At 51.1% G+C, this 57,671-nt stretch carries 54 protein-coding genes (1 of these 54 cut by a window edge); 27 read left to right on the forward strand and 27 right to left on the reverse strand.

All coding sequences use genetic code 11. From position 1 onward, the window contains the following. Positions 1-105: 105 nt before the first annotated feature. Positions 106-585, forward strand: coding sequence for an Hcp family type VI secretion system effector (locus tag OGV71_RS09485; protein ID WP_101741964.1), 480 nt, complete (start codon positions 106-108; stop codon positions 583-585). A gap of 89 nt (positions 586-674) precedes the next feature. Here the strand turns inward: OGV71_RS09485 and rhaT are convergent, their stop codons facing one another. Continuing rightward, positions 675-1,709, reverse strand: coding sequence for an L-rhamnose/proton symporter RhaT (gene rhaT, locus OGV71_RS09490; protein WP_003840477.1), 1,035 nt, complete (start codon positions 1,707-1,709; stop codon positions 675-677). 289 nt (positions 1,710-1,998) lie between these two features. Here rhaT and sodA point away from each other — a divergent pair, with 289 nt between their 5' ends. Continuing rightward, positions 1,999-2,619: a superoxide dismutase [Mn] gene (gene sodA / locus OGV71_RS09495; RefSeq protein ID WP_204583120.1), complete on the forward strand. Its 621-nt coding sequence runs from the start codon at positions 1,999-2,001 to the stop codon at positions 2,617-2,619. Between the two features lie 233 nt (positions 2,620-2,852). Beyond that, the gene (gene kdgT / locus OGV71_RS09500) at positions 2,853-3,836 is read left to right on the forward strand and encodes a 2-keto-3-deoxygluconate transporter (RefSeq protein WP_003028743.1); all 984 of its coding nucleotides are present in this window, start codon (positions 2,853-2,855) and stop codon (positions 3,834-3,836) included. Between the two features lie 41 nt (positions 3,837-3,877). On the opposite strand, the gene OGV71_RS09505 is transcribed toward kdgT, so the two are convergent. Continuing rightward, positions 3,878-4,774 (reverse strand): dihydrodipicolinate synthase family protein, encoded by an 897-nt coding sequence (locus OGV71_RS09505; RefSeq protein ID WP_048234205.1) that lies wholly within the window; start codon positions 4,772-4,774, stop codon positions 3,878-3,880. Positions 4,775-4,926: 152 nt separating this feature from the next. Here OGV71_RS09505 and yiiM point away from each other — a divergent pair, with 152 nt between their 5' ends. From yiiM to OGV71_RS09525, 4 genes are all read left to right on the forward strand, one after another. Continuing rightward, on the forward strand, positions 4,927-5,601 hold the full coding sequence (yiiM, locus tag OGV71_RS09510) for a 6-hydroxyaminopurine reductase (RefSeq protein WP_046671344.1): 675 nt from the start codon (positions 4,927-4,929) through the stop codon (positions 5,599-5,601). A 228-nt stretch (positions 5,602-5,829) separates the two neighbouring features. Continuing rightward, positions 5,830-6,534, forward strand: a complete 705-nt coding sequence (locus OGV71_RS09515) for a GntR family transcriptional regulator (protein WP_057063175.1) — start codon at positions 5,830-5,832, stop codon at positions 6,532-6,534. A gap of 8 nt (positions 6,535-6,542) precedes the next feature. Beyond that, positions 6,543-7,499 (forward strand): sugar phosphate isomerase/epimerase family protein, encoded by a 957-nt coding sequence (locus OGV71_RS09520; RefSeq protein WP_048220098.1) that lies wholly within the window; start codon positions 6,543-6,545, stop codon positions 7,497-7,499. Between the two features lie 117 nt (positions 7,500-7,616). Further along, positions 7,617-8,867, forward strand: a complete 1,251-nt coding sequence (locus tag OGV71_RS09525) for an MFS transporter (protein WP_286533146.1) — start codon at positions 7,617-7,619, stop codon at positions 8,865-8,867. Positions 8,868-8,910: 43 nt separating this feature from the next. Here OGV71_RS09525 and cpxA read toward each other — a convergent pair whose 3' ends face one another. Continuing rightward, on the reverse strand, positions 8,911-10,284 hold the full coding sequence (cpxA, locus tag OGV71_RS09530; RefSeq protein WP_003028758.1) for an envelope stress sensor histidine kinase CpxA: 1,374 nt from the start codon (positions 10,282-10,284) through the stop codon (positions 8,911-8,913). After that, positions 10,281-10,979, reverse strand: a complete 699-nt coding sequence (gene cpxR / locus OGV71_RS09535) for an envelope stress response regulator transcription factor CpxR (protein WP_003028763.1) — start codon at positions 10,977-10,979, stop codon at positions 10,281-10,283. The genes cpxA and cpxR overlap by 4 nt, the downstream gene beginning before the upstream one ends. A gap of 150 nt (positions 10,980-11,129) precedes the next feature. Here cpxR and cpxP point away from each other — a divergent pair, with 150 nt between their 5' ends. Beyond that, positions 11,130-11,630, forward strand: coding sequence for a cell-envelope stress modulator CpxP (cpxP, locus tag OGV71_RS09540; protein WP_003028767.1), 501 nt, complete (start codon positions 11,130-11,132; stop codon positions 11,628-11,630). 206 nt (positions 11,631-11,836) lie between these two features. On the opposite strand, the gene OGV71_RS09545 is transcribed toward cpxP, so the two are convergent. Further along, on the reverse strand, positions 11,837-12,196 hold the full coding sequence (locus tag OGV71_RS09545) for a putative T6SS immunity periplasmic lipoprotein (protein WP_032950704.1): 360 nt from the start codon (positions 12,194-12,196) through the stop codon (positions 11,837-11,839). Further along, positions 12,193-12,756 carry a type IV secretion protein Rhs gene (locus tag OGV71_RS09550; RefSeq protein ID WP_086504734.1) on the reverse strand — a complete coding sequence of 188 codons (564 nt, stop codon included), beginning with the start codon at positions 12,754-12,756 and terminating at the stop codon, positions 12,193-12,195. The genes OGV71_RS09545 and OGV71_RS09550 overlap by 4 nt, the downstream gene beginning before the upstream one ends. 328 nt (positions 12,757-13,084) lie before the next feature. Here OGV71_RS09550 and fieF point away from each other — a divergent pair, with 328 nt between their 5' ends. The 6 genes from fieF to OGV71_RS09580 all read left to right on the forward strand — a co-directional run bounded on the left by fieF (position 13,085) and on the right by OGV71_RS09580 (position 20,144). Beyond that, positions 13,085-13,987: a CDF family cation-efflux transporter FieF gene (gene fieF, locus OGV71_RS09555; protein ID WP_003028775.1), complete on the forward strand. Its 903-nt coding sequence runs from the start codon at positions 13,085-13,087 to the stop codon at positions 13,985-13,987. Between the two features lie 183 nt (positions 13,988-14,170). Beyond that, positions 14,171-15,133, forward strand: a complete 963-nt coding sequence (pfkA, locus tag OGV71_RS09560; protein ID WP_003028778.1) for a 6-phosphofructokinase — start codon at positions 14,171-14,173, stop codon at positions 15,131-15,133. A 203-nt stretch (positions 15,134-15,336) separates the two neighbouring features. Continuing rightward, positions 15,337-16,326, forward strand: coding sequence for a sulfate/thiosulfate ABC transporter substrate-binding protein Sbp (gene sbp, locus OGV71_RS09565; protein WP_003028779.1), 990 nt, complete (start codon positions 15,337-15,339; stop codon positions 16,324-16,326). A 104-nt stretch (positions 16,327-16,430) separates the two neighbouring features. Continuing rightward, complete coding sequence (locus tag OGV71_RS09570) at positions 16,431-17,180, forward strand: CDP-diacylglycerol diphosphatase (RefSeq protein WP_003028780.1); 750 nt, start codon at positions 16,431-16,433, stop codon at positions 17,178-17,180. 73 nt (positions 17,181-17,253) lie between these two features. After that, positions 17,254-18,558: an SLC13 family permease gene (locus tag OGV71_RS09575; protein WP_003847864.1), complete on the forward strand. Its 1,305-nt coding sequence runs from the start codon at positions 17,254-17,256 to the stop codon at positions 18,556-18,558. A 113-nt stretch (positions 18,559-18,671) separates the two neighbouring features. Next, positions 18,672-20,144: a DASS family sodium-coupled anion symporter gene (locus OGV71_RS09580; RefSeq protein WP_016151273.1), complete on the forward strand. Its 1,473-nt coding sequence runs from the start codon at positions 18,672-18,674 to the stop codon at positions 20,142-20,144. A 39-nt stretch (positions 20,145-20,183) separates the two neighbouring features. Here OGV71_RS09580 and tpiA read toward each other — a convergent pair whose 3' ends face one another. After that, positions 20,184-20,951: a triose-phosphate isomerase gene (gene tpiA / locus OGV71_RS09585; RefSeq protein WP_071696225.1), complete on the reverse strand. Its 768-nt coding sequence runs from the start codon at positions 20,949-20,951 to the stop codon at positions 20,184-20,186. Positions 20,952-21,062: 111 nt separating this feature from the next. Next, positions 21,063-21,659 (reverse strand): YiiQ family protein, encoded by a 597-nt coding sequence (locus OGV71_RS09590; RefSeq protein WP_003028785.1) that lies wholly within the window; start codon positions 21,657-21,659, stop codon positions 21,063-21,065. Between the two features lie 100 nt (positions 21,660-21,759). On the opposite strand from OGV71_RS09590, the gene OGV71_RS09595 reads away from it, so the two are divergent. Further along, positions 21,760-22,188: a DUF805 domain-containing protein gene (locus OGV71_RS09595; protein ID WP_048220107.1), complete on the forward strand. Its 429-nt coding sequence runs from the start codon at positions 21,760-21,762 to the stop codon at positions 22,186-22,188. Between the two features lie 63 nt (positions 22,189-22,251). Here OGV71_RS09595 and fpr read toward each other — a convergent pair whose 3' ends face one another. The 4 genes from fpr to OGV71_RS09615 form a co-directional block, all read right to left on the reverse strand. After that, on the reverse strand, positions 22,252-22,998 hold the full coding sequence (fpr, locus tag OGV71_RS09600; RefSeq protein WP_003840504.1) for a ferredoxin--NADP(+) reductase: 747 nt from the start codon (positions 22,996-22,998) through the stop codon (positions 22,252-22,254). Positions 22,999-23,093: 95 nt separating this feature from the next. Then, positions 23,094-24,104, reverse strand: coding sequence for a class II fructose-bisphosphatase (gene glpX, locus OGV71_RS09605; RefSeq protein ID WP_003840506.1), 1,011 nt, complete (start codon positions 24,102-24,104; stop codon positions 23,094-23,096). A gap of 135 nt (positions 24,105-24,239) precedes the next feature. Then, positions 24,240-25,748, reverse strand: coding sequence for a glycerol kinase GlpK (gene glpK / locus OGV71_RS09610; protein ID WP_003028792.1), 1,509 nt, complete (start codon positions 25,746-25,748; stop codon positions 24,240-24,242). Between the two features lie 21 nt (positions 25,749-25,769). Further along, a complete protein-coding gene (locus tag OGV71_RS09615) occupies positions 25,770-26,615 on the reverse strand; it encodes an MIP/aquaporin family protein (protein ID WP_003028793.1) in 846 nt (281 codons plus the stop codon). Between the two features lie 428 nt (positions 26,616-27,043). Between OGV71_RS09615 and zapB the strand changes: the two genes are divergently transcribed. From zapB to OGV71_RS09630, 3 genes are all read left to right on the forward strand, one after another. Next, positions 27,044-27,289, forward strand: a complete 246-nt coding sequence (gene zapB, locus OGV71_RS09620) for a septal ring assembly protein ZapB (RefSeq protein WP_088732415.1) — start codon at positions 27,044-27,046, stop codon at positions 27,287-27,289. Between the two features lie 92 nt (positions 27,290-27,381). Continuing rightward, entirely contained in the window at positions 27,382-28,050 is a 669-nt protein-coding gene (locus OGV71_RS09625; RefSeq protein ID WP_003028796.1) for a hypothetical protein, read from the forward strand. Then, entirely contained in the window at positions 28,047-28,436 is a 390-nt protein-coding gene (locus OGV71_RS09630) for a hypothetical protein (RefSeq protein ID WP_048220112.1), read from the forward strand. Before OGV71_RS09625 ends, OGV71_RS09630 begins: the two co-directional genes overlap by 4 nt. A 36-nt stretch (positions 28,437-28,472) precedes the next feature. On the opposite strand, the gene rraA is transcribed toward OGV71_RS09630, so the two are convergent. The 7 genes from rraA to priA all read right to left on the reverse strand — a co-directional run bounded on the left by rraA (position 28,473) and on the right by priA (position 36,465). Next, on the reverse strand, positions 28,473-28,958 hold the full coding sequence (gene rraA, locus OGV71_RS09635; protein ID WP_003028798.1) for a ribonuclease E activity regulator RraA: 486 nt from the start codon (positions 28,956-28,958) through the stop codon (positions 28,473-28,475). 92 nt (positions 28,959-29,050) lie between these two features. Further along, entirely contained in the window at positions 29,051-29,980 is a 930-nt protein-coding gene (menA, locus tag OGV71_RS09640) for a 1,4-dihydroxy-2-naphthoate polyprenyltransferase (protein ID WP_003028801.1), read from the reverse strand. Positions 29,981-30,047: 67 nt separating this feature from the next. After that, positions 30,048-31,379 carry an ATP-dependent protease ATPase subunit HslU gene (gene hslU / locus OGV71_RS09645; protein ID WP_003028803.1) on the reverse strand — a complete coding sequence of 444 codons (1,332 nt, stop codon included), beginning with the start codon at positions 31,377-31,379 and terminating at the stop codon, positions 30,048-30,050. Between the two features lie 9 nt (positions 31,380-31,388). Then, entirely contained in the window at positions 31,389-31,919 is a 531-nt protein-coding gene (gene hslV / locus OGV71_RS09650) for an ATP-dependent protease subunit HslV (protein WP_003028805.1), read from the reverse strand. A 91-nt stretch (positions 31,920-32,010) separates the two neighbouring features. Next, positions 32,011-32,991: a cell division protein FtsN gene (ftsN, locus tag OGV71_RS09655; protein WP_003840513.1), complete on the reverse strand. Its 981-nt coding sequence runs from the start codon at positions 32,989-32,991 to the stop codon at positions 32,011-32,013. A gap of 93 nt (positions 32,992-33,084) precedes the next feature. Next, positions 33,085-34,110: a DNA-binding transcriptional regulator CytR gene (gene cytR / locus OGV71_RS09660; protein WP_003028807.1), complete on the reverse strand. Its 1,026-nt coding sequence runs from the start codon at positions 34,108-34,110 to the stop codon at positions 33,085-33,087. Positions 34,111-34,266: 156 nt separating this feature from the next. Beyond that, positions 34,267-36,465: a primosomal protein N' gene (gene priA / locus OGV71_RS09665; protein ID WP_003840515.1), complete on the reverse strand. Its 2,199-nt coding sequence runs from the start codon at positions 36,463-36,465 to the stop codon at positions 34,267-34,269. Between the two features lie 204 nt (positions 36,466-36,669). Between priA and rpmE the strand changes: the two genes are divergently transcribed. The 3 genes from rpmE (at position 36,670) to OGV71_RS09680 (ending at position 39,403) form a co-directional block, all read left to right on the forward strand. After that, positions 36,670-36,882, forward strand: coding sequence for a 50S ribosomal protein L31 (gene rpmE, locus OGV71_RS09670; protein WP_003028810.1), 213 nt, complete (start codon positions 36,670-36,672; stop codon positions 36,880-36,882). A 337-nt stretch (positions 36,883-37,219) separates the two neighbouring features. After that, entirely contained in the window at positions 37,220-37,900 is a 681-nt protein-coding gene (locus OGV71_RS09675) for an oligogalacturonate-specific porin KdgM family protein (RefSeq protein ID WP_003028811.1), read from the forward strand. Between the two features lie 78 nt (positions 37,901-37,978). Continuing rightward, a complete protein-coding gene (locus OGV71_RS09680; protein ID WP_003028813.1) occupies positions 37,979-39,403 on the forward strand; it encodes an MFS transporter in 1,425 nt (474 codons plus the stop codon). Between the two features lie 52 nt (positions 39,404-39,455). Here the strand turns inward: OGV71_RS09680 and metJ are convergent, their stop codons facing one another. After that, positions 39,456-39,773: a met regulon transcriptional regulator MetJ gene (gene metJ, locus OGV71_RS09685; protein ID WP_003028816.1), complete on the reverse strand. Its 318-nt coding sequence runs from the start codon at positions 39,771-39,773 to the stop codon at positions 39,456-39,458. Between the two features lie 264 nt (positions 39,774-40,037). Here metJ and metB point away from each other — a divergent pair, with 264 nt between their 5' ends. Beyond that, positions 40,038-41,198: a cystathionine gamma-synthase gene (gene metB / locus OGV71_RS09690; RefSeq protein WP_071696228.1), complete on the forward strand. Its 1,161-nt coding sequence runs from the start codon at positions 40,038-40,040 to the stop codon at positions 41,196-41,198. Positions 41,199-41,200: 2 nt separating this feature from the next. Beyond that, positions 41,201-43,633 (forward strand): bifunctional aspartate kinase/homoserine dehydrogenase II, encoded by a 2,433-nt coding sequence (metL, locus tag OGV71_RS09695; RefSeq protein ID WP_204583119.1) that lies wholly within the window; start codon positions 41,201-41,203, stop codon positions 43,631-43,633. Positions 43,634-43,668: 35 nt separating this feature from the next. On the opposite strand, the gene OGV71_RS09700 is transcribed toward metL, so the two are convergent. Then, the gene (locus tag OGV71_RS09700) at positions 43,669-44,832 is read right to left on the reverse strand and encodes a cytoplasmic protein (protein ID WP_286533132.1); all 1,164 of its coding nucleotides are present in this window, start codon (positions 44,830-44,832) and stop codon (positions 43,669-43,671) included. 133 nt (positions 44,833-44,965) lie between these two features. On the opposite strand from OGV71_RS09700, the gene OGV71_RS09705 reads away from it, so the two are divergent. Beyond that, on the forward strand, positions 44,966-46,522 hold the full coding sequence (locus tag OGV71_RS09705; protein WP_032950720.1) for a bifunctional metallophosphatase/5'-nucleotidase: 1,557 nt from the start codon (positions 44,966-44,968) through the stop codon (positions 46,520-46,522). Between the two features lie 38 nt (positions 46,523-46,560). On the opposite strand, the gene OGV71_RS09710 is transcribed toward OGV71_RS09705, so the two are convergent. Next, the gene (locus OGV71_RS09710; RefSeq protein ID WP_003028825.1) at positions 46,561-46,938 is read right to left on the reverse strand and encodes a carboxymuconolactone decarboxylase family protein; all 378 of its coding nucleotides are present in this window, start codon (positions 46,936-46,938) and stop codon (positions 46,561-46,563) included. Between the two features lie 89 nt (positions 46,939-47,027). On the opposite strand from OGV71_RS09710, the gene OGV71_RS09715 reads away from it, so the two are divergent. The 3 genes from OGV71_RS09715 (at position 47,028) to katG (ending at position 51,328) form a co-directional block, all read left to right on the forward strand. After that, complete coding sequence (locus OGV71_RS09715) at positions 47,028-47,936, forward strand: LysR family transcriptional regulator (RefSeq protein ID WP_204583117.1); 909 nt, start codon at positions 47,028-47,030, stop codon at positions 47,934-47,936. A gap of 157 nt (positions 47,937-48,093) precedes the next feature. Next, a complete protein-coding gene (gene metF, locus OGV71_RS09720; protein ID WP_003028830.1) occupies positions 48,094-48,981 on the forward strand; it encodes a methylenetetrahydrofolate reductase in 888 nt (295 codons plus the stop codon). Positions 48,982-49,147: 166 nt separating this feature from the next. Next, entirely contained in the window at positions 49,148-51,328 is a 2,181-nt protein-coding gene (katG, locus tag OGV71_RS09725) for a catalase/peroxidase HPI (RefSeq protein WP_003028832.1), read from the forward strand. A 45-nt stretch (positions 51,329-51,373) separates the two neighbouring features. On the opposite strand, the gene nagE is transcribed toward katG, so the two are convergent. The 5 genes from nagE to OGV71_RS09750 form a co-directional block, all read right to left on the reverse strand. Further along, the gene (nagE, locus tag OGV71_RS09730) at positions 51,374-53,386 is read right to left on the reverse strand and encodes an N-acetylglucosamine-specific PTS transporter subunit IIBC (RefSeq protein WP_286533135.1); all 2,013 of its coding nucleotides are present in this window, start codon (positions 53,384-53,386) and stop codon (positions 51,374-51,376) included. A gap of 262 nt (positions 53,387-53,648) precedes the next feature. Further along, complete coding sequence (gene nagA, locus OGV71_RS09735; RefSeq protein ID WP_102191196.1) at positions 53,649-54,791, reverse strand: N-acetylglucosamine-6-phosphate deacetylase; 1,143 nt, start codon at positions 54,789-54,791, stop codon at positions 53,649-53,651. Between the two features lie 16 nt (positions 54,792-54,807). After that, on the reverse strand, positions 54,808-55,545 hold the full coding sequence (gene nagB, locus OGV71_RS09740; protein ID WP_230122394.1) for a glucosamine-6-phosphate deaminase: 738 nt from the start codon (positions 55,543-55,545) through the stop codon (positions 54,808-54,810). A 9-nt stretch (positions 55,546-55,554) separates the two neighbouring features. Further along, positions 55,555-56,469, reverse strand: coding sequence for a glycyl-radical enzyme activating protein (locus tag OGV71_RS09745; protein ID WP_230122393.1), 915 nt, complete (start codon positions 56,467-56,469; stop codon positions 55,555-55,557). Between the two features lie 13 nt (positions 56,470-56,482). Then, positions 56,483-57,671 carry the 3' end of a glycyl radical protein gene (locus OGV71_RS09750; protein ID WP_048234193.1) on the reverse strand. It continues 1,235 nt past the right edge of the window, so the window shows 1,189 of its 2,424 coding nt (coding positions 1,236-2,424); the start codon falls outside the window, past its right edge — the gene reads right to left on this strand; it ends in the stop codon at positions 56,483-56,485.

Here is a 57,671-nt window from a genome sequence, read left to right on the forward strand (position 1 = left end):
CCCTAAATGTTGTTTATTGCTAACATTAATTACACTTATTATTCTGATGTGGTTGTTTCCCCGATTGACTTCACGATTCACCAAGTTTAAATAAAAGGAGTTTAAATGTCTAACCCAGCTTATTTGTGGCTAACAGATGAAAATGGTTCTCCTATGTCAGGCTCATCTCTGGTTGTCGGACGTGTCGGAGCTATTGAAATAAAGTCACTGACTCACAACGTCAATATCCCGGTTGATAGTAATACAGGGCGTCTAACGGGTACGCGAATTCATGCACCCATCATGTTTCAAAAAGAATTCGACCGGGTTACACCTTTTTTGTACAGAGCATTAAGTACCGGAGCTACGCTCAAATCAGCGACGATCAAAATGTACTCAATTAATGAAGCAGGGATTGAAAAGGAATATTTCAACATCATTCTTCACAACGTAAAGCTTACGTCCATCACGCCTGATTTGTATCCCGGCTCATCAACAGGTACACATCTTGAAACGGTACTGCTTCGCTACGAGAAAATCACCTGGAAGCATTGCGATGGTAATATCATCTATACCGATGAATGGAATCACCGTACTACCTATTAAAAAATTAATCTGGCAAATAAAAATTTGTGTGTATCAAACTAACGATAGATGACGCCCAGCCAGTGGCGTCATCTCAGCAACCAACATGCTTAGCTGGCCATTCCCAGACCAACAATGTTTGCCGCGACAATGATCACCACGCAGCCAAGGCTTAGCACACTGACCGGACGGCGACCCGCGTTTTTCCACTCTTTCAGCACCAGCCCGACAATCCCGCCGCACAGAACATAGAAGCTCATGTGCAGCATCCAGCTTACATAATCATATTGAGCCGGAATTCGCGCGTGGCCCCAGGCGTAGAAGAAGAATTGCAAATACCACATCAGGCCACCAAGCGCAGACAGCAGCACGTTGGTGATAATCAGTGGTTTGGCTAGCGAAAAATCGGCTTTTATCGACAAGTTTTTCACTTTTGCCAGACGAATGAAGCAAAAGCCCAGGTTGACTAACGCGCCGCCGCCCATGATAACCACATAGCTAGGCAGGGCGACATACAGCGGGTCCACACCCAATGCGGCGGCGGCATCGTGCATCGGTTTCGCGGCGTTCATCGCAAATGACATCCCGGCGGAGAAAATGCCGCACATGACCGCCAGAACCAACCCTTTTTTCAGGTTGAACTCTTCGGCTTTGATGCCCATTTTGCGTTCTTTTAATTGACCCGCACGGGTCACAATGCCCACGCCAATCAGTGCGACCAGCACGCCAAGCAGCGTCATGCGTCCGCCGGAGGTGTTGATCAGCACGTCAAAGTTGCCATTGATAATTGGGGTCATCAGCGTACCGACAATCAGCGTGATACCAATCGCAATGCCGATCCCCATCGACATACCGAGATAGCGCATGGTCAGACCATAGTTGATATTGCCAATCCCCCACATCGCGCCGAAAAGAAATACCGGGGCCAGTGTGGAAAGGCTGAAGGAGCTGAAATAGGCCCAGAAATTGGGAAGTAACATCGCGCTGATCGTCCACGGAAGGATAAGCCAGGAGACGATCCCGCCCACCGACCACATCGTTTCCCATGACCAATGTTTGACCTGCTTGAACGGGGCATAGAAACAGGCGGCACTGGCTGCGCCTATCAAATGCCAAAAGATACCCATCGTAATCGCGTTACTCATGACTTAATCCTCGTTATTTTTTATCGTCGGTAATGACCCCTCCGACCAAACGAGTTTAAAAATTACGCAGGGTGTTAACCTTTTAACGATTGCCGCCATTTTGCGCATGTTGGCAATCATCACGTTAACTGGGTGATTTGGTTCACATCTTTAGCAATCAACATGCGCTATTAAAACCTTGTAAAAAGTACGGCATTGATAATCATTTTCAATATCATTTAATTAACTATAATGACCCAACTGCTTACGCGGCGTTAACACAGGCCGCCCGACAATACTGGAGATGATTATGAGTTATACACTGCCACCCCTGCCGTACGCTTATGATGCCCTTGAACCGCACTTCGATAAGCAGACGATGGAAATCCACCATACCAAACACCACCAGGCTTACGTAAACAACGCGAACGCTGCGCTGGAAAGCCTGCCAGAATTCGCCAGCCTGTCCGCTGAAGAGCTGATCACCAAACTGGATCAACTGCCAGCAGACAAGAAAACCGTACTGCGTAACAACGCGGGCGGTCACGCTAACCACAGCCTGTTCTGGAAAGGCCTGAAAACCGGTACTACGCTGCAGGGTGACCTGAAAGCGGCTATCGAACGTGACTTCGGCTCCGTTGACAACTTCAAAGCTGAATTTGAAAAAGCAGCGGCAACCCGCTTTGGCTCCGGCTGGGCGTGGCTGGTGCTGAAAGGTGACAAACTGGCTGTTGTTTCCACCGCCAACCAGGATTCCCCGCTGATGGGTGAAGCTATCTCTGGCGCTTCCGGTTTCCCAATCGTGGGCCTGGATGTTTGGGAACACGCTTACTACCTGAAATTCCAGAACCGTCGCCCGGACTACATCAAAGAGTTCTGGAACGTCGTGAACTGGGACGAAGCTGCCGCGCGTTTCGCAGCAAAAAAATAAGTTCTATGCTTTAACGAAGCCCTGCAAGCGATGCTTGTGGGGTTTTTTTGTGATCAAACTCAATATAAAAACAATGATCCACTTAAATTGAAACAAGGTTTTATTATGCGAGTGAGATCACTTTTATAGTCTCTATGAATGTCTATCTTCTTTTCATCAAGACGGGCGCATCTCAAAGCAAGATGCAATCGCCCATAAAAATTGCCCCATTTTTATGTCTACAGGTGATGGAAATGCAGATCAAACGTACGATAGAGAAAATCCCAGGCGGTATGATGCTGGTGCCGCTTTTCCTGGGCGCGTTGTGTCACACCTTTTCCCCCGGCGCCGGGAAATACTTCGGCTCCTTTACCAACGGTATGATCACCGGTACGGTACCTATCCTGGCGGTCTGGTTCTTTTGCATGGGGGCGTCGATCAAGCTAAGCGCCACCGGCACCGTGCTGCGTAAATCAGGTACGTTAGTCATAACCAAGATTCTGGTGGCGTGGGTGGTTGCAGCGATTGCCTCACGCATTCTGCCGGAACATGGCGTAGAGGTCGGATTCTTCGCTGGGTTGTCTACGCTGGCGCTGGTGGCCGCCATGGATATGACCAACGGCGGGTTGTATGCCTCGATTATGCAGCAGTACGGCACCAAAGAAGAGGCTGGGGCGTTTGTCCTTATGTCGCTGGAGTCTGGCCCGCTGATGACCATGGTGATTCTGGGAACTGCAGGGATCGCGTCGTTTGAACCGCACGTATTTGTTGGCGCAGTATTGCCGTTCCTGATTGGCTTTGCGCTGGGGAATCTGGACCCTGAACTGCGGGAGTTCTTCAGCAAAGCGGTGCAGACACTGATCCCGTTCTTTGCCTTCGCATTAGGTAACACTATTGATTTGAGCGTGATTGCTCAGACCGGCGTGCTGGGTATTTTGCTGGGCGTGGCAGTGATTATCATCACTGGTATTCCATTGATTATCGCCGATAAACTGATTGGTGGTGGCGATGGTACGGCGGGGATTGCGGCTTCCAGTTCTGCGGGGGCGGCGGTTGCTACGCCTGTGCTGATTGCTGAAATGGTTCCGGCATTTAAACCGATGGCACCGGCAGCAACTTCCCTGGTCGCCACGTCGGTGATTGTGACCTCCATTCTGGTGCCGATTATCACGTCTATCTGGTCGAAAAGGGCCAAAGCAAGGGCGGCAGAAATTGATCTTCGTGGCACCGTGAAGTAAGTCTCTTAAGCCGGATGGTCTGCACCATCCGGCTTAATTATTTACCCTTTGACGACAAACACCTCATCGATTGTTCTACACTCACTCTCGTTCAACTCTCCACCGGCATTACGTGACACGCCGGAGCAATAGCCAAACTTACGCGATACCACGGTTTTGATGGTGGTGACAAAATCTTCGCCGATGGCATAGATGGACATATAGGTGCCAATCTGGTCCTGAATATCGCGAAGCGCTGCCAGGTCGCCCTGTTTAAACGCTTCCCGCGCGCTGACAAACAGTTCCGGCATGACGTTGTTCAACCCTGAAATAATCCCTGCGCCACCTGCCAACAGGTTGGGAATATAGTATTCGTCGTAGCCGGACAGCACGGCAAAATCCTCCCGCACGGCGCGGGTGGTCTGAATCATACTGCGAGTATGAGACTGGCAGTCGACGGTGTCTTTGATACCAGCGAAATTCGGGAACTCAGCGGCGAGGGAGGCAACCAGCTCGGGGGTTAAATCGCAGCCGGTGCGTGCCGGGAAGTTATAGGCAAACCATTTGCCGCTGAGTTTCTGCCCCAACTGACGGAAGTAGCTCAGCAGCTGTTTCGCCGTTTGTCCGTAGTAGTAGGGCGGCAGGATCATCACGGCATCGTAACCTGAGCGATACGCTTCCTGCGCCATCAACAATACATCATTCTGGCAGGTGGATGAGACGTTGGCGACCATCTTCAGCGAGCTCATGGCGCGGGCCTCGCGGATCAGCAACAGCCTTTCTTCGAGCGTAAAGGAAGCAAATTCTCCGATGCTGCCCATCAGCAAAATCACGTCGATTTTGGCCTCGGTAAGGCGTTTGAGATGCTGGCTTAGACCGTTGAGATCGATCTTACCGTCATTGTCCATTGGCGTAATGGAAGGACACCAGACGCCAGCAAATTGCGATTGACCAGTCACGTTGTCGACTCCTTATTTGAAATGATGTTTCAAAACCAGCTTACATTGATAGCATGTGTCCCTAAGTTTCATGTGAACCGTGCTCTCATTTTGAGCGACTGGGGTAAAATAAATGTGGTGTAATGGGGGAAATTTATCGGGAGAGGGAACAGATGCGATATCCGGTCGATGTTTTTACGGGCAAAGTTCGGGACTACACGGGAAGCCGTCCAAGCGCGATTGCTAAAGTCCAGATTGACGGTGAGCTGATGCTGACCGAACTGGGGCTGACGGGAGATGAACAGGCGGAAGCGAAAATTCATGGCGGGCCGGATCGCGCGCTGTGTCACTATCCGCGTGAACACTATCAGCACTGGAGACAAGCGTTTCCGGAGCAGGCGGAGCTATTTGTCGCGCCCGCGTTTGGTGAGAACCTCTCTACTGAGGGGCTGACTGAAGAGAATGTGTATATTGGTGACATTTTCCAGTGGGGAGAGGCGTTGATTCAGGTCACACAGCCGCGCTCGCCGTGCTTTAAGTTGAATTTCCATTTTGGCATCAGTGATATGGCCTGCCAGATGCAGGATGCAGGTAAGACGGGCTGGCTGTGCAGCGTCATCGCGGCAGGGCTGGTATCTGCAGATGCGCCGTTGATCCTGGCGTCACGCGTGAGCGACGTCAGCGTGCGGGAGGCAATTGCTATCGCCTGGCATATGCCGTTTGATGATTCGCAATATCACCGTTTACTGTCGGCTGCCGGGTTATCAAAAAGTTGGACCAGAACGATGCAAAAGCGTCGTTTAAGCGGCAAGATCGAAGACAATTCCCGCCGTTTGTGGGGGAAATAGCCCACCTCAGTCTCTGCAATTAAATCAGGTGGCGACACCTGATTTACCTCTCCCCCGCGGTTCATCTCCCTGCATACAAAACCGGGCAAAAACCTGCCGGTCACGGTTTGCTTCAAAGCCATTCTTGATACCTGGTCCACAAAAAGAAACTCTGCGTTGAAAAAAAACTTGAGTATTTCCTGCACTCAAATATCTTATCTTCAAATTGGTTTAAACCAGATAAGCGAAATGAAAAAGAAAAACAATGTTGATGTGCTCAGAGAGCGCTTTGAAAGCTGGTTAAACGAGAAGAATTTACCAGCGGGGTCCAAATTGCCTTCGGAGAGGGAGTTATGTGAGCTTCTGGATGCAAAGCGTATGACCTTACGTCAGGTTTTGATTGAGCTCGAGATCGATGCGCGTATTTTTCGCAAGAACCGCAGTGGTTGGTTTATTTCGTCGAAGCGATTTATTTATAACCCTAAATCACTTTCCAGCTTCAATGCTGAAGCCTGTGCTCAGGGACGTGAACCTTTTTGGGATTATTTAACCAAAGAAACCATTGAAACAGCCCCGCATCATGTTGATGATGTTTTTCTCTCCTCCGGCGATCGCTATTTAGTTACTGGCTGGTGCGGTCTTGATTCACATAAAGTGTTTTACCATGAATCCTATATTGATGCCGATGTTGCGCCAGGATTCATTAATAAATTGGGCAATCAGTCTTTTGCCAGCGTCTGGGAAGATGCATTTGGCCATGTTTTAAATATCAAAGAAATGATTTTTAAACCGGTCAATATGCCAGAAGTGGCCTGCAAAGAGCTGGGAGTTGCGCCTAATACGTATGGAATTTTAGTAGAAAAACATCGGGCTACCCAAGATAAAAAAGTGGTTCAGGTTGATTTCGAATACTGGCGACTTGAATCAGTGGAACTTGTTATTCGTGATGAATGAGAAAAATAATGGGAAAATATAACAAAGAACTTCTTGCCGAACGCGCGAGAAATATACCGCTGTACCTACATGCTTATGCTTTTCATCTGAATATGCGCTACGAGAGAGTCCTGCCGGGGGATCTTCTGGATATTGCGTATCAGCAAAAATTGAAGGGTGTAAAAATACATGTTGAGGATGGTGAGTCCCAATCACTGCAGAAACTAAACGATCAGCAGCTACACGATTTTAAAGAGAAGGCCAAAAAATATAATCTGGATGTGCATATCGAAACGAGCGCATCGGATAAGGCGACATTGACGGATGCAATCCGTATTGCTGTTGCTACTGGTGCAACTTCAGTGCGTTTCTACCCGCGTTATGAAGGACATCTGAACGATGTTATGGCGAAGATTGCCAATGATATTGCGTGGCTGTCTCAGTATGACGATTGCGGACTAAGCTTTACTATCGAACAGCATGAAGATCTGCAAGGCCATGAGCTGGTGACGCTGGTTAACAATAGCGGGATGAAAAATCTCTCTATTCTGTTTGATTTTGGCAACATGATTAATGCTAATGAACAGCCGCTTTCTGCGTTAGAGGTTATGTCTCCATTAATCACTCAGGTACATATCAAAGACGCCAAAATTATTAAAGAAGGTAAAGGCTGGGGGCATGAGGCTTGTCGTTCAGGACACGGCGATTTACCCATGGAAGAGATGCTCAAGGTATTATTACTTTTAGGTGAAGATAAACCGCAAGTACATGCTTTTGGTCTGGAAGAAGAAGTTGAATATTATGCCCCTGCATTTCGCTTCGATGATGAGGGTGATAATCCATGGATCCCATGGCGCGACGCAAGTTATACGCCGCTGCCTGACAGTAATATGATTGATGCGCGACTGGCGCAGGAAAAAGAGCATGCTCTTGCGCAAATCAAATATATTCGCGACTTATGCGATAAATTTATAACTAATCAATAAATTTCTTTAAATATTATTAAATGTAAGCATGACTATGCAAATAGTCTATCTGTTTTATTGATTAAATATTTTAATTAAATATTTCTCTCAACAAGCAATGAGGGTTTAATTATGTTCATGAATAAATGGGCAAGGCTCTGCTTTTTAATTTTAGGCGGCGGCACGATATTCAAGCTTTCAAGTATGAAAGATGTTTTCTATGTGCCAATGCAGAATGACTGGGGTTTAACCAATACGCAAATTGGCTTGAGTTTTACGGTTTATACGATTGTTCAGACAACCGGGCTTTTTCTTTCTCTCTATATCGCAGATCGTTACTCCAAGAAAATATTATTACCGTTAGGTCTGATTGGTGTTGGGTTATGTGGCTTATATCTGGCAACGCTACCGTCATTTACCGGCTATCTCATTTGCTTTGCCGCGATGGCTTTCTTTGCCGATGTGGTTTATTGGCCGGTATTGCTGAAAGCCGTTCGTTTGCTGGGAACGAAAGAAGAACAAGGGCGCATGTTTGGCTTTTTGGAGGCTGGACGCGGTGTGGTAGACGTCATTGTCGCTTCTGGTGCCCTGTTTGTCTTCGTCCATTTTGGTGAGGGGAAAGCGGGTATGCAGGCGGGGCTGCTGTTTTATACGCTCATCACCATTGCGGCAGGTATTGTGACCTACTTTATTGTCGATAATGACGAAGTTAAAGGCGGCGAGAAATCCAGTGCCAACATGGAAGTGCTAAAGGGTATCAAACATGTTTTATCCTGCCCTAACGTTTGGCTGGCTTCTTTGGGTATTTTCTTCGTTTACGCCGCGTACTGTGGACTGACTTACTTTATTCCGTTCTTAAAAGATATCTATATGCTGCCGGTAGCACTCGTTGGTGCGTACGGCATCATCAACCAGTATGCGTTAAAAATGGTAGGTGGGCCGATTGGTGGAATGTTGGCAGATAAAGTTGCTAAATCACCGACAGTGTATCTGAAGTGGACGTTCCTGATCTCTGCTGTTGCGATGCTTGTGTTCATGCAGTTACCGCATCAAACAATGAACGTGTATATCGGCATGGCGGCGACATTAGGGTTCGGAGCGATTATCTTCTCACAGCGCGCCATTTTCTTCGCGCCGATGGATGAGATCGGTACCCCACGTGAGTATGCGGGCTCGGCAATGGCATTTGGTTGCATCATCGGTTATATGCCAGCGATGTTTGCGTACACCTTGTACGGCTATTTGCTGGATACCAATAGCGGCATAACTGGCTACAACTATGTCTTTAGCGTGATGATTGCGTTCAGCTTAATGGGCTTTATCTGCTCGACCATTCTGGTGAAGCGAATTAAAAAGCAAAAGCTAGCGGCTGCAGCTGCGGCGGCATAACGTGAATGCTTCCCCGGTAATCATGTCGTACCGGGGAAGCCTGTTAAGCGCGTTTATACAGCGGTAACCAAATTACCAGCCGTAAACCACCCAGCGGGCTGTCTTCGGCCTTCACCCAGCCACGATGCTGCTGGATTGCAGTTTCAACAATCGCCAGACCCAGACCTGTTCCGCCAGACTCGCGATCGCGCGCCTCATCGGTACGATAGAACGGACGGAAAATCTGTTCTCTGTCTTCAGGGCTTACACCTGGGCCATCGTCGTCCACGGTGATGGTAATCCCGTCGATATCCACCGCGAAGCCAACTTCAATCTTCGTATGTGAATAGCGCAGGGCATTGCGCACAATGTTTTCCAGCGCACTTTCCAACGCATTTGGGTTACCGTACAGCGGCCACGGGCCCGGCGGGAAATTCACCGTGAGCGATTTACCCATCTGCTCAGCTTCAAAGGCGGCGTTATCCAGCACTTCGCCCCACAGCTGATTAGCTTTCACCGTTTCACTAACCAGCGCGTTTTTCTGCTGATTACGTGACATCACCAGCAGGTCGTTGATCATGCTGTCTAGTCGGTGTGCTTCTGTTTCAATGCGCTCCAGCTCTTTGCTCTCACCGCTACGACGGCGCAGCAGAGCGGTGCCTAGTTGCAGACGCGTTAGCGGTGTTCTCAGCTCGTGAGAGATGTCCGACAGCAGACGTTGCTGCGTGGTCATCATCCGTTCCAGCGCCGTCACCATCTGGTTAAAGCTGGCACCTGCCGCCAGAAACTCCTGCGGACCGGCTTCCAGCTCCGGATGTTGACGCAGGTTGCCCTGGGCCACTTCATCCGCCGCGTTTTTCAACTTACGCGCTGGTTTCGCCAGACTCCAGGCAAGCCAGAGCAATAGCGGAGAGCTGACTAACATGGTGACGATCAGCAACAACAGCGGTCGGTCAAACAGCAGGTTGATAAAGTCAGATTGTGAGCTGCTGGCTGGTCGAATGAGATACAGCTGGTAGTTATCTTCACCGTCTCTGACGGAGAAAGGCCCGACCATCTCAACGCGACCGTATTTTTTCTTTTGCGGATGGTCGGCGTTATCGGCCTGACCAATAAAGTTACGAATGATCTGCATTTCATTGCGTTCTGCGCCGATCACGCGTCCTTCCGTCGTAACAAGTAATAACCGCTGTCCTGGCGGCGCCCACTTGTCTATCGCCCGAAACAAGCGACGCCACCACATCAAATCGTTGGGTGGATCGTTCGCCAGTTCAGCTTCAACGTGTTGCTCAATCATTAACCCCTGGCGCTGCTCGCTGTCCAGTAGCTCGGTCATCTGGCGTGAGTCGAGCTTGGGTAACATCAGTACCAACATCAACACCAGTGCCAGCGTCAACCAGAAGATGGCAAAGATGCGCGCGGTTAAGCTCCCTATCATGAAGCGGAAACCATCAGGTAGCCGCGACCACGCAGGGTTTTAAACCACGGGTGTCCGTCTTTACGCTCTGGCAGCTTACGACGCAGGTTCGAGATATGCATATCGATAGCGCGATCGAAAGGTGTCAGGCGTTTACCCAGCACTTCCTGGCTCAGGTGCTCACGCGAAACCACCTGACCGAGATGCTGTGCCAGCAAATAAAGCAGGGTGAATTCGGTGCCGGTTAACTCCAGGATTTGCCCGTCAAAGCTGGCTTCCTGGCGACCCGGATTAAGGCTTAACGCATCTACTTCCAGAGTCGGCGAGCCGTTATCGCTGTTCTGCTGCTGTTCGCTCCAGTGTGAGCGACGCAGAATAGCGCGGATGCGCGCGACCAGTTCACGGTCGTTAAACGGTTTGGGTAAATAGTCGTCCGCGCCCAGCTCAAGGCCAAGTACGCGATCCAATTCGCTGCCGCGAGCGGTCAGCATGATTACGGGTGTCTGGTGTGTCTGACGAAGTGCTTTCAGCGTATCAATGCCGTTTTTCTTCGGCATCATGACGTCGAGCAAAAGTAAATCGATGCTGTCATCCAGAAGCTCAAGCGCCTGTTCCCCATCATAGGCAACCAGCACATCGAAACCTTCCATTTCGAGCAACTCCTTTAACAGGGAAGTCAGCTCTCGGTCATCATCAACTAACAGGATTTTATTCATTGTTTACGTACCTCCGAGGCAGAAATTACGTCATCAGGCGTCGCTAATCTATGACTTTACGTTGTTTTACACCCCCTGACGCATGTTTGCAGCCCGAATCGTAAACTGTCTCTCGTTGAATCGCGACAGAAAAGATTTTGGGAGCAAGTGATGGGCAAAGTTAGCGCTGCCGTCATGGCCTCAACGCTGGCACTCAGTACATTTAGCCATGCAGCTGAAGTCGTCACAGGCGATCACTGGCACCTGGGTGAAGGCTCATCGCAACGCAGCGTTCAGAGCCACATGTTTGACGGTATCAGTTTAACCGAACATCAACGTCAACAGATGCGAGATTTAATGCAGCAGGCAAGACACGAACAGCCTCCTGTTAATGTTAGCGAAATGGAGACAATGCATCGCCTTGTCACCGCAGAGAAATTTGATGAAAGCGCAGTGCGCGCTCAGGCAGAAAGAATGGCGCAAGAACAGGTTGCCCGCCAGGTTGAAATAGCCAGGATTCGCAACCAGATGTATCGCCTGTTAACGCCCGAGCAGCAAGCGGTTTTAAATGAGAAACATGAACAACGAATGGAGCAACTGCGCGACGTAGCGCACTGGAAAAAAAGCTCATCGTTGAATTTATTGAGTAGTAGCAACTCACGTTCCCAGTAGTAACCCTGTTTTCCTTGCCATAGACACCATCCCTGTCTTCCCCCACATGATGTGGGGGTTTTTTTTGCCCAAATTAAATCGGATTACCAAAGATAAGCAGCTACTTACAGAAGATATTTGGAGCTTATAAACGCTTTTGTTATGCGTGATTGACCTCAATGTAACTGACTGCCTTTATGTAGAGCCGTGTAATCTGATAATAATGCTTAGCTTTTTCCTAAATCCAACACAGTACCATCATTGGTAATGATAAAGGTGTAGTAGTGGTTTTTTCCATTTAAGGTATAGCTTGCGCCATACACTAACCCTTTTTCTAAATTTACCGTAAAGCAGGTACTTGGGTAGGTGAGATACTTAAAATCGCCGACTAATAATTTTTTATATTCTCTACCATTAGTTGATAGAATATAGCGGGTTAATACATCATTTTTATCTATGGTAAAGCAAACGCGACTGCCATCTACGTAGATCGCCCGTCGTTCGCCGGACTCTGCACCCTCTCTACCTTTCCCTGGGCATCCGGCCAGAAATAAAAGTATAGGAAGAAAAAAGATCGACTTCTTCATATCGGAAAATCCCCTAATACCTTTTCATATTTCTGTATTAACTCCAGCTCAGGTTCTTCTGGGTCATAATCACGGTAAACATACAGATCGCTATGTCCATCAAACCCATAATGCTTTAACAACCAGTAATCGCTGACTAATGATGCTTGCTGCTCCAGCCCGTAATCAAGTAAGTTTTTTTCATTTAGGCTGTATGTATAATCAGCTGCCCATGAGAACGCCCCGCGTGTTCGTACCCACATTCCATATTGGTGCTGCCAAACATGCATCATTTCATGTAAAAAATGATGCTGAGCATTTGGAGTTTGCTGTTTTGTTGGCATCGAGAAATCATCTTCGTATTTTATTTTTCTAAACCACATTTCGCCGTTGGGCGTCATCGCCTGGCCGGGGTTTTGACTATCAAAAGGAAGATAACTTTCCAGATGAACCCAAACTTGATGGTAAAGAATGCTGAAGCCAAAGAGCGAGTTTGCAAGATTTATCTCGCCAAGCCTTAACCTACGCAGCCCTCCTTCTTGGATCGGTTTCCAGTCAATAGAATTAGGGTAATACGTCATCTTAATCCCTCAAGATATGTTGATTGAGTGTTTATCGTACACCTAAAGTAAATCAGCATTGGAAGAGTTATAGAGAGGTCTTAAAAACTCAGAATAAAACGTATTCAGCTGACGTATGGTCATGCTGATCCGGCTGTAAGATAGGCCGTAATGTAGATTTTTTATTAGAATAAATTTTTAATTTAAGTGTTGCTATGTATTGCTACAACATTCCATCCCTGTCTTCCCTCACATGATGTGAGGGGGAGGCCAAAATTTGTCACTCGGTTATTGCCTGACTGTTTTACTTCATCCGTTATACTAGCGGCATATTCTGGCTGGAGTGTTTATGAATCATACCTATGGGCGGCTGGTGAGCCGGGCGGCAATCGCGGCGACCGTGATGGCATCGCTGTTACTTTTGATCAAAATTTTCGCGTGGTGGTACACCGGATCGGTCAGTATTCTGGCTGCACTGGTGGATTCTCTGGTGGACATCGCGGCGTCGTTAACCAACCTGTTGGTGGTGCGCTATTCGCTGCAACCGGCCGATGATGAACATACGTTCGGACACGGAAAAGCGGAATCACTGGCGGCGCTGGCGCAAAGCATGTTTATTTCCGGTTCGGCGCTGTTTTTATTCCTGACCGGGATTCAGCATCTCATCCAACCGACGCCGATGAAAGATCCCGGCGTTGGGGTGGTTGTCACCATCATTGCGTTAGTGTGTACAATCATTCTGGTCTCGTTTCAGCGCTGGGTAGTGAAGCGTACGCAAAGTCAGGCCGTTCGGGCAGATATGCTTCATTATCAGTCTGATGTTATGATGAACGGTGCGATTCTCATTGCGCTCGGGCTGGCATGGTACGGCTGGCATCGTGCGGATGCCTTGTTTGCGCTCGGGATTGGCATCTATATTTTATATAGCGCATTACGCATGGGGTATGAGGCAGTGCAATCTTTGCTGGATCGCGCTTTACCCGATGAGGAACGTCAGGAAATTATTGATATCGTGACGTCATGGCCTGGGGTCAGCGGCGCTCACGATCTTCGCACGCGGCAGTCAGGGCCGACCCGCTTTATTCAGATTCATTTGGAAATGGAAGATAATCTGCCGCTCGTTCAGGCGCATTTAGTGGCTGAACAGGTTGAGCAGGCAATTTTACGGCGTTTCCCGGGATCGGATGTCATCATTCATCAGGATCCCTGTTCAGTCGTACCCAAGGAAGGCAAGGTGTTTGAGCTTTCATAATTCGTTGTAAAAAGTGAACCGGGCCAGCATTTTGTGTATAAATTACCACCATTTGGCCTGACCTGAATCAATTCAGCAGGAAGTGATTGTTATACTATCTGCATATTCGTTGGATCGTTTCGATATGCGGAATCGACTTCCGGCAGCAGATTTCATTTTGCATTCCAAAGTTCAGAGGTAGTCATGATTAAGAAAATCGGTGTGTTGACAAGCGGCGGTGATGCGCCGGGCATGAACGCAGCAATCCGTGGTGTTGTACGTGCAGCGTTGACGGAAGGGCTGGAAGTCATGGGGATCCATGATGGCTACCTGGGTTTGTATGAAGACCGTATGGTCCAGCTTGACCGCTACAGCGTGTCCGACATGATCAACCGTGGCGGTACTTTCCTCGGTTCAGCTCGCTTCCCGGAATTCCGCGACGAAAACGTGCGTGCGGTGGCTATCGAAAACCTGAAAAAGCGTGGCATTGATGCGCTGGTTGTTATCGGCGGTGACGGTTCTTACATGGGTGCAAAACGCCTGACTGAAATGGGCTTCCCGTGCATCGGTCTGCCGGGCACTATCGACAACGATATCAAGGGCACCGACTACACCATCGGTTACTTCACCGCTCTGGGTACTGTAGTAGAAGCGATTGACCGTCTGCGTGATACCTCTTCTTCTCACCAGCGTATTTCCATCGTTGAAGTGATGGGCCGCTACTGTGGCGATCTGACCCTGGCGGCTGCAATTGCCGGTGGTTGTGAGTTCGTAGTGGTTCCGGAAGTGGAATTCAGTCGCGACGATTTGGTTGCTGAAATCAAAGCGGGCATCGCGAAAGGTAAAAAACACGCAATTGTAGCGATCACTGAACACATGTGTGACGTTGACGAACTGGCGCATTACATCGAGAAGGAAACGGGCCGCGAAACGCGTTCGACCGTACTGGGTCACATTCAGCGTGGTGGTTCCCCGGTTCCTTACGATCGTATCCTGGCATCCCGTATGGGCGCATATGCTATTGAACTGCTGCTGGCAGGTCATGGCGGTCGCTGTGTCGGTATTCAGAACGAGCAACTGGTTCACCACGATATCATCGATGCTATCGAGAACATGAAGCGTCCGTTCAAAGGTGACTGGCTGGACTGCGCGAAAAAACTGTACTGATTGTTTTTTGTTGCCCGGTGGCGCTTCGCTTACCGGGCCTACAGAGTGTACTCTTGTAGGGCGGATAAGGCGTAAGTCGTCATCCGGCACAACCTTCCTCATTTATTCCCCGAAGTTATAGCAAATCTTTTTTTATTCTTTAATGTTTGGATGCCTTTCTGGCACGCTTTGCTCATCACAACATCACATAAGAGAGCTGGGCGATGAACAAATGGGGCGTAGGGTTAACATTATTGCTGGCATCGACCAGCGTTCTGGCAAAGGATATTCAGTTACTTAACGTTTCGTACGATCCAACACGTGAACTGTACGAGCAGTACAATAAAGCCTTCAGCGCGCACTGGAAGCAGGAGACGGGCGATAACGTCGTGATCCGCCAGTCACACGGCGGCTCTGGTAAACAGGCGACCTCTGTCATCAACGGTATTGAAGCCGATGTCGTGACGTTGGCACTGGCATACGACGTGGATGCCATCGCTGAACGTGGTCGAATTGATAAAAACTGGATTAAGCGTTTGCCGGATAACTCTGCGCCTTACACCTCCACCATCGTGTTCCTGGTCCGCAAAGGCAACCCCAAACAAATTCATGACTGGAACGATTTGATCAAACCGGGCGTGTCAGTGATTACACCAAACCCGAAAAGCTCAGGCGGCGCACGCTGGAACTATCTGGCGGCATGGGGCTATGCCCTGCACCACAACAACAACGATCAGGCCAAAGCGCAGGACTTCGTCAAGGCTCTGTTTAAAAACGTTGAAGTGCTGGATTCCGGTGCGCGTGGTTCAACCAATACCTTCGTTGAACGTGGTATCGGTGATGTGCTGATCGCCTGGGAAAACGAAGCGCTGCTGGCAACGAACGAGCTGGGTAAAGACAAATTCGAGATAGTGACGCCGAGTGAATCTATTCTCGCGGAGCCGACCGTTTCCGTGGTCGATAAAGTGGTGGAAAAGAAAGACACCAAAGCGGTGGCGGAAGCTTACCTGAAGTATCTCTACTCTCCGGAAGGCCAGGAAATTGCAGCGAAAAACTACTATCGTCCACGTGATACAGACGTTGCGAAGAAATACGAAAATGCATTTCCGAAGCTGAAGCTGTTCACCATCGATGAAGAGTTTGGCGGCTGGACGAAAGCGCAGAAAGAGCACTTCTCTAATGGCGGTACGTTTGACCAGATCAGCAAACGCTAAATAAGTCTGTGATTTACCGACCCGGTGGCCTAACGCGACCGGGTTTTTTATTTGTCATGGTTTTGCGTTACTCTTGCCCTTCAATGGGATGCAGGAAACGCGTAATGAAAAAAGCAGGCTATCTTTTACTGGCGGTGATTGTGGTTGCCGCCGCTGCAGGCATCGGGTACTGGAAATTCACCGGCAACCCGGACGCATTACGCCAGATCGTCCTTCAACAATGCTTGCCGCACCAGTTGCAGCAGCAGGATCCTGCACCATGCGCAGAAGTGAAGCCGGATGCCGGATATGTGGTGTTCAAAGACCGTAACGGCCCTTTGCAATATTTGTTGATGCCCACTTATCGCATTAACGGTACGGAAAGCCCACTGCTGTTAAAATCAGGCACGCCGAACTTTTTCTGGCTGGCCTGGCAGGCGCGTAGCTTTATGAGCCAAAAATACGGCCAGGAAATCCCTGACAAAGCAGTCTCTCTGAGCATTAACTCACGTAGCGGGCGTACTCAAAATCACCTGCATATTCATATCTCCTGCCTGCGAACCGATGTCAGAAAACAGCTGGATGACAACCTGGCGAAAATCAGCACCCGCTGGCTACCTCTACCAGGTGGGCTGCGCGGTCATGAATATCTGGCGCGTCGCGTCACGGAAAATGAACTGGCACAACGCAGCCCGTTTATGATGCTGGCAGAAGAGGTGCCGGATGCACGTGAGCATATGGGCAGCTATGCGTTGGCGATGGTGCGTCAGAGCGATGAATCCTTTGTTCTGCTGGCTACTCAGCGCAATCTGCTGGCGCTGAATCTCGCCTCTGCTGAGGAAATTCAGGATCATCAATGTGATATTCTGCGTTAACCCCACCTAATCTGGCGTTTACTCCGCATGCCTGTCCCCGTATTCTTGTTGAAAAAAACAACAGGAGACAGGCATGTCGCTCTGGCTTACACACCCTCTGTTTATCCCCTCTATGGTGGTTGGCATCACCATTCTGCTCTGGGCTACGTCGCTGCTGCCGGAGTTTATAACGGCGCTGCTGTTCTTTGCCGTGGCGATGGTCGCCAAAATCGCGCCACCGGATGTGATCTTTGGCGGCTTTGCGTCCTCCGCATTCTGGTTGGTGTTTAGCGGCTTTGTGCTGGGTATCGCGATTCGTAAAACGGGGCTGGCGGACAGGGCGGCGAGGGCGCTGTCATCACGGTTGACCGACTCCTGGCCGTTAATGGTGGCGAGCGTGGTGCTGTTGAGTTACGCGCTGGCGTTTGTAATGCCATCCAACATGGGCCGCATTGCGCTGCTGATGCCGATTGTCGCAGCGATGGCGAAACGGGCTGGAATTAACGATGGTACGCGCGCCTGGTATGGTCTGGCACTGGCCGTTGGGTTTGGGACATTCCAGCTTTCTGCGACGATTTTACCCGCAAATGTACCGAATCTGGTGATGAGCGGCGCTGCGGAAGGCTCTTACGGCATCCACCTCAATTATCTTCCCTATTTGCTGCTGCATACGCCGGTTCTGGGTTGGCTTAAAGGCGCGGTTCTCATCGTGCTTATCTGCTGGCTGTTCCCTGGCAAGCCCCATGCGCCGCGCGATCTCACGCCGTCGGAACCGATGAGCGGAGATGAAAAACGTCTGGCCTGGATGTTAGCGGTGGTGTTGCTTCTTTGGGTAAGCGAAAGCTGGCACGGCATTGGCCCCGCGTGGACTGGGCTGGCGGCGGCAGTTATCACATTGCTCCCACGGGTTGGCTTTATCAATGGCGACGAGTTTTCCACTGGGGTCAACATTCGTACCTGTATTTATGTGGCGGGTATTCTGGGGCTGGCGATCACCGTCACGCAAACAGGTATTGGTAGCGCCGTTGGTGAAGCGCTGTTACAGGTGATGCCGCTGGATGCGGAAAAGCCGTTTACCAGTTTCCTCGCGCTGACCGGTATTACCACGGCGCTTAATTTTATTATGACGGCGAACGGTGTTCCGGCGCTGTATACCACGTTGGCGCAAAGCTTTGCCGATGCGACGGGATTCCCGCTGCTGTCGGTGATTATGATCCAGGTGCTGGGTTATTCCACACCACTGTTGCCGTATCAGGCTTCACCGATCGTGGTGGCGATGGCGCTCGGGAAAGTACCTGCAAGGGCAGGGATGCTGCTGTGTATCGCACTGGCGGCGGCAACGTATTTGATTCTTCTGCCGCTGGATTACGCCTGGTTTACGGTGTTGGGAAAACTGTAGCTGTATCAAAATGTTAATTTTATGTTTTGTGAGTGAGTGAATTGTATTATGCGCGGCAATATCGGTTAATGCCTGAGCGCAGATTTGCGCACTGGAAACTCAAGGATTGATTCATGGACAGTTTGACCCCCATCCGCCGCTGGCCTGCCATCATCTCGCTTGTGATTACGCTGACCATCTGGTTTGTTATCCCGTGTCCTCCTGACGTAACCCCGCAAGCGTGGCATCTGCTGGCACTGTTTATTGGTACGATCGCCGCGATTATCGGTAAAGCTATGCCCATTGGCGCAATTGCGATTGTGGCGATTATGCTGGTGGCGATGACAGGCGTTACTAACCCAGGCAAACCCTCGGCGGCATTGAACGATGCATTGAGTGGTTTTTCTAACCAGCTAATCTGGCTGATTGGTTTATCCATTATGCTGTCGCAAAGTCTGTTAAAGACCGGCCTGGGCGCGCGTATTGGCTACGGGTTTATTGCGCTATTTGGTAAAAGAACGCTGGGTATTGCGTGGGCATTAACCCTTGCGGAAACGCTAATTGCACCCGTAACGCCAAGCAATACCGCGCGTGGTGGTGGCATTATCCACCCGGTAATGCGGGCGATTGCGGAGAGCCTCGGCTCGCAGCCAGGCCATGCCGAGAATGGCTCCACGGGCCGTTATCTCGCGCTGGTGAACTACAATATTAACCCGATCAGCTCGGCTATGTTCATCACCGCGACTGCACCTAATCCGTTAATCGTCAGTTTTTTGACAAAGGGGACGGATGGCGTGCTGAACATGACCTGGGGAATGTGGGCTATTGCGGCGCTTCTTCCCGCACTGGTATCACTGGTTGTCATGCCGATTGTAATCTGGTGGCTCTATCCGCCAGCTATCACGCGCACGCCAAATGCACCGCAGTTTGCGCGGCAAAAACTGGATGCGCTGGGTCCACTTTCTTTGGCAGAGAAAATCACCCTGGGGGTGTTCATTTTGCTGCTCTGTCTATGGGCGGGTGTTCCAGCAATGCTGATGGGCAGTGCCTGGAGCGTAAACCCCACTAGCGCCGCGTTAATTGGATTGTCGATTCTATTGATGGCGGGTGTATTGAGCTGGGATGACATTCTTAAATGCCGCGGGGCATGGGATACGATAGTCTGGTTTGCCGCGCTGGTGATGATGGCGGATTTTCTCAGCAAACTGGGATTGGTAGGATGGCTGGCAACCAGCGTGGGTAGCGCAATCGACCATCTTGGCGTGCACTGGAGTGTTGCGACGCTGTTGTTGATCCTGCTTTACGTCTACTCGCACTACTTTTTCGCCAGCACAACTGCGCATATTACGGCTATGTTCGCTGCGTTCTTTGCCGCAGGCTTAGGCCTCGGCGCGCCGCCAGCGCTGCTTGGTTTAATGCTCGGTTTCTCCTCCTCCTTGATGATGTCGCTCACGCACTATGGCACGGGTACTGCGCCTATTATCTTTGGTTCGGGCTATGTCACGTTGGCGGAGTGGTGGAAAACGGGGCTGGTGATGAGTGTGGTCAACCTGACCATTTGGGGTGTGACCGGCGCCTTCTGGTGGCACTGGTTGGGATACTGGTAGTTAATACAGCGGGAGGAGGGTTCCTCCCGCCTTAACAACTTAAGCCTGTTTAGCGGCTTCTGCTGCTTTAACGATGACTGCGAAGGCGTCTGCTTTCAGAGAAGCACCACCAACCAGCGCACCGTCGATGTCCGGCTGAGCGAACAGTTCTGCCGCGTTAGTTGCGTTTACAGAACCGCCGTACTGGATGATAACTTGCTCAGCGATTTTCGCGTCAGCTTTAGCAATGTGGTCACGAATAAATTTGTGAACAGCCTGAGCCTGAGCAGGAGTTGCAGATTTGCCGGTACCGATAGCCCATACTGGTTCGTAAGCGATAACGACGCCTTCGAATGCTGCCGCGCCCTGAGTTTTCAGAACCGCGTCGATCTGACGTGCACAAACTTCTTCAGTTTTGCCCGCTTCGTTTTCTGCTTCGGTTTCACCGATGCACAGAACTGGAGTCAGACCCTGCTCTTTCAGCACGGCGAATTTTTTAGCGATCAGCTCGTCAGATTCTTTGTGGTAAGTACGACGCTCAGAGTGACCGATAATGATGTACTGCGCGCCGATGTCTTTCAGCATTTCAGCACTTGTTTCACCAGTGAATGCGCCAGACAGGTTCAGGTCAACGTTCTGCGCGCCCAGAATGATGTGGCTACCGGCAGCGGCGTGTTTCGCCAGGTCGATATACATTTCCGGTGGAGCAATCGCTACTGCACAGCCAGCAACGCCAGCCAGTTCTTTACGCAGATTAGCAACCAGTTCGTTTACCATGTGGCGGCTGCCGTTCAGTTTCCAGTTACCCATCACTAAAGGATGTCGCATTTCATTTCTCCACGCTTGTCAGCGAATTAAGGAATATGGCCGCCCGTGAGGGCAGCATGGTCTGTGAAACAGTATAGAGATTCATCCCCTGAAAGGCTTTGCTTTTTGTCATCAATTCGCCTTCTCAAGACTTTCTGATAGTACCAGCTTAATCGGTTCAACAGCGAAGGTCAGTCCTTTTTCACCGTTGTCAGCAACAACATAGCGAATTGCGCCTTCTGTTTCAGCGTAATAGCGCTTACCTTTGCCTGCGGCGAGCAGTTTTTGCAGCTTTTTCTGGCTCTGTTCCTTCGTCAGTAGCGGTGCGACGGTGCGGATGACGGCGGTCATGTATTCCAGCGCTTTCGCTTTGGCTGCCTTTTGTTCTGGCCCCTGAATGGGTAACCAGGTTATCTGCATGCTTTTGATTTTAAGGGTGCCGCGTTCAAGAGCGGAAGACGCATACAGGTTTTCATTGATTTTACTGGCTGCGCGGGTGAGATTTGCTCGATCGCGACTGCTGTCGATGGCACGGAACTCATTCAGAATAAGCTTCGGATTCTGCGTATTAAAGTTTTCACGAAACTGGCTAATCGACAGGTCAAAGGTCGGCGCGCCCGCCAGTAAATAGGGGGCCGTGGTTGCCGTCGACGGCTCTTCCGCCAGTACCGCAGTGCTCGCGGTTAAGGCTGAAAACAATAATAAAAACAGTGTAAATCCTTGCTTCATCAATCGTACCTTTCATTCTCATTGCTCACGATTAAAACGGTAACCGTCGAGCTTGTCAAAAGGGTAAACTGTTCTGGAAGGTAATAATAAAGGAACTTACATGACCATACAGCAGTGGTTATTCTCATTTAAAGGGCGCATCGGGCGCCGTGATTTCTGGATTTGGATTGGCCTCTGGATCGTCAGCATGCTGGTTCTGTTTTCGCTGGCGAGCAAACAATTACTCGATATTCAGACCGCGGCTTTTTGTCTGGTGTGTCTGCTATGGCCAACGGCGGCAGTGACGGTAAAACGTCTGCATGACCGGGGGCGCTCCGGAGCGTGGGCGCTGTTGATGATCCTGGCGTGGATGCTGCTGGCCGGAAATTGGGCAATTTTACCCGGCGTCTGGCAATGGGCGATAGGCCGCTTTGTTCCAACGTTGATTCTGGTTGGTATGCTTATCGATCTGGGGGCGTTCATTGGCACCCAGGACGCGAATAAATATGGTAAGGATACGCAGGACGTAAAGTACAGAGCTGACTCGTAGGCCGGATAAGCGTAAGCGCCATCCGGCAAAATGCCCGGGTGTTTACCGGGCATTGAAACGTTCTTACCAGTAGTGCTCTGCGGTCATATGGCCCGGTCGACGGCGCAGGTGTTTGGTCATTTGCCGGGTCTCTTTCAGCAACTGCTGCGTATCGCGTACCATTTGCGGGTTTCCGCACAGCATCACATGGCTGGTTTCTTTATCCATTGGCAACCCGACTGCTTTTTCTAGCTCACCGCTTTCAATCAACGCCGGTACACGTCCGGTCAGCGAATCTGCGGCTGTTTCACGGCTGACAACCGTCTGGATGCGTAATTTACCTTCGTAGCGTTTTTCCAACGCCTGCATCAGCGGTAGATAGCTCAAATCGGCGGCATAGCGCGCGGCGTGGACCAGCACCAGATTTTTAAAGCGATCCAGGTCCTTGCCTAACTGCAGAATCGACAAATATGGGCCGATAGCCGTGCCGGTCGCCAGCATCCATAGCGTTTCGCAATCGGGGACTTCATCCAGCACGAAGAAACCAGCAGCTTCACTCACCACCTGGACTTCATCGCCAGGCTTCAGTGCTGCCAGACGAGGGCTCAGTTTGCCGTCGGGAACTGTCACCAGATAAAACTCTAAATCGGGGTTATCAGGGGCATTTACGTAAGAATAGGCGCGCTGGACGCGTTCGCCGTCGATCTCAAGGCCAAGCTTAGTGAACTGACCTGCAGTGAAAGGAAGAACTGGAGCTCGCACGGTCAAACTAAACAGGGCATCGGTCCAGTTTTGCACCTTTGTGACTTTGCCTGTTACCCAATCTGCCATGGTTTTCTCCTGTCTGCTTTGATTGCCTTATCTTCGTTCGTTGGACGAAAGATTTCCAGCCCATATGGGCTGGAAGGCTCTATTGATCAAATCAATTACAGGATGTGCGCCTGCACATCGGGATCTTTACGATCGAGGTAGTGAATCGACTGAATGCGACGGATCGTACGTGATTTGCCGCGGATCAGCAGCGTTTCGGTGGTCGCGATATTACCTTTACGGCTAATCCCTTCCAGCAAATCGCCTTTGGTGATGCCGGTGGCGGAGAAAATGACGTTGTCGCTACGCGCCATTTCATCGAGGCGCAGCGCTTTGCCCGCTTCAATGCCCATGGCGGCGCAACGAGCCAGTTCTTGTTCGCCAATGCGACGGTTCTCTTCGCTGTCGCCTTTGACGTCATGACGCGCCAGCAAACGGCCCTGCATGTCGCCGTCCAGTGCGCGGATCACAGCTGCGGAAACCACACCTTCAGGTGCGCCGCCAATGCCGTACAGCACGTCAACTTCACTGTCTGGCATGCAGGTCAGAATGGAGGCCGCAACGTCGCCGTCTGGAATAGCGAAGACGCGCACGCCCAGTTTTTGCATTTCGGCGATCGTTTCATCATGGCGTGGTTTGGCCAGAATGGTTACGGTCAGCTCACTCAGCGGTTTATTGAGTGCAGCGGCAACGTTATGCAGGTTGGCTTCCAGCGACAGGTTCAGGTCGATAGACCCTTTTGCGCCTGGGCCGACAATCAGCTTTTCCATGTACATATCTGGCGCATTCAGGAAGCAGCCTTTATCACCCACAGCCAGTACAGCCAGCGCGTTTGCCTGACCCATTGCCGTCATGCGTGTACCTTCGATAGGATCGACGGCGATGTCGACCGCATCACCAAGACCGGTCCCGACTTTTTCACCGATAAACAGCATCGGCGCTTCATCAATCTCACCCTCGCCAATCACGATGGTGCCGTCGATGTTGACCTGGTTGAGCATAATACGCATGGCGTTCACTGCCGCGCCGTCAGCGGTATTTTTATCGCCGCGGCCCAACCATTTATAGCCAGCCAGCGCGGCCGCTTCGGTCACGCGTGAAAATTCAATGGCAAGTTCTCGTCTCATTGCAAACTCGTAGCTGAAAGGAATGGCGCGAAGTGTAGCACAGGGGAGGGGGCGAGATTATTGATGTGTGTGCGGGGTTGCCCCCGCACGAAGATTTTGCCGGATAAGCCAAAGTAGCCATCCGGCGATGACGTATTACTCGTCGTGATCTTCCCATGCCATGGCGCGTTTGACCGCTTTTTTCCAGCCGCTGTAACGGAAGTTACGCTCGGTGGTTTCGATGCCTGGACGGAATTCACGCTCGATGACCGCTTTCTCCTGCAACTCATCCAGATTCTGCCAGAAGCCTACTGCCAGGCCAGCCAGGTACGCTGCACCTAATGCGGTGACTTCGCGAACTTCCGGACGCTCTACGCGGGTGCCCAGAATGTCAGACTGGAACTGCATCAGGAAGTTGTTGGCGACCGCACCGCCGTCAACGCGCAGGGCGTGCAGACGAATACCGGAGTCAGCCTGCATCGCTTCCAGAACATCACGCGTCTGATAAGCGATAGACTCAAGCGTTGCGCGGATGATGTGGTTGGAGTTTACGCCACGGGTCAGGCCGAAGATGGCGCCACGTGCATACGGGTCCCAGTACGGTGCACCCAGGCCAGTAAATGCCGGAACGACGTACACGCCGTTGGTGTCTTTCACTTTGGTGGCGAAATACTCAGAGTCGAATGCATCGCTGATGAGTTTCATTTCATCGCGCAGCCACTGAATGGATGCGCCAGCCATAAATACCGCACCTTCCAGCGCGTAGTTCACTTCCCCGGTCGGTCCGCAGGCGATGGTGGTCAGCAGTCCGTTTTCGGACTTAACGGCTTTCTCACCGGTATTCATCAGCATGAAGCAGCCGGTACCGTAAGTGTTTTTCGCCATCCCTTCCTTTACGCACAGCTGGCCAAACAGAGCTGCCTGCTGGTCACCGGCGATACCGGAGATAGGAATACGAATGCCGCCTTTACCACCAATGTTGGTCTGACCGTACACTTCAGAAGAGCGACGCACTTCTGGCAGCATGGCGCGCGGAATATCCAGCGCATCCAGCATCGTGTCATCCCAGTCCAGGGAGTGGATGTTGAACAGCATGGTACGTGAAGCGTTGGTGTAATCCGTGACGTGTACGCGTCCCTGCGTCATTTTCCAGATAAGCCAGGTGTCCACGGTACCAAACAGCAGTTCGCCGCGACGAGCGCGTTCACGCGAGCCTTCAACGTGGTCGAGGATCCATTTCACCTTGGTGCCAGAGAAGTACGGGTCAATGACCAGGCCGGTGTTGTTACGGATGTATTCTTCCATGCCATCGCGCTTGAGCTTTTCGCAGATATCTGCGGTACGACGACACTGCCACACAATGGCGTTGTAGATTGGTTTACCGGTCTCACGCTCCCAGACGATGGTGGTTTCACGCTGGTTGGTAATACCGATCGCTGCAATTTCATCGGAACTGATATCGGCTTTCGCCAGAACTTCAACCAGCGTAGAGCTTTGGGTTGCCCAAATTTCCATTGGGTCGTGTTCTACCCAACCTGCTTTCGGGTAGATTTGCTCGAATTCGCGCTGTGAAACGGCAACGATATTCGCATCGTGGTCCATTACGACCGCGCGGGAGCTGGTGGTGCCCTGGTCGAGCGCAACGATATATTTTTTTTCAGTCATAATTTTTGTCCCGTAGTCACATTACAGCGAAGCTTTTTGTTGAGTGTTGGCCGCCGCGTCTTTTTCTTCAATCACGCAGACATCGCACGGTAAATGGCGACCAATCAGTTTGCGATATGCCCATGCGCCCAAAATCGCGCCGGTAATTGGGCCAAACACCGGAACCAGGAAGTAAGGGATATCACGACCACCTGTGAAGGCAATCTCACCCCATCCGGCCATCCAGGCGAAGAGTTTCGGTCCGAAGTCACGTGCCGGGTTCATCGCAAAACCTGTCAGCGGACCCATGGAAGCACCAATAACGGCAATCAATAAGCCAATCAGCAGTGGTGCCAGCGGACCACGAGGTACACCGTTACCATCGTCGGTCAGAGCCAGAATCAGCCCCATTAGAATAGCGGTAATGACCATTTCAACCGCGAAGGCCTGCACAAAATTGATATGCGGATTCGGATAGGTGGAGAAAGTACCCGCCAGACCCAGGCTTTCGGTAGTGCCACGCACGATATGGTTGGTTTGTTCAAAATCGATGAAAAGATTGTAATAAAGCCCGTAAACCAATGCCGCTGCGCAAAAGGCGCCGGCAATTTGCGAAATAATAAAAGGGACAACTTTGCGTTTATCAAAACAGGCGAACAGCCAGAGTGCGATGGTTACCGCGGGATTCAGGTGTGCACCAGAAACGCCTGCGGTCAGATAGATAGCCATCGCTACCCCCAGACCCCAGATGATACTGATTTCCCACTGACCAAAAGTAGCACCAGCTACTTTGAGTGCAGCGACACAGCCCACACCGAAGAAAATCAACAACCCGGTACCGAGGAATTCAGCAATGCACTGGCCTTTTAAGGTTGAGGTTTGACTCATAATCGGATCCTGAAGAGAGTTTAATGTTTATTGTGTGCGAGAAGGTCACTGACATCCCCGGAGCCGGTAGGCACACTGTTAATTTATCGTTAACGCTCAAAAACGAGAAATATCGAAATTAAAATGTGTGTACTGCATCAACAAAATGAGCGTTTTCGCGCCATTGTGCGGTATTTGTTATACAAAAATAGTGTGAGCTGAATCATTTCACTGATCAATCTGTTAACACTTAAGAGTTATGACAGTCATGTCACCAGGAGAAAGACTAAAAGTGTTGCAAACCGCAATCTGCGCGGGATGCCGCTGGACAGGGATGACGCGGCTTCATACAATCGGTGTTAAGTAGAGTGCGCTCGTTTTTATTAAGGCGTCGCCGGTTATCGGGACGAGGATTTTTATCCATCAACGCCTTGCAATTCAGGAGAGGTATGACGATGTCATTAGAAGTGTTTGAGAAACTGGAAGCAAAAGTACAGCAGGCGATTGATACCATCACGCTGTTACAGATGGAAATCGAAGAGCTGAAAGAAAAGAACAACTCACTGTCGCAGGAAGTTCAGACTGCACAGCAGCAGCGTGAAGAGCTGGAGCGTGAGAATAACAACCTGAAAGAACAGCAGAACGGCTGGCAGGATCGTCTGCATGCCCTGCTGGGTCGTATGGAAGAAGTCTAATTCTGATTTCTTTAAAAAGGCATCCATAATGGATGCCTTTTTACTATGTAGAGATTAGGATATCGTAACTTTTAAAGTTCAAAGAATACGATATGACAAAAAGAAACGATATTATTGATAATTCGGATCGATTTATCACCAGTGATATTAAATATGGCCTTATCTATACAGAGAATCTAGGATGGATTGATTTAGGCCATGCTAATCCAGCAGGGGCTGAAAGATTATGGTTTGAAATGATAAGAGCTCGTGGTGGTGATAGCGAATTTTATGAAGTAAATTATCATCAAAGTATGTCCAAAAACATTCATGGCCTAAATATTAATACTGGTATATATCGTAGATTTATGGTGCGACGAGGATTACCGGAACGAACCTTACAAGGTATTGCTTTATCGATATTCTTAGGTACGTCACATCGCTTCGAATCCTTGCAGGATTTTTGGCCTTACGTATATTTAACGGATAGTGGCTATAGTGCTGAAGATTTGGTATCGAACTTATTTGGTTTTTACCAAGCTGTAAATTATGCAGATTACACCTCTCGTCTTCAGATCTGTTCGAAAGAAAAGGCTTATCGTATCTGGGACTTCTATGGTCCTGTTGGTGAGTTTAAAAACAAAAGCGTTATTCCGTTACTATTTCCTGACCCAATAGATAAGGATAAGAAACATGAACCCTACTCAGGGGAATTACCTTTATTTATGGATATAATAAAACCTGTTGCGAATCCAAATTATGTTCGGGAACTCCGCATATGAAGTTCAGGAAATCAGGTTTTATTATTGTATTTATGATTTTAATTTCGCTACTTTATTGCTGTTTCATGTTGAGCATCTTTACAGAAAAAATCTATACACAGCAGAATTTATTATTCTATCATCTGCTAACACCGAAACCTCTTAAACAGGTCCCAAGGGTATCCAGCGACTGGTTTTTTGTAAGCTATTCAGATGAAGGTAGCCATCTTCAACTCAGTGAAATAATTTTTATCGGAATACAAAAGAGTGACGTTCAGATAGCTGTGGATAAATTAAATGCTTATATCGAAACTTATCCTGCCAGTCGTGAGATGATGAGCGTCGTTGCCGAAGAAAAAAATGAAAAGTATGATATTAAAGTCATTCATTACGAATCAAATGAATGAAAAAAAGGCCATCAAATTTGCTGATGGCCTTTTTACTTACTCGATATCAAGCGGGTCTTCGGAGAGGATTATCCCGGTGTTGTCGGCGTACAGGTGATCGCCAGAGAAGAACGTTACACCGCCAAAGTTGACGCGCACATCGCTTTCTCCAATACCTTCCCCTGCGGCACCGACCGGAATTGCGGCAATCGCCTGAATGCCGATATCCAGTTCTTCCAGATCGTCTACCTGACGGACTGAGCCGTAGATGACCAGACCTTCCCATTCATTCTGTACGGCCAGTCGAGCCAGTTCGGCATCGACCAGCGCACGACGGACAGAACCACCGCCATCGACCAGCAGAATGCGACCACGGCCGTTTTGTTCGAGCAGATCGTACAGCAACCCGTTGTCCTCGAAACATTTTACCGTGATGATTTGTCCGCCAAACGACGACCGTCCTCCAAAGTTAGAGAACAGTGGTTCCACGACGTTGACATCTTCCTGATAGATGTCACAAAGCTCGGATGTATCGTATTTCATAGGCTCAACGTTCAGTTGCTGCGAGAATTTTTAGTATATCGCGCTATGTGTACTGTTGGCAAAATCATCAATTGTTAATTGATATTTGTCAGTTAAAGAGACCACTGACTTAAGAAAATTCCAACGACAAACAGCAGGTTAGTTAACAATGCCGCTTTTACGGTGCGTTCCAGCATTGGGCGCATTGCCGCAGGATCCATCTCACGCATCACGTACCGCGCCTGTTTAATCAGCAGCGGAGCGGCGAGGATAAACAGCCATCCCCACAGGCTTTGCAGTGAGAACAGGTTAAACAGGGCCAGGCAGACCAGCGTGCCCATCAGCAGACAGGCGTGGTAGCGGCGGGCATTGACAGCGCCTAAACGCACGACCAGCGTGTTCTTGCCGTTCTCTCTGTCGCTGTTGATATCGCGCAGATTGTTGACGTTGAGCACGGCAGTTGCCAGCAGGCCGCAGGCGGTAGCAGGCAGAATGAGCGCCGGAATCAACGTATGCGCCTGCAGATACCAGCTTCCCATAACGCTCAGCCAGCCGAAGAACACCAGTACGGAAATATCGCCCAGACCGATATATCCGTAAGGGCGATTACCTACGGTATAGGTGATTGCGGCGATGATCGACAGGCCGCCGAGCACCAGGAAGCCGACAAAATCTGCCAGCGTGTGGCAGGCCACAGCAACCAGGGCCAGACCGGACAGGCAGATCAGCACCACGGTGACGATCAGCGCCCGCTTCATCTGCTGTTGGGTTATGACCCCTTTTTGCATACCGCGCAGCGGTCCTATGCGGTCGGGCTTGTCGCTGCCTTTGACGGCATCGCCATAGTCGTTAGCGAGATTGGACAGAATTTGCAGCAATCCCGCCGTAATCAATGCCAGCAGAGCAACCAGCGGATTGAAGTATCCTTGCCACCATGCTAATGCCGTACCGACGATGATCGCCGCGAAGGCGAGCGGTAAGGTCTTAGGTCGTAAACTTTCCAGCCAGGCTTGTGAGCGGCTAATTTGTTGTTGTTCAGTCATATTTAGCGCCAATAAAAATGGGGCTTTATCAGCCCCATCAACAGTGATGAAAATGCATTGAACGCGATTATAGGATAAAACGGCTCAGATCTTCATCTGCGACCAGCGCATCCAGATGTTTGCTCACATATTCGGCATCAATTGTGATGCTTTGGCCGTTCAAATCGCTCGCATCATAGGAAATATCTTCCATCAGACGTTCCAGAACGGTATGCAGACGACGTGCACCGATGTTTTCGGTGGTTTCGTTGACCTGCCAGGCCGCTTCGGCAATGCGTTTAATACCGGATTCAGTGAAGTTGATGTCCACACCTTCAGTCGCCATCAGCGCTTTGTACTGGACGGTGATGGAGGCATTCGGTTCGGTAAGGATACGCTCAAAATCGCTGGTGGTCAGCGCCTGAAGTTCCACACGAATCGGCAGACGACCCTGCAGTTCCGGGATCAGGTCGGACGGTTTCGCCACCTGGAATGCGCCAGAGGCGATAAACAGGATGTGATCGGTTTTCACCATGCCGTGCTTGGTGGACACCGTGCAGCCTTCAACCAGCGGCAGCAGGTCGCGCTGTACGCCTTCGCGGGACACGTCCGGGCCGGAGGATTCACCGCGTTTACAGATTTTGTCGATTTCGTCGATAAACACGATCCCGTGCTGCTCAACGGCATCGATAGCTTCTTGTTTCAGCTCTTCCGGGTTCACCAGTTTGGCCGCTTCTTCTTCAATCAGCAGTTTCATCGCGTCTTTGATTTTCAGCTTACGCGGTTTTTGCTTCTGACCGCCCAGGTTCTGGAACATGGACTGCAGCTGGCTGGTCATCTCTTCCATTCCCGGAGGCGCCATGATTTCAACGCCCATCGGTGCGGCCGCGAGATCGATTTCGATCTCTTTATCATCCAGTTGGCCTTCACGCAGTTTTTTACGGAACGCCTGACGCGCTGCAGAAGGTTCCTGCGGCTGCTCTGACTGTCCCCAGTTATTTTTAGCCGGTGGGATCAGCACGTCGAGAATGCGCTCTTCCGCCATCTCTTCGGCACGGAAGCGGTTTTTCTCGATTGCCTGAACGCGAACCATCTTAATGGCAGCATCGGTCAGATCGCGGATGATCGAGTCAACTTCTTTGCCAACATAGCCAACTTCGGTGAATTTGGTTGCTTCAACTTTGATGAACGGCGCGTTGGCCAGTTTTGCCAGGCGACGGGCGATTTCGGTTTTACCGACGCCGGTCGGGCCAATCATCAGAATGTTTTTTGGCGTGACTTCATGGCGCAACTCTTCGTTGAGCTGCATACGACGCCAGCGGTTACGCAGGGCAATCGCCACGGAACGCTTAGCGTTATCCTGGCCGATGATGTGTTTGTTCAGTTCGCTGACAATTTCGCGTGGGGTCATTTCAGACATGGGGGATCCTTACGCTTTGGAGTTCAATTCTTCGATGGTATGGAAGTGGTTGGTATAAATGCAGATATCCCCTGCAATATCCAACGCTTTCTCAGCAATCTCGCGTGCGCCAAGCTCGGTGTTTTCCAGCAGAGCGCGTGCAGCAGCCTGGGCGTAGGGACCGCCGGAGCCGATGGCAATCAGATCGTTTTCTGGCTGGATGACGTCGCCGTTACCGGTGATGATGAGCGATGCCGTTTCATCTGCGACGGCCAGCAGCGCTTCGAGTTTGCGCAGCATACGGTCTGTACGCCAGTCTTTTGCCAGTTCAACGGCAGCCTTCACCAGGTGACCCTGGTGCATTTCCAGCTTGCGTTCAAACAGTTCAAACAGCGTGAATGCATCCGCAGTACCGCCCGCAAAGCCCGCGATGACTTTGTCGTTGTAAAGACGGCGGACTTTCTTCACGTTGCCTTTCATTACGGTGTTACCCAGTGTGGCCTGACCATCACCGGCGATTACCACATGGCCGTTACGGCGTACGCTTACTATTGTTGTCACGAGCAGACCCCTTGGTTACAAATGCAATGTACAGGCCCCGCACAGTATGCGGGGCGTAATGCAAGTATAGATGGGGGGGATTTTGGGGGTTTCAACCCCCAGTGGCGAGTCGAATGCAGTTTGTGTGACCAGCAACCTTCAGGCGGCTGATGGTGTTGTCGGCATTCTCTTTGCCTTTGACCGGACCAATGACCACGCGATTCCAGCCGTTATTGGTGGTAATACGCGAGTTGAACCCTTCAAAGGCCAGCTGCGCGCGCACGGTTTCTGCCTGCTCAGCGCCTTTAAATGACCCGCACTGAACCATCCAGCGGCGTTCATCTTTTTTCTCCGCCGTCTGTTTTGGCGGCTGCGTTTCATTCGTTATTGGCGCGGCCGGTTGCGTTTTCGGCTGAGCGGCGGTGGTATGCGCAGGCGTTTGCAGCAAATCCTGATACGGCTGTTGCGCCGCCGGTTTTGGCTGTGCTTTCGGCTGCTGTACCGGCGCGGTTTGCGCCGTACGCGTTTGCGGCTGCTGGTAAGGCTGTTCCGCTACCCGTGGTTGCGTGCGCGGCTGTTGAGCCTGCTGCTGCGTGTTGGCCCATTGCTGTTGCTGTACCTGACGCTGGCGCTGCAGCGTTTGCTGGCGTTGTTCAGGCGTTTGTTCGTTCCACGGCACTTCGTTGAGCTGCGTTGGCTGTTGACGCATATCAGCCTGCATTTGCGCCAATAGCTGGCGCTGCTCATTGGTTAATTGGTCGGCGTTCAGCACCTCGCCGCCGGCAGACGGTTCGGTAGGCGCACGTACGCCAGGCTGACGGCTTTCCAGCTCTTTAATGTATCGCCAGCGCTCTTCCGGTTTTGGCGGGATGCCATTACCGGTGACTTTCTGGTTTTGCAGCGTTTCGGACTCTTCTTTCTTGTGATGCGTAATGAAGTACAGACCACCGATAAAGGTCACGAGTACGGCTGCAGCAATAGCAACCATTGCGGGCGATACCGCAGGCGTATTGCGTTGTTTTTTCCGTGATGTGCTCTTCTTGCGCCGCGAAGGTGCCGGTTGGCCGCGACGTACATAATCTCGTTGTGCCACTATCGTTTCGCTGTATTTATTCGTTCGTCAGCCCGCCATGTTACTTAAGCGGCGGGCCTTTGACCAGACAGGGGAGTCCGAAAGCACTTTACTTTACGTCAGTGCCCGGGTAGTACCCCGAATAATAAGCTCGCAGTCCAGTAAACGTGAGCCACTGCTGACGTTCTGTCCTTGTAATTGATCGAGCAGTAACAGCATAGCTTCACGTCCGATATCGAAACGCGGCTGTGCGACGGTTGTCAGGGGTGGATCACAAAATTCCGCGAGCGAAATGTTATCGAAGCCGATAATCGATAAATCGTCGGGCACCTTCAGACCCTGACGTTTGGCGTAAGAGAGGGCGCCAAGCGCCATGACATCGCTGTGACAAAAGACCGCGGTAGGCGGCTGTGGTAGCGCCAGGAGCTGTTTAAGCGCATTGGCTCCCGCTTCATAGGTAAAGTCACCGCGCGCGATGAAATGCGGATCGACCGTAATTCCGCTGCGACGTAGTGCCTGAACGTAACCTTGCAGACGGTAATGGCACAGCGGCATATCTTCGGGCCCGGCGATACAGCCAATGCGTTTATGCCCCAGTTCCAGCAGATAGTTCATCGCGTTGAAGGCGGCGGTGAGGTTATCAATGTGCACGGTGGGCAGTTCCAGCTCTGGCGCGAACTCGTTGGACATAACCATCGGTGGCAAGTTGCGTTGCTCTTCCACGCTGGCATCAAACGGCAGGCGCGAGCTGAGCAGCACCATGCCATCGATCTGCTTGGTAATTATGAGGTTGAGGAAGGTCTTTTCCTGCTGGTTCTGGTGCGCGCAATCGCCGATAAGCACCAGATATCCCTGTTCTGCGGCGGTGACTTCGATGCCACGAATCACTTCGCTAAAAAACGGATCGCAGATATCCGGCACAATCACCAGAATGGTACGCGATTCATTACGCTTAACGTTACGTCCCATTGATTGGGGTAAATATCCCACTTCAAGCGCTGCCTGTTCAACCTTGTTACGGGTTGACTGCGAGACTTTGTCTGGGTTCATTAATGCGCGGGATACGGTTGCCGTTGAGACTTTCGCCTTCAGAGCAACATCTTTCATCGTAGCGGCGGCAACCTGCTTATTCGGTTTCACTCTTTCTCCTCGCCAGAGAGCTGCTGGCACAGACTCGTCCTTGAATAGCCTTCATCTGAAACATTTTTATCAGATAGTGAATGGAAGCGGTTACAGAATTTTCATAAAAAGTGTGATGGATATTTAATTTTACGATCCGCCTCGCATCGTGAGGGATTATCCCTCGATGGGATCGACATCCAGCACCCATTTAACCTTACGTGCATCGGGTAACGTATTAATCAGCGCCAGCGTTCCACTGACGATATGCTGCAGGCGAATTCGCGACGGGTGCTGCAACAAAATTTGCCAGCGATAGCGACCGCCACGTTTGGGCGCCAGGGCGGGAACTGGGCCTAACACCCACAGTTTTTCATCGGCCAGCGGACTGGCCTGAATCAGATTTCGTAACTGCTGTAAGAACATCGGCGCATGCTGGTTGTTGTGATCTTCTGCCCGCACGATCACATGGCTGGTCCATGGAGGAAGCTGGAGCGTTTGTCGCTCTGCCAGCGCCTGCTCGGCAAAGGCGTCATACCCTTTATACAGCAAGGTTTGCAGCAGCGGATGTTCAGGGTGGTGCGTTTGCAGTACCACTTCGCCCTGCTTCCCGGCGCGACCGGCACGCCCGGAAACCTGCGTGTAGAGCTGGGCGAAGCGTTCTGCCGACCGGAAATCTGCGGAGAACAGCGCGCCGTCAACGTCCAGCAACGCCACCAGAGTGACGTCCGGGAAATGGTGGCCTTTCGCCAGCATTTGCGTGCCGATCAGGATTCGCGCGCCGCCGCGATGCACTTCCGCCAGATGCTGCTCCAGCGAGCCTTTGCGGCTGGTAGTGTCACGATCGATGCGTGAGATTGGCACGCCGGGGAAAAAAGGCGCCAGAGCCTGCTCAAGCTGTTCGGTGCCGAGTCCTACCGGAACCATGTGCGTTGAGCCGCAGGAAGGGCATTGACGCGGTATCGGACGCTGACTGTCGCAGTGATGGCAGCGCAGATGGTGTTGCGCCTGATGCAGCGTGTAGTAGTGATCGCAGCGCGGGCATTCAGCAATCCAGCCACAGTCGTGGCACAGCAGGGCAGGCGCAAAACCCCGGCGGTTTAAAAACAGGATCACCTGGTTATCCGCTTGCAGATGCTGACGCATACGGGCGATAAGCGCAGGGGCGAGCCCGGCCTGTACCTGCTGACCTTTGAGATCCAGTACATGCTGAGTGGCTGGGCGTGCATTCCCGGCACGGCGCGTCAGGCGCAACATGCGGTATTTTTTCTGCCGCACGTTGCACAGCGTTTCCAGCGCAGGGGTGGCTGAGCCGAGAATGATGGGAATTTGTTCGCTATGGGCGCGATAAACCGCGAGGTCGCGCGCATGATAACGCCAGCCTTCCTGCTGTTTATAAGAGCTGTCGTGCTCTTCGTCGATGACAATCACGCCCAGATTTTTAAACGGCGTGAACAGCGACGAGCGCGTGCCGATAACAATTGCCGCTTCACCATTTTTCGCCTTCAGCCATGCCGAAAGACGTTCACTGTCATTTAAACCCGAGTGCAGGACTTCGACCGGCGCATTGAAGCGTTCGCGAAAACGGGCAATAGTTTGCGGCGTCAGGCCAATCTCCGGCACCATTACCAGCGCCTGTTTGCCCTGGGCGAGCACATTTTCCAGTACGCTTAAATAGACCTCTGTTTTACCCGATCCCGTCACGCCCGCTAATAGCCAGGCGCTAAAACTGTCAGAAGCGCTGTGGATCGCCCCGACGGCGGTGGCCTGTTCGGTATTCAGCCGCAGACGCTCACCGGAAACAGCGTAGTGCGTACGCCAGTCGCTAAAGCCTGGCGTTTCGCTTGCCAGGGAGCACAGCCCTTTTTTCCGCAGTGCCTGTAATGCGGCATCATTAAATTCCAGTTCAGCCACCTGGTCGCGCCAGATTTTTCCCTGGCGTAGCGCAGCCAGCGCCTGTTGCTGCTTGGGAGAACGCTTCAGGCTGTTGAGGTCAATAACCTGGCCTTCTTCAGTGGCAAACCAGTACCACATGGGCGCGTTTGTCGCCGGACGTCCCTGGCGCAGTAAAATTGGCAGAGCGTGAAACAGTACGTCACCGATAGGATGATGATAATAATCCGCCGCCCACAACAGCAGACGCCAGACAGAGGTCGAGTAGACCGGTTCGCTGTCCAGCACTTCGAGAACGGCTTTCAATTCGCTCCGCGGTAGTTCACTGTGCTCGCTGACGGACAGGACGATACCCACACGCTCCTGCTGCTTGCCAAAAGGCACGCGTACACGACACCCGGCTTTGGCGCTCAAGCCTTCCGGCAGGAGGTAGTCAAAGGTGCGAGGTAGCGGAACAGGTAAGGCAACGTGCGCAACGGGCATTGAATCATCCTGACTTGAAATCTGGCGGGTTAGTATACACATTAGTGGAGGGTAGAATGCGGATCAGTTTGCATGAGCAGGTTAATTTCTGTATGATTCGCCGCCTTTGATACAAATTTGTATCACTGACCTATACTATTAACATCGCGTGGTGTCTGGCGTTAGGGCTGGAAGAGCGACGCGGCCTTAAACCGAGGTTTTCCCATGAAAAAAGATATTCACCCGAAATACGAAGAAATTACTGCAAACTGCTCTTGCGGTAACGTCATTAAAATCCGCTCTACTGTCGGTCACGATCTGAACCTCGACGTGTGCAGCAAGTGCCACCCGTTCTATACTGGCAAGCAGCGTGATGTTGCTACCGGTGGCCGTGTTGATCGCTTCAACAAGCGTTTCAGCATCCCAGGCAGCAAGTAAGTTCAGCTGTCAGAAAAAAGCGCCTTATGGCGCTTTTTTTGTATCTGCGCTTGAAGACTAAAATTTATATTGATGTGTTGAATAGTGTTTTTTATTTAACAAATGAAACGGTGTTTTTATTTTTTAGGTAAAATGTTTCTACTGGTGATCTGCGTCATTTTTATCTTCTGATTTCTGCCACTCATGCCAATTGTTGGCAAAATACCAAAGGTTTCTGCTTTCTTTCTAAAATACACTTTCATGGAAATATAAAATTATTCTTAATCCTTCATCGTTTCCCATTAATGGACGGGACGAGTTGGGTAATTTCCGTTGTTGAGTGTGAAGAGGGATTGTCATGAAATTTAAATCTGCGTTATTACTGATTCCATTATTCTCTGCGGCCGCACAAGCGGGTTATGTTGATTACCGGCATGAATATTATGACGATGGGCGTAATTACGATCGTGTTTATATGTCTCACCGTTTTGCGACTGGCTTTGGTGTCGCAGTCGAAGCCATTTCACGTTCCGAAGATACGCAATCTAATGATGCGTGGAATAATATGGAAAGTAATGGCAACGAGTATACTGCAAGCTACCAGTTTACCTGGCGGGATCTTATCTGGCAGCCAGGTATTGCGATCGAAACGGGCGATAACATCACGATTTATAAACCTTACATCCGCGTGCAGTACAACATTAACGACAGCTGGTGGACCGCGTTCCGCTATCGTCAGGAGTACATGCGCAGAAACACTGACGGCAAAGATGACCGCATGGTCTATCGTCCGGAAGCCTGGCTTGGTTATAACGTCAATGACTGGATGTTTGAGCTAAATGGTATTTATAAAATTGCCGATAGCGAAGATTTATATAACAACCGGAAAGATGATTATGAATATAACTTCCGCGTGGCGTATAAACTAGGCTCTTGGGTTCCATTTGTTGAGGTTGGTAACGTTTCCTCGGGTTATAACACAACAACGACTGACGATCGTCAAACCCGTTATCGTGTCGGTCTTGGTTATAACTTCTAATCGGTAATAGTTTTCATATCGACTGATTACATCGATAAGCATAGTTTGTGTGAATAATATGTCTAAGGAGTTGACATCATGTCTAATGATGGAACTATTATCGGAAATAATGAACCCACTGCCGTCAGACCTTTCGGAATTCGAGATAAAATTGGTTATTTATGTGGTGACCTCGGAACCTGTTTTATTCTTGGCTTAGTTAATAGTTTTTTAATGATTTATTACACTAACGTCCTCGGTATTTCCGGCGTTATTGTTGGCTCACTCTATTTTGTGACCAAACTCTTTGATGCGTTCGTTGATGTTGGTGTAGGGCGCTTATGCGATACCTCTAAATTGACGGTACATGGACGTTTTAACCCGTGGGTGCGTCGCATGAAGTATCCATTTTGCATCATTGCAGTTGTCCTGTTCCTGCCGTTTGTGAATGATTTTTCTTATACGGCGAAAATTATCTACATCTGTTGCTCCTATTTCATTTACGGTTCGCTGTTATCGACCGTGAGTATTCCGTACGGTGCTATGTCTGCGGCGATTAGCTCGAATCCGGATGATCGTGTCTCGCTGTCAACCTGGCGCAGCGTTGGGTCAGCTATCGGCGGTGGGGCAACCGGCTTTTTCATTCCGATCCTGATGTACACCACCCTGGTGGACGGAAGCCAGGTGATTTCCGGGCAACACTTCTTCTGGATTTCCATTGGTTGTGCAGTGCTGGGCTTTATCTTTTTATCCTTGACCTGTCAGTTAACGACCGAACGCGTGCGCGTGGAGAGAAAAGAGAGCATGCCCGTTTCGGTGTTGCTGAAGGGACTGGCACGCAATAAGGCGCTGATTGTTTTAGTGGTTGTGGATTTGCTGATTGTGATTAATCAGGGATTGTCCGGTACCAATATGACTTACCTGTTTAATGACTATTTCCACAATAAAGAGGCGATGTCAGTCGCGTTGCTGTTTACCTTTGGTTCCCTGGTTTTGCTGGCACCATCGGCATCCTGGCTCACAAAGCGGTTTGGTAAAAAAGAGGCCAGCGTCGGCGCGCTACTCTTTGCAGTAGCGATGTATTTGATTATGTACTTCATCCACATTACCGACGCGAAAGTCTATTTGGTTTTCCTGTTCCTGGCGACGTTGGGGGCTGGACTATTCAACCTGATGATTTGGGCGTTTATGACCGATGTGTGTGATTATCACCAGTATGTCACCGGCGATCGCGAGGATGGTACCGTCTATGGTGTGAACTTCTTTGCCCGCAAGGTTGGTCAGGCGTGTGCAGGGGCCATTGGCGGTTTTATGTTGGCCATCATTGGTTATCAATCATCGTCAACAGGTGGCGCTGTGCAAACCAGCATTGTGCAGGAAAATATTTATACGATGGCGAATCTCTTGCCGGCACTATGCCTGTTTTTGGCGGCGGTTATTCTGATTTATTTCTATCCATTGAACCGTAAAGAGACGCTCAAAATGGAAGAAACATTGAATAAACTTAATGGTATCAGTAAGTAACATAGCGAGAATCGGCGGGAGCAATCCCGCCTTTTCTCATCTGTTCTAACAATCAGTATTCCCACGTTTCCGGGTTGATACCCAGTTCACGCATGATTACCTTTGCTTCTTCCGGGATTTCATCACTGCGCTCTTTACGCAGGTCTTCATCGTTGGGTAATGGTTGCCCGGTAAAAGCATGCAGAAACGCTTCACACAGCAGTTCACTGTTGGTGGCGTGGCGCAGGTTGTTCACCTGACGACGCGTGCGTTCATCGGTAAGGATTTTTAACACCTTCAGAGGAATGGAAACCGTAATTTTTTTGACTTGCTCACTCTTCTTACCGTGCTCAGCGTATGGGCTGATATATTCGCCGCTCCATTCAGCCATGAGATACCTAATCCTCTTTGTCATTAATATTGAGGCCAGAACCTGAGCCCGGACCATAATTGTGCGTAGTTTATCGTAGTGGCGCGGCCCTGACACGAAGTAGCCGACGCAGATGTACGCTAATGCATATAATTTTAACGGCTATTTCCAGTTTGCTCAATCTATACGCAAAGAAGTTTAGATGTCCAGATGTATTGACGGCTATAGTAACAATGATTACTCTGGTGCCTGACTTTTCACCGACTCAGCCAGGATCTTCTCAATATGACGCGTAAACAGGCCACCATCGCAGTGCGTAGCGGGTTAAATGACGACGAACAGTACGGTTGCGTTGTCCCGCCGATTCACCTCTCCAGCACCTATAACTTTACCGGATTTAATGAACCTCGTGCTCATGACTATTCGCGTCGCGGCAACCCAACGCGTGATGTCGTTCAACGTGCGCTGGCTGAACTGGAAGGAGGGGCCGGAGCGGTACTGACTAATACCGGCATGTCGGCGATTCATTTGGTGACCACTGTCTTCCTTAAGCCTGGCGATCTGTTGGTTGCACCGCACGACTGCTACGGCGGGAGCTACCGACTGTTTGACAGTCTGGCAAAGCGTGGCTGTTACCGCGTCCTGTTTGTCGATCAAGGAGATGAGCAGGCATTGCAGGCTGCACTGGCGGAAAAACCGAAGCTGGTGCTGGTAGAGAGTCCAAGCAACCCGCTGCTGCGTGTGGTGGATATTGCGAAAATCTGCCAGTTGGCGCGTGAAGCTGGCGCGGTCAGCGTGGTCGACAACACTTTTTTAAGCCCGGCACTGCAAAATCCACTGGCATTAGGCGCCGATCTGGTGTTGCATTCATGCACGAAATATTTAAACGGTCACTCAGACGTGGTGGCTGGTGTGGTTATAGCCAAAGATCCGGAAACGGTCACTGAACTGGCATGGTGGGCGAATAATATTGGTGTGACCGGCGGCGCGTTTGATAGTTATCTGCTGTTGCGCGGCCTGCGTACTTTGTCTCCTCGTATGGAGGTGGCGCAACGTAATGCTCAGGCGATAGTCGATTATCTGCAAACTCAGCCGCTGGTGAAAAAATTGTATCACCCGTCATTGCCGGATAATCAGGGCCATAAGATTGCTGCGCGTCAGCAAAAAGGCTTTGGCGCGATGTTAAGTTTTGAACTGGATGGCGATGAGCAAACGCTGCGCCGTTTCCTCGGCGGGTTGTCATTGTTTACGCTGGCGGAATCGTTAGGGGGCGTTGAAAGTCTGATCTCCCACGCCGCAACCATGACACACGCGGGCATGGCACCAGAAGCGCGTGCTGCTGCCGGAATTTCCGAAACGCTGCTGCGTATCTCCACCGGTATTGAAGATGGCGAAGATTTAATTGCCGACCTGGAAAATGGCTTCCGGGCTGCAAACAAGGGGTAAACATGAGTGTGATTGCGCAGGCAGGGGCGAAGGGTCGTCAACTGCACAAATTTGGTGGTAGTAGTCTGGCAGACGTGAAATGTTATCTGCGTGTCGCAGGCATTATGGCGGATTACTCGCAGCCTGATGACATGATGGTTGTTTCAGCCGCAGGCAGTACCACTAACCAGTTGATTAGCTGGCTGAAATTAAGCCAGACCGATCGCCTTTCTGCGCATCAGGTTCAACAGGCGTTACGTCGCTATCAAAGTGAGCTTATCAGCGGTTTGTTACCTCCCGAGGTGGCGGATGGACTGATTGGCGCGTTTATTCACGATCTGGAGCGTCTGGCCGGGTTACTCGACAGCGGCGTGAACGATGCCGTCTATGCTGAGGTTGTTGGGCATGGCGAGGTATGGTCCGCGCGTTTGATGTCTGCCGTCCTTAATCAACAGGGGCTGGAGTCGGCCTGGCTGGATGCGCGCGATTTTTTACGTGCTGAACGCGGTGCCCAGCCGCAGGTAGATGAAGGTCTTTCTTACCCATTACTGCAGCAACTGTTGGCGCAGCATCTGGGTAAACGCCTGGTGGTTACCGGCTTTATTAGCCGCAGCAATGCCGGTGAAACAGTGCTACTGGGGCGTAACGGTTCTGACTACTCGGCGACGCAGGTTGGTGCGCTGGCGGGCGTTTCCCGAGTAACCATCTGGAGCGATGTCGCTGGGGTTTACAGCGCGGATCCGCGTAAAGTAAAAGACGCCTGTTTGCTGCCGCTGCTGCGTCTGGATGAAGCCAGCGAGCTGGCGCGTCTGGCGGCACCGGTTCTCCATGCCCGTACCTTACAGCCGGTTTCCGGTAGCGATATCGATCTCCAGTTGCGTTGTAGCTATACCCCAGAGCAGGGTTCAACGCGTATTGAGCGAGTACTGGCCTCCGGTACCGGGGCGCGTATTGTGACCAGTCATGATGACGTCTGCCTGATTGAGTTTCTGGTTCCGACTGGCCAGGATTTTAAGCTGGCTTATAAAGAGATTGACCAGGTTTTAAAACGTAGCCAGGTGCGTCCGCTGGCAGTGGGCGTGCATCCTGACCGCCAGCTATTGCAATTTTGCTACACCTCCGAAGTCGCTGACAGCGCGCTGAAAATTCTGGATGAAGCTGGCCTGCCAGGCGAGCTGCGTCTGCGCCAGGGGCTGGCGCTGGTGGCGATGGTCGGGGCGGGCGTCACCCGTAATCCGCTGCACTGCCACCGTTTCTGGCAACAGTTGAAAGGTCAGCCGGTTGAATTCACCTGGCAGTCGGAAGAGGGTATCAGCCTGGTCGCGGTACTGCGTACTGGGCCAACGGAGAGCCTGATTCAGGGTCTGCATCAGTCAATCTTCCGTGCTGAAAAACGCATTGGTCTGGTGTTGTTCGGCAAAGGCAACATTGGGTCGCGCTGGCTGGAGTTGTTCGCTCGCGAGCAGAGCACGCTCTCGGCGCGTACCGGATTAGAGTTTGTGCTGGCGGGTGTGGTTGATAGCCGTCGTAGCCTGCTGAATTACGAAGGGCTGGATGCCAGCCGCGCGTTAGCTTTCTTTGATGACGAGGCGGTAGAGCAGGATGAAGAGTCTCTATTCTTGTGGATGCGTGCTCACCCGTATGATGATTTAGTGGTGCTGGATGTGACCGCGAGCGAGCAACTGGCGGATCAGTATCTGGATTTTGCCAGCCATGGTTTTCACGTCATCAGCGCCAACAAACTGGCCGGGGCGAGCAGCAGTAATAATTACCGCCAGATTCATGACGCTTTCGAAAAAACGGGTCGCCACTGGCTGTATAACGCCACCGTAGGCGCAGGCTTGCCGATCAACCATACCGTGCGCGATCTGATTGATAGCGGGGATACTATTTTGTCGATCAGCGGGATCTTCTCCGGCACGTTGTCGTGGTTGTTCCTACAATTTGATGGCACGGTCCCATTCACCGATCTGGTGGATCAGGCATGGCAACAGGGTCTGACTGAACCCGATCCGCGCGTAGATCTTTCCGGCAAAGATGTGATGCGTAAGCTGGTGATTCTGGCGCGTGAAGCGGGTTACGACATCGAACCGGACCAGGTTCGCGTGGAATCGCTGGTGCCTGCGCATTGTGAAGAAGGCTCTATTGACCATTTCTTTGAGAATGGCGATGAACTGAACGAGCAGATGGTGCAGCGTCTGGAAGCGGCGCGTGAAATGGGGCTGGTGCTGCGCTATGTGGCGCGTTTTGATGCTAACGGCAAAGCTCGCGTTGGTGTTGAAGCGGTTCGCCCTGAACACCCGCTGGCGGCGCTGTTGCCGTGCGATAACGTATTCGCCATAGAGAGCCGCTGGTATCGCGATAACCCGCTGGTGATCCGTGGACCGGGCGCGGGCCGTGACGTTACCGCAGGGGCGATTCAGTCTGACATCAACCGTTTGGCGCAGTTGCTGTAGTTTGTGTTGCCGGATGGCGCTTACGCTTATCCGGCCTACATATGGCATGAACCGTAGGCCCGGTAAGCGGTAGCGCCACCGGGCAAATTCAAGGCGTTGTATTTATCTGCCAGCGTCCTTATCGTCTGAAACACCGAATGAGCCGAGTAACGGGCGCTATCCCGAAACTCCGCCTGCTGCTGTAACCAGACGAGAAAATGGTGGCCTGCCGCCAGTGTGATTGACGCCCCTTTTTCAACCTGACCCTCCGTTAACAGACACACCATTTTGCGTGTGTCGCCTTGTTGCCAAATTTGCCACTGGTTTCGCCACCACCCCTGCCAGGTTTTACCCAGTAATCGCCAGGGCAGTGTGCACTTATCGCTATTGATCTCTTCATCAATAAACCAAAGCGAAGCGTGATGATCGCGATATTGCTGCGCCCATGCGGTAATCGCCGCGCCGCGCAGAAAACATTCGTGGGCAATAATGTGCGTTTTTACCTCAGGCCAGAGATGGCTCAGTATGCGGAAATGTCCGTGCGCGGTAATGACCGGGCGTAAAACTGCGCCATTGGCATTTCGTTTGAGCATGGCACTGCCGTACTGGATTTCATCAAACTGGCTGCGGCGTAAAAACAGGGTTTCCCTCTGTCTTACTCGTTCAACGATATCGTCATGAATGACCGTAGGTTCAACGTTGTTACGCCAGCGGTATCGTAATGTATCCCCTACGAGATGGGGCGTGAAATTACTGGAAATATGCAAAATATTGCCGCGAATAGCGTCAAAACTGAGTAATACATAAAGTTTCTGGTCGGTGCAGGCTCCCTGAAAAGGGACGATTAAGGGAACCGTCGCTATTTGTTCTGGTGGAACAATGGTGGTGAGCGGCTGCTGCTTTGGTGTCCAGACATGTTTGCAGCTCCGGCACTGAACGCGTTGGCTGCCCTGAGGATTATGCCCATAGAGGATGGTTTCCCGCTGATAACATCGTGGGCAAAAATGACCGCTTTGGGCGGCAAAATCCGTTAAATATGCTGACAACCACCCACCAAACTGTTCCTCATTAAACAGCGGGGGATAGCTGCCGCATGCCCGGCAATGCAGCGCAGCATAACCCAACCGATACTCGGGCCAGCTGTAATCTGGTGAGCTCGCCAGCCCCAGATTTTTACAGCCGAAGGACTTACAGCAATTGATGGTGAACAGTGACGTCATCGTATTACCAACGATTTTTAATGGTCGTTGATTTTGACCCGCGACTATCACCAGTGGATGTGAGTTTTCTCACATAAAAAAACCTTTCAGAACGTAACGTAGCGATTCTTTATATGACTGAAAGGGATTGATTATGAAGTTAAAAATGCTTGCTGTTGGTGTTCTGGTATCGTTGCCGCTTTGGGCGAGTGCCAAAGATGTCACGATTATCTATACCAACGATCTTCACGCCCACGTTGAACCTTATAAAGTCCCATGGATTGCTAATGGCACGCGTGATATTGGTGGTTGGGCTAATATCACGACGATGGTGAAGCAGGAAAAAACGAAAAATAGCGCCACCTGGTTTTTTGATGCCGGTGATTATTTTACCGGGCCGTATATCAGCAGCCTGACCAAGGGTAAGGCGATTATCGATATCATGAACACCATGAATTTTGATGCTGTAACCATGGGTAATCATGAATTCGATCACGGTTGGGATAACACGCTACTACAACTGAGTCAGGCGAAATTCCCCATCGTGCAGGGTAATATCTTTTATCAGAACAGCAGCAAAATGTTCTGGGATAAGCCTTACACCATTATTGAAAAAGATGGCGTGAAGATTGGTGTGATTGGCCTGCACGGCGTGTTTGCTTTTGATGATACGGTTTCTGCTGCGACACGTGTCGGTATTGAAGCGCGGGATGAAGTGAAGTGGTTGCAACGCTATATCGATGAGCTTAAAGGTAAAGTCGATCTCACTGTGGCGCTGATCCATGAAGGTACGCCAGCGCGTCAGTCTAGCCAGGGAAGTACAGATGTGCGCCGTGCATTGGATAAAGACATCCAGACCGCAGGTCAGGTAAAGGGGCTGGATATCCTGATTACCGGCCATGCGCATGTGGGCACGCCGGAGCCGATTAAAGTCGGTAACACTCTGATTCTTTCTACCGACAGCGGCGGTATTGATGTGGGTAAACTGGTGCTGGATTATCAGCAGAAACCGCATCAATTTACCGTGAAGAACTTCGAGCTGAAGACCATTTATGCTGATGAGTGGCAGCCAGACCCGCAGACGAAACAGGTCATTGATGGCTGGAATAAAAAGCTTGATAAGGTGGTACAACAGACGGTTGCAAACTCTCCGGTTGAGCTGACGCGTGCTTACGGTGAATCTTCTTCGTTGGGCAATCTGGCGGCGGATGCGTTGCTGGTGGCGGCAGGTAAAGATACTCAATTAGCGCTCACTAATTCGGGCGGTATCCGTAATGAAATCCCAGCAGGTGCTATCACGATGGGTGCAGTCATTAGCACCTTCCCGTTCCCCAACGAGCTGGCAACAATGGATCTCACCGGTAAACAGTTGCGTAGCCTGATGGAGCACGGCGCGGGTTTAAGCAACGGTGTATTGCAGGTGTCCAAAGGACTGGAGATGAAGTATGACAGCAGTAAACCAGTCGGTCAGCGCGTCACCGTACTAACGTTAAACGGTAAACCGATTGAGGATGCCACGGTTTATCACATTGCCACCAATAGCTTCCTGGCAGACGGCGGTGATGGTTTTACGGCATTTACCGAAGGAAAAGCGCGAAATACCTCCGGAGGTTACTATGTCTCTAATGCTGTCGTTGACTATTTCAAGGCGGGAAATACGCTGACGGATGAGCAGCTTAAAGGCATGCGTGTGGCAGATGTGAAACCATAGTGAGCTCAGGCCAGCAGACAATCCGCTGGCCTGTTGTTTTAGCCTCTGTGAGAGGCAAACACCTCTTTCGCGGCGAACAAACCATTGAGTGCGGCAGGGAAGCCGGCATATACGGCCATCTGCATAATCACTTCAACGATCTCATCCTGCGTTAAACCAACGTGTAATGCCGCGCCAATATGCACTTTCAACTGCGGGGCGGCATTGCCCATTGCCGTTAAAGCGGCGACAGTGGCAATTTCTCGGCTGCGCAGGTCCAGACCTGGACGTGCATAGATGTCGCCAAACGGAAATTCCAGCAGGTAGCGGGCAAAATCCGGCGCGATATCCTTCAGGCTCTCAACGACGGCCTCTCCCCCTTTACCATCTACCTGTTGCAGCATTTTCTGGCCGGTAATAAAACGTTCTGATTCCATGATTTTTCCCTCGTTGGTGTGGCGTATGGCGAGAGAATAGGGGGTGTAGAATGATTTGGATAATACCGTTTCCGTGATACCTTTTCGGTATGACAACATCGCCATTACACTCTCTGGATATTCGCCTGCTGCGCTACTTTTCCGTAGTAGCGGAAGAGAACAATATGAGCCGGGCTGCGCAGCGCTTGTTCATGTCGCAGCCACCGTTGAGCCGCCACATTCGCCAGCTTGAAGATCGCCTGGGGGTCACGCTGTTTGTCCGTCATACCCGTGGATTAACGCTGACGGAGGACGGCCAGCGCGTACTTGAAATGGTACGCCCGCTGCTTGATCTCCAGGACAAAACCTACGCTGCGTTGAGTCAATTAACGCAAATCAGGGAGCCATCTCTGCGCTTAGGGTTAAGCACGGCGTTTGAACAGGGCGTTTTTGCGGCGCTTGAGTCACAGCTGACTACGCATGTGCAGAAGCGACATATTGTCCGTCATGGTTCGCCTGAACTCGCGCGTCTGGTGCGTCGTGGAAAGCTGGATGCCGCGCTGGTGGCGTTACCGCTTGAGACTTCGGGGCTTAGCGTCACGCCGCTCGGCTGGCAAGAATCGTTGATCGTCACCTTACCCGCGCTCTGGCCAGAGGCGGCGCTGCCTTCGCTCTCGTTAATGTCGCTGAGCCACCGACCACTGTTCTGGTTCAAACGTGAACGTAACCCTGCCTTTTTTGATTACACCCGACACATTTTTAGTCGTGCCGGTTACGCTCCTGCCTGTATTGAAGAACCGCTGGAACATGACGTGTTGTTGGCGCGGATCGCGCAGGGTGAAGGTCTGAGTCTGCTTCCGGCCTCTTTTTCCGCTATCCAACGTCGGGGTGTGATATTCCTGCCGCTTACCGATACCGAATTGTGTATTAGCACGGGGCTGCTGATGCTGCCTGAAAACGTAAAGAAATTAGAGTGGCTGCAGACGGTCATGGCGCAATCCCTCATCAATTCAGACTGATGTGAATTTTTTTCACGTTGACTGAGTATTCCTCACCTTTAGCGATGATTTTTGTGTTGACGCCAGCATGCTTTTCCGTCATTTTTACATCTAGACGTCTAAACGTATAGCAGTTCACAACACAACATATAACGACAAAAGATTGATGAGGTAAGGTATGAGCTTTTTTCACGCCAACCAGCGGGAAGCCCTGAATCAGAGCCTGGCAGAAGTTGCCGGTCAGATTAACGTTTCATTTGAGTTTTTCCCGCCGCGCACCAGTGAAATGGAGCAAACCCTGTGGAACTCCATCGATCGCCTGAGCAGCCTGAAGCCGAAGTTTGTTTCAGTCACTTACGGTGCAAACTCTGGTGAGCGCGACCGTACGCACAGCATTATTAAAGGCATTAAGGATCGCACGGGTCTTGAAGCAGCGCCGCACCTGACCTGTATTGATGCGACCCGTGATGAGCTGCGTACCATTGCTCAGGACTACTGGAACAACGGTATTCGTCATATTGTTGCCCTGCGCGGTGATTTGCCACCGGGAAGCGGTAAACCGGATATGTATGCTTCTGACCTGGTGACGCTACTGAAAGACGTTGCAGACTTTGATATCTCCGTTGCGGCTTACCCGGAAGTGCATCCGGAAGCGAAGAGCGCTCAGGCCGATTTGCTGAACCTGAAGCGTAAGGTTGATGCCGGTGCGAACCGGGCGATCACCCAGTTCTTCTTCGATGTAGAAAGCTATCTGCGTTTTCGCGATCGCTGCGTGTCTGCGGGTATCGATGTGGAAATTATTCCGGGTATCCTGCCAGTCTCCAACTTTAAGCAGGCGAAAAAATTTGCCGACATGACCAACGTCCGCATTCCGGCGTGGATGTCGACCATGTTTGATGGTCTGGATGATGACGCGGAAACCCGCAAGCTGGTGGGCGCTAATATCGCCATGGACATGGTGAAGATTCTCAGCCGCGAAGGGGTGAAAGATTTTCACTTCTATACCCTTAATCGTGCCGAGATGAGCTACGCTATTTGTCACACACTGGGTGTAAGACCGAACTAAACAGATCCCAGCCCTCTACGGAGGGCTTTTTGTTGATCATTTTGATCTACATCTCTGTAACGTAAAATATAAAAGGAATTAGCTATCGAATCTGTGGGTTATTTCGACTATATCTTATCACTGGTGGTGTATATCGTAGTCAGAACACTGTAAAGGGAGCATATAGATGAGCATGTCCGACGATAGCCAGAACACATCAACTGCCGGTAAGTGTCCTTTTCATCAGGGCGGTCACGACCAGAGCGCGGGAGCAGGAACGAACAACCGCGACTGGTGGCCAAATCAACTGCGCGTTGATCTTTTAAACCAACATTCCAACCGTTCTAACCCGCTGGGTGAGGACTTCGACTACCGCAAAGAGTTTAGCAAACTCGACTACTCTGCCCTGAAAGGGGATCTCAGAGCCCTTCTGTCCGAATCTCAACCGTGGTGGCCCGCTGACTGGGGAACCTATGCTGGATTGTTTATCCGCATGGCATGGCACGGTGCAGGGACCTATCGCTCCATCGATGGACGCGGTGGCGCGGGTCGCGGACAGCAGCGTTTTGCACCACTAAACTCCTGGCCGGACAACGTTAGCCTTGATAAAGCGCGTCGTCTGCTGTGGCCAATCAAGCAGAAATATGGTCAGAAAATTTCCTGGGCCGACCTGTTTATCCTCGCGGGTAACGTGGCGCTGGAAAACTCAGGCTTCCGCACCTTCGGCTTTGGTGCTGGTCGTGAAGATGTTTGGGAACCGGATCTCGACGTAAACTGGGGTGATGAAAAAGCCTGGCTGACTCACCGTCACCCGGAAGAACTGGCCAAAGCGCCGTTGGGCGCAACCGAGATGGGCCTTATCTATGTGAACCCGGAAGGGCCGGACCATAGCGGCGAACCGCTTTCAGCGGCAGCGGCTATTCGCGCGACCTTCGGTAACATGGGAATGAACGACGAAGAAACCGTAGCGCTGATTGGCGGCGGTCATACGTTGGGCAAAACCCACGGCGCTGCACCGGCTTCGCACGTAGGCGCCGATCCTGAATCCGCACCGATTGAAGCACAGGGCCTGGGCTGGGCGAGCAGCTACGGCAGTGGCGCGGGCGCAGACGCAATTACTTCCGGTCTGGAAGTGGTCTGGACGCAGACGCCGACCCAATGGAGCAACTATTTCTTCGAGAACCTGTTCAAATATGAGTGGGTACAAACTCGCAGTCCGGCAGGCGCTATTCAGTTTGAAGCGGTTGATGCGCCAGAAATTATTCCTGATCCGTTTGATCCATCGAAAAAACGTAAGCCGACGATGCTGGTTACCGACCTGACGCTGCGTTTCGATCCTGAGTTCGAGAAAATCTCCCGCCGTTTCCTGAACGATCCACAGGCGTTCAACGAAGCGTTTGCCCGTGCGTGGTTTAAACTGACGCACCGTGATATGGGGCCGAAAGCGCGTTACATCGGGCCGGAAGTGCCAAAAGAAGATCTGATTTGGCAAGACCCGCTGCCGCATGCGTTCTTCAACCCAAGCGAAGAAGATATCCTGAAGCTGAAAGCGACCATTGCCGCTTCCGGGCTGTCCGTGGGCGAACTGGTATCGGTAGCGTGGGCGTCGGCATCGACTTTCCGCGGTGGGGATAAACGTGGCGGCGCTAACGGTGCGCGTCTGGCGCTGGATCCACAGCGAGGCTGGGATGTGAATGCCACCGCAGCACGCGTTCTGCCTGTGCTGGAAGGGATTTATAAGTCTGCTCATACCGCCTCGTTGGCCGATATTATCGTGCTGGCAGGTGTTGTCGGTATCGAGCAGGCGGCAAGTGCTGCGGGTGTCAGCATTAAGGTACCTTTTGCGCCGGGCCGCGTGGATGCGCGCCAGGATCAAACGGATATTGAGATGTTTGAACTGCTTGAGCCAATCGCCGATGGCTTCCGTAACTACCGCGCCCGTCCTGACGTATCGACCACCGAGTCGCTGCTGATCGATAAAGCACAGCAGCTGACGCTAACCGCACCGGAAATGACCGTGCTGGTGGGCGGTATGCGCGTACTGGGCACCAACTTTGATGGTAGCCAGCACGGTGTCTTTACCGATCGTCCAGGCGTACTCAGCACTGACTTCTTCGTCAATCTGCTGGATATGCGCCATGAGTGGAAGGCGGTTGATGAGTCACAAGAGCTGTTTGAAGGTCGTGACCGTCTGAGCGGCGAAGTAAAATACACCGCAACCCGCGCCGATCTGGTATTTGGTTCTAACTCTGTACTGCGCGCAGTGGCTGAAGTTTATGCCTGCAGCGATGCCCACGAGAAGTTCGTGAGAGATTTCGTGGCCGCATGGGTGAAAGTGATGAACCTGGATCGTTTCGATCTGCTGTAAGTCAATAAATCAGCGACTGCCAAAGGCAGTCGCTGATTTTGTCATTTATCCCTTGATGATGTAGAGCGGGGTCTGTCCCGCAATGACGTTACCGTCTGGCATCCTGAACTCTATCTCCGTAAAATCTTCAATATTGCTGCATACCACCGGGCTTAACATTGAGCGGACGCTGGCATTCAGGAAATCGAGATCCATTTCCAGTATCGGTTGGCCTGCGACAACATCACTCCCTTCTTCTACCAGACGACAGAATCCCTGCCCGTTAAGCGCAACAGTATCTAGCCCCATATGGACGATGATCTCCGCGCCCGTGTTCGTTGTCAGGCAGAACGCATGGTTAGTGTTAAAGATTTTTACGATAGTGCCTGCTGCGGGTGAAACAACCGTGCTGCCTGTCGGGAGTATAGCAACACCATCCCCAACAGCTTTACTGGCGAAGGCTTCATCCGGCACGTGTTCCAGCATGACGACCTTACCGCTTACCGGAGCGACCAGTTCAGTGATGACGGCAGTATGCTTTGTCATCTGTGGTTTAACCGAAGTGGGAGCGGCGGCAACGGCTCTGGCTGCTTCTACATAGCCTATAGTTTTCATCGCGTTGGCGATTTTTTCTGCGACGAATCCGACGATGATTTGCACGCTGGTTTGGTTCAGACGGATAACCCCCGTAGCACCCAATCGTTTTGCCAGGGCGTCATTGACTAGTGAGGAATCGTTGACACTCAGCCGTAGGCGAGTGATACAGGCGTCAATGCCGGTCAGGTTTTCTGAGCCACCAATAGCCGCGATGTACTGACGCGCCAGTTCACTCACATTTTGATTTTTAGGGCTACTGATATTGGTGTCCTGACCATCGGCACAACTCCCGGCAACGGCCAGCTCGCGCCCAGGGGTGAGCAGATCAAATTTGATGATGGTGAAACGAAACATCAGATAGTAGATAACGAAAAATACCAGTCCCAAAGGTATGAGAAAATACCATTGCACGGCGAGCGGATTACGTGAAGAAAGCACCATGTCTACCAGGCCAGCGCTGAAGCCAAAACCGGCAATCCAGTGCAGGCTGGCCGCGACAAAAACGGCAATCCCTGATAGCAACGCGTGAATGACGTACAGCATCGGCGCGACAAACATGAAGGAAAATTCCAGCGGCTCAGTGATGCCTGTGAAAAATGAGGCGAACGCGCCAGCCATCATGATCCCCATGACTTTTGCTTTGTTCTCAGGACGTGCGCATTGATAAATCGCCAGCGCAGCGCCCGGCAGACCAAACATCATGATCGGAAAGAAACCCGCCTGATAACGCCCCGTGATGCCGACAATGCCTTTTCCCGTTTCAATTGATTGTGCGCCGCCGAGAAAATTGGGGATATCGTTAATCCCGGCAACATCAAACCAAAACACAGAATTTAGTGCATGGTGCAAGCCCACAGGAATCAGCAATCGATTAAAGAATGCGTAGATCCCCGCACCAACTGAACCGAGCTTTTGAATATGTTCGCCAAAACCCACTAGGCCGCTGAAAACGACAGGCCAGATAAACATCATGATAAAAGCGACAATAATCATCACGAAAGAGGTGATGATGGGGACGAGACGGCGTCCGCTGAAGAACGAAAGAGCTTTTGGCAGTTCGACGCTGCCAAAGCGGTTATACAGTTCAGCAGAGATGACGCCAACCATGATGCCAATAAACTGGTTTTTAATCTTAGCAAATGCCGCTGGCACCTGCTCCAGTGGGATTTGCTGGATCATCGCCACGGCGGCGGGTGAACAGAGGGTCGTTAATACAAGAAAGCCGACAAACCCCGCCAGCGCCGCAGCACCATCTTTATCTTTTGACATTCCATACGCCACACCGACAGCAAACAGCACTCCCATATTGTCGATGATAGCGGAGCCAGATTGAATAAATAAGGCGGCCAGCGCGTTGGCACTTCCCCAACCCGTTGGATCGATCCAGTATCCGATACCCATTAAAATAGCGGCCGCTGGTAACGTTGCTACTGGCACCATTAATGCACGGCCCACTTTTTGCAAATAACCCAAAATATTCATGGCATTCCCTATAAGCAGATAGAAATCATCAGATCAGAAATATATATTCTGAATGGTTAATAATGTTTGCGATGGGAGGTAAATGTGGCGGGTGTATAGTTATTATTTTGTGCGTTATTTTTAAGTGAATATAAATGCGATTAATGTGGTTTGTATCTCATTTTATTAAAATAACAAATTATCTTCCTTTATAAAATATAAATAAAATTTGGCGGTCGTTATTTAACAACCGCTGAATAGAAATAGGTAAATATAATACCAATTAATTAATTGACCAGGTAATTGCTCCTTTACAGAAAGTGGTATTGACCTGGTAATTATCTTCCAGTACGACAATATCGGCGTCGTATCCGCGCTGTAATTTCCCTTTACGATCGTCTATTCCGAGAAGGCGAGCGGGATTAATTGTGCAGGATTTTAACGCAGAGCTAAAGGGAACCATCGCCCTCTCGACCATATTATACAGGCCGCGATTCAATTGAAGTGTGCTCCCGACCAGTACGCCATTTTCTCGCCGTGTGGCACCGTCTTCACCAAGAATCATCGGCTCTCCGCCAAACATGTAGCGGCCAGGTGCTTCACCTTTGGCTTTCATTGAGTCGCTGATCATAATGATATAGTCATCATTTTTGGCATGGAATAAATGTGCCGCTGAAACCAGGCTGACAAAAATACCATCGGCAATCAATTCGCCATACAGCCCATCCAGCCGCCAGGCGGCCCCCAATAAACCTGGCTCGCGGTTAACATATTTCGCCATCCCGTTGTAAACGTGGGTGACGCTGCTTGCGCCGTTGCCCGTGGCTTCCAGTGCCTGTTCAAAGGAAGCATCGGAATGCCCCATACTGACGATGATGTTCTTCTCTTTGCAGTAGCGGGTTAGAGTGTGGCCCGGGTCCATCTCCGGTGCCAGAGTGACAGCGATAATTTGCCCCTCTGCTGCCTGTTCGTAAGCGGCGAAATCGGTAAGGCTGGCCTGGCGAATGGCCTTTTCGGGCTGTGCGCCACGATACAGAGGATTCAGGAAAGGCCCTTCAAGATGAATACCGAGGATCTCCGCTCCAGCCGATGGGTGGTGCATAACATGAGCAATATTGCGTAGTGCTGCAAGCAGAATTGGGTGATCGTCAGTGACCGTTGTTGGGCAAAAGGCTGTGACGCCTTCCTGCGGTAAATGCGAGAGCCAGCGGCGCAGGCCAGCGGCGTCATCTTCGTTTGTGTCGTAGTTCCATCCGCCATGTGCGTGCATATCAATAAAGCCAGGAACAATTCGACGCAGACCAAAATCATAATCGGCGTCGGCGATTAGTCCGACGTTAATATCAATAATTTTTCCGTTCGCAACGGTAATGTGCGCTGGAAAAAAACTCCCGTAAAGCCATACCCGTTCACTCTGAATAATCATACGCGCCTCCGGATAATTAAATATGAAGCTGTGATGCCGCCTCGCGATCGCAAATTACCGTCACATTTGGGTGCATTAACAGAAACGACGCTGGAAATTGCGGGTCAATGCGGGTGCAGTCGTGAAGCTGTTTAATCACTGAGGATTTTGATTTGCCGTTAGCAATCAGGACTATCTCTTTGCTTCTCAGAATGGTTCCCATGCCGAGCGTAATCGCCTGCTGCGGCACGTCCTCCTGTCGTGCAAAGAATCGGGCGTTGGCTTCGATAGTATCCACGTTGAGATTAATGACATGACATACTGGGCTATGAGTAGCATGCGGCTCGTTAAAACCGATATGGCCGTCGTGACCGATGCCGAGGATGGTCATATCAAAGTCGCCGTGATCAACGATAGTTTGCTCATAGCGGGCGCATTCTGCGGTTAAATTGGCGGCCAGAACATCGGGAACAAAAGTATTTTCGGCGGGGATATTTGTGTACTGATAAAGGTGTTGTTGCAGGAAATAGTAATAACTTTGTGGGTCTGTTTTACGTAGCGGAATATATTCATCGATATTGAAGGCGAATGTTTTTGTAAAGTCAGCGTCACCATTTTTCGCCATGCGACTCATTTCTGCCAGCATGCCTACTGGCGTTCCACCCGTTGGAATAGCCATAACCAGGTCGGGTTTATTTATCAATGCCGCGGCAACGCGTTTTGCCGCCAGCATGCTCATTTCTGTATAGGTTTCGGTAATAATAAAATTAAGCATGTTCGTCCTTTAACCGCCAATGGTGGCCCTCAGGCCAATCTCTTCGGCATATTGTTTAATTTGTTCCGTCATCTCGTGTTGGCAAGCGGGAATGTCTTTTAATAAATAAGGAATGCCTAGTTTTTGATATTTTCCGACGCCATAAATGTGATACTCGAGAATATCGACCTGCTGCACCGCGCTACCGAGTGTGCGGATAAAATCGAGGCGTTTACGGATATCGGCTGGATCATCATTACGTGTTGGTACGATCACCATGCGTGCCAGGATCGGCTTGCCCATTGCCGCGATCGCTTTGGCATTCTCCAGGATCAACCGGTTATCAACACCTGTACAACTGAGATGGGTTTCTGCATCAAAGACTTTAAAATCGTAGGAAACAAGATCGACGGCTTCAACCAGAGGGCGGAGTTTTTCCCAGCGAATATAACCGGCGGTATCCAGGCAGACATGTATCCCTTCCGCCTTCAACAGCAGGGCGGTTTCCCTGACAAACTCTGCCTGAAGCGCCGGCTCACCGCCGGAAAAGGTGACGCCGCCGTGGCTTTCATCGTAAAACGCTTTGTCGCGCAGCAGCAAGTCTGCCAGTTGGTGAGATGTTATCTCTTGGCCGACTTTCTCATAGCCGTCATAGGGGCACATGTCGACGATATCCAGCAGATTGGTGCACTTTTTCCGGTCGATATTCACCCCGTTGCCCGGTTGTGCGAGGGTAATCGCGCTGTTTGCCGCCGCTTGTACGCAGGTCCCGCACTGGCGGCAGCGCTCTTTAAACCAGAAAACGTTGAAACCAGGCCTGATGGTTTCCGGATTCGCACACCACTGACAGCGTAAATTACACTGCTGCATAAAGACGGTGCTGCGTATTCCAGGGCCATCCTTGGTGGAATAATGCTGAATGCGGGAGATCAGGCCTGTTCTCATATTAACGTTCTCCTCACCATGCCAGTTCTGTACGGGCGATAATCGCGTCCTGCGCTTCCGGCATCAGCGTCGAAAACAAAGCGCAATAACCCGCCACGCGCACCATTAGGTTCGGATAATCTTCCGGGTGCGCTTTCGCTGCTCGCAGAATATTTGAATCGATGATGTTGAACTGGTTGTGGAAGATATTCTTCATCCGGCTGGCTTCCATGAAATGGGTAAATTTCTCCAGGTTATCGTCGCCTTCCAGTGCGCTCGGCGTGAATTTCATGTTCAGCAACTGGCCACCGGCGATTTTCTGGTTTGGCAGCTTCGCCACGGAGTTGATCACCGCCGTTGGCCCTTCTTTATCCGCGCCGAGGCACGGTGATGCACCTTCGTTTAATGGCAGAGTCGCCAGGCGACCATCTGGCGTTGCGCCAACGTCAAAGCCGTTCGGGACGTAGGAGGTGATGTTGGACGTGGACATGGTGTAACCGCAGCCTTTCGGTCCTTTGCCGTAGCGATCGGTTTTGTACTTCGGCAGCAGCTTCAGATAGGACTCGAACACGTCGGCGACAATGTAATCAACGTAGTCGATATCGTTGCCAAACTTCGGCGCGTTGCGGCATAGCTTGCGTACGCGTGCGCCTTCAATGCCTTCAAAGTTGCTGTCCATGGCATCACGCAGTTGCTTGAGTGTTAGCACCTGGTCATCAAAGACCAACTTCTTCACCGCAGCGAGGCTGTCACCAACTACCGAAGGCCCGATATTGGAGGAACTGACAAAGTCGTACTCTGCGCCGCCGTTTTTCAGCGTTTTACCGCGCTCCAGAGAGCAGTTAATGGTCGCGGAAGCGAAAGCGTCGGCATCGTGATGTTTCAGTGCACGATCGCACACCAGATCGCAGTCCACCGCCAGGTCGGAGTAGAACTCCAGCAACTGATTCCACGCAGCCCACACTTCATCATAAGACGCATAGTTAATTTCGCGGCCTTCTTTGCCGTTCACTTTTACCAGCTGTACGCCGGTTGCCGGGCAGCAGCCGTTGTTCATCACCAGTTCAAGAATTTTGCCGAAGTTAACGTAGGTCATACCGGTAGCGCGGTGGCCCCAACGGCCAGGAATAGCGGTTTCCACGCAGCCCATTGAGGCATATTCACGGGCGACCTCTTCCGTCAGACCAAGCGTCATCATTGCAGGGATCACCACTTCATCACAG

Origin of the sequence: Citrobacter sp. Cf088 (genome assembly GCF_030334295.1) — a bacterium.
GTDB lineage: Bacteria > Pseudomonadota > Gammaproteobacteria > Enterobacterales > Enterobacteriaceae > Citrobacter > Citrobacter freundii.

Coding starts and splice junctions, on each gene's coding strand:
- OGV71_RS09485 (WP_101741964.1), top strand. CDS start 106: ATGTCTAACCCAGCTTATTTGTGGCTAACAGATGAAAATGGTTCTCCT.
- rhaT (WP_003840477.1), bottom strand. CDS start 1,709: ATGAGTAACGCGATTACGATGGGTATCTTTTGGCATTTGATAGGCGCA.
- sodA (WP_204583120.1), top strand. CDS start 1,999: ATGAGTTATACACTGCCACCCCTGCCGTACGCTTATGATGCCCTTGAA.
- kdgT (WP_003028743.1), top strand. CDS start 2,853: ATGCAGATCAAACGTACGATAGAGAAAATCCCAGGCGGTATGATGCTG.
- yiiM (WP_046671344.1), top strand. CDS start 4,927: ATGCGATATCCGGTCGATGTTTTTACGGGCAAAGTTCGGGACTACACG.
- OGV71_RS09515 (WP_057063175.1), top strand. CDS start 5,830: ATGAAAAAGAAAAACAATGTTGATGTGCTCAGAGAGCGCTTTGAAAGC.
- OGV71_RS09520 (WP_048220098.1), top strand. CDS start 6,543: ATGGGAAAATATAACAAAGAACTTCTTGCCGAACGCGCGAGAAATATA.
- OGV71_RS09525 (WP_286533146.1), top strand. CDS start 7,617: ATGAATAAATGGGCAAGGCTCTGCTTTTTAATTTTAGGCGGCGGCACG.
- cpxA (WP_003028758.1), bottom strand. CDS start 10,284: ATGATAGGGAGCTTAACCGCGCGCATCTTTGCCATCTTCTGGTTGACG.
- cpxR (WP_003028763.1), bottom strand. CDS start 10,979: ATGAATAAAATCCTGTTAGTTGATGATGACCGAGAGCTGACTTCCCTG.
- cpxP (WP_003028767.1), top strand. CDS start 11,130: ATGGGCAAAGTTAGCGCTGCCGTCATGGCCTCAACGCTGGCACTCAGT.
- OGV71_RS09545 (WP_032950704.1), bottom strand. CDS start 12,196: ATGAAGAAGTCGATCTTTTTTCTTCCTATACTTTTATTTCTGGCCGGA.
- OGV71_RS09550 (WP_086504734.1), bottom strand. CDS start 12,756: ATGACGTATTACCCTAATTCTATTGACTGGAAACCGATCCAAGAAGGA.
- fieF (WP_003028775.1), top strand. CDS start 13,085: ATGAATCATACCTATGGGCGGCTGGTGAGCCGGGCGGCAATCGCGGCG.
- pfkA (WP_003028778.1), top strand. CDS start 14,171: ATGATTAAGAAAATCGGTGTGTTGACAAGCGGCGGTGATGCGCCGGGC.
- sbp (WP_003028779.1), top strand. CDS start 15,337: ATGAACAAATGGGGCGTAGGGTTAACATTATTGCTGGCATCGACCAGC.
- OGV71_RS09570 (WP_003028780.1), top strand. CDS start 16,431: ATGAAAAAAGCAGGCTATCTTTTACTGGCGGTGATTGTGGTTGCCGCC.
- OGV71_RS09575 (WP_003847864.1), top strand. CDS start 17,254: ATGTCGCTCTGGCTTACACACCCTCTGTTTATCCCCTCTATGGTGGTT.
- OGV71_RS09580 (WP_016151273.1), top strand. CDS start 18,672: ATGGACAGTTTGACCCCCATCCGCCGCTGGCCTGCCATCATCTCGCTT.
- tpiA (WP_071696225.1), bottom strand. CDS start 20,951: ATGCGACATCCTTTAGTGATGGGTAACTGGAAACTGAACGGCAGCCGC.
- OGV71_RS09590 (WP_003028785.1), bottom strand. CDS start 21,659: ATGAAGCAAGGATTTACACTGTTTTTATTATTGTTTTCAGCCTTAACC.
- OGV71_RS09595 (WP_048220107.1), top strand. CDS start 21,760: ATGACCATACAGCAGTGGTTATTCTCATTTAAAGGGCGCATCGGGCGC.
- fpr (WP_003840504.1), bottom strand. CDS start 22,998: ATGGCAGATTGGGTAACAGGCAAAGTCACAAAGGTGCAAAACTGGACC.
- glpX (WP_003840506.1), bottom strand. CDS start 24,104: ATGAGACGAGAACTTGCCATTGAATTTTCACGCGTGACCGAAGCGGCC.
- glpK (WP_003028792.1), bottom strand. CDS start 25,748: ATGACTGAAAAAAAATATATCGTTGCGCTCGACCAGGGCACCACCAGC.
- OGV71_RS09615 (WP_003028793.1), bottom strand. CDS start 26,615: ATGAGTCAAACCTCAACCTTAAAAGGCCAGTGCATTGCTGAATTCCTC.
- zapB (WP_088732415.1), top strand. CDS start 27,044: ATGACGATGTCATTAGAAGTGTTTGAGAAACTGGAAGCAAAAGTACAG.
- OGV71_RS09625 (WP_003028796.1), top strand. CDS start 27,382: ATGACAAAAAGAAACGATATTATTGATAATTCGGATCGATTTATCACC.
- OGV71_RS09630 (WP_048220112.1), top strand. CDS start 28,047: ATGAAGTTCAGGAAATCAGGTTTTATTATTGTATTTATGATTTTAATT.
- rraA (WP_003028798.1), bottom strand. CDS start 28,958: ATGAAATACGATACATCCGAGCTTTGTGACATCTATCAGGAAGATGTC.
- menA (WP_003028801.1), bottom strand. CDS start 29,980: ATGACTGAACAACAACAAATTAGCCGCTCACAAGCCTGGCTGGAAAGT.
- hslU (WP_003028803.1), bottom strand. CDS start 31,379: ATGTCTGAAATGACCCCACGCGAAATTGTCAGCGAACTGAACAAACAC.
- priA (WP_003840515.1), bottom strand. CDS start 36,465: ATGCCCGTTGCGCACGTTGCCTTACCTGTTCCGCTACCTCGCACCTTT.
- rpmE (WP_003028810.1), top strand. CDS start 36,670: ATGAAAAAAGATATTCACCCGAAATACGAAGAAATTACTGCAAACTGC.
- OGV71_RS09675 (WP_003028811.1), top strand. CDS start 37,220: ATGAAATTTAAATCTGCGTTATTACTGATTCCATTATTCTCTGCGGCC.
- OGV71_RS09680 (WP_003028813.1), top strand. CDS start 37,979: ATGTCTAATGATGGAACTATTATCGGAAATAATGAACCCACTGCCGTC.
- metJ (WP_003028816.1), bottom strand. CDS start 39,773: ATGGCTGAATGGAGCGGCGAATATATCAGCCCATACGCTGAGCACGGT.
- metB (WP_071696228.1), top strand. CDS start 40,038: ATGACGCGTAAACAGGCCACCATCGCAGTGCGTAGCGGGTTAAATGAC.
- metL (WP_204583119.1), top strand. CDS start 41,201: ATGAGTGTGATTGCGCAGGCAGGGGCGAAGGGTCGTCAACTGCACAAA.
- OGV71_RS09700 (WP_286533132.1), bottom strand. CDS start 44,832: ATGACGTCACTGTTCACCATCAATTGCTGTAAGTCCTTCGGCTGTAAA.
- OGV71_RS09705 (WP_032950720.1), top strand. CDS start 44,966: ATGAAGTTAAAAATGCTTGCTGTTGGTGTTCTGGTATCGTTGCCGCTT.
- OGV71_RS09710 (WP_003028825.1), bottom strand. CDS start 46,938: ATGGAATCAGAACGTTTTATTACCGGCCAGAAAATGCTGCAACAGGTA.
- OGV71_RS09715 (WP_204583117.1), top strand. CDS start 47,028: ATGACAACATCGCCATTACACTCTCTGGATATTCGCCTGCTGCGCTAC.
- metF (WP_003028830.1), top strand. CDS start 48,094: ATGAGCTTTTTTCACGCCAACCAGCGGGAAGCCCTGAATCAGAGCCTG.
- katG (WP_003028832.1), top strand. CDS start 49,148: ATGAGCATGTCCGACGATAGCCAGAACACATCAACTGCCGGTAAGTGT.
- nagE (WP_286533135.1), bottom strand. CDS start 53,386: ATGAATATTTTGGGTTATTTGCAAAAAGTGGGCCGTGCATTAATGGTG.
- nagA (WP_102191196.1), bottom strand. CDS start 54,791: ATGATTATTCAGAGTGAACGGGTATGGCTTTACGGGAGTTTTTTTCCA.
- nagB (WP_230122394.1), bottom strand. CDS start 55,545: ATGCTTAATTTTATTATTACCGAAACCTATACAGAAATGAGCATGCTG.
- OGV71_RS09745 (WP_230122393.1), bottom strand. CDS start 56,469: ATGAGAACAGGCCTGATCTCCCGCATTCAGCATTATTCCACCAAGGAT.